This window comes from Actinomadura sp. NPDC048955 (assembly GCF_040649435.1).
GTDB classification, from domain to species: domain Bacteria; phylum Actinomycetota; class Actinomycetes; order Streptosporangiales; family Streptosporangiaceae; genus Spirillospora; species Spirillospora luteofluorescens.
The window spans coordinates 1-47056 of the sequence record NZ_JBEZJI010000067.1 but is presented as its reverse complement, the minus strand read 5'-3'; the positions used below and the strand labels follow the sequence as shown (position 1 = coordinate 47056).

45 protein-coding genes and 1 tRNA gene are annotated in these 47056 nt (G+C 72.6%); 13 read left to right on the top strand and 33 right to left on the bottom strand.

Annotation, left to right across the window (positions count from 1 at the left end):
• Nucleotides 1-127: 127 nt before the first annotated feature.
• Both AB0C84_RS38815 and AB0C84_RS38810 read right to left on the bottom strand, forming a co-directional pair.
• The gene (locus AB0C84_RS38815; protein ID WP_361075997.1) at nucleotides 128-1291 is read right to left on the bottom strand and encodes a DUF4185 domain-containing protein; all 1164 of its coding nucleotides are present in this window, start codon (nucleotides 1289-1291) and stop codon (nucleotides 128-130) included.
• A gap of 192 nt (nucleotides 1292-1483) precedes the next feature.
• Complete coding sequence (locus AB0C84_RS38810; RefSeq protein ID WP_361075994.1) at nucleotides 1484-2485, bottom strand: ATP-dependent DNA ligase; 1002 nt, start codon at nucleotides 2483-2485, stop codon at nucleotides 1484-1486.
• Nucleotides 2486-2684: 199 nt separating this feature from the next.
• On the opposite strand from AB0C84_RS38810, the gene AB0C84_RS38805 reads away from it, so the two are divergent.
• From AB0C84_RS38805 to AB0C84_RS38780, 6 genes are all read left to right on the top strand, one after another.
• The gene (locus AB0C84_RS38805) at nucleotides 2685-4781 is read left to right on the top strand and encodes a peptidoglycan recognition protein (RefSeq protein ID WP_361075991.1); all 2097 of its coding nucleotides are present in this window, start codon (nucleotides 2685-2687) and stop codon (nucleotides 4779-4781) included.
• A gap of 49 nt (nucleotides 4782-4830) precedes the next feature.
• Nucleotides 4831-5190, top strand: a complete 360-nt coding sequence (locus tag AB0C84_RS38800; protein ID WP_361075988.1) for an MmcQ/YjbR family DNA-binding protein — start codon at nucleotides 4831-4833, stop codon at nucleotides 5188-5190.
• Nucleotides 5191-5414: 224 nt separating this feature from the next.
• A complete protein-coding gene (locus AB0C84_RS38795) occupies nucleotides 5415-6656 on the top strand; it encodes an amidohydrolase (RefSeq protein WP_361075986.1) in 1242 nt (413 codons plus the stop codon).
• A 165-nt stretch (nucleotides 6657-6821) separates the two neighbouring features.
• Nucleotides 6822-7205, top strand: a complete 384-nt coding sequence (locus tag AB0C84_RS38790; RefSeq protein ID WP_361075983.1) for an SgcJ/EcaC family oxidoreductase — start codon at nucleotides 6822-6824, stop codon at nucleotides 7203-7205.
• A gap of 13 nt (nucleotides 7206-7218) precedes the next feature.
• Nucleotides 7219-8154 carry a sigma-70 family RNA polymerase sigma factor gene (locus tag AB0C84_RS38785; protein WP_258940158.1) on the top strand — a complete coding sequence of 312 codons (936 nt, stop codon included), beginning with the start codon at nucleotides 7219-7221 and terminating at the stop codon, nucleotides 8152-8154.
• Nucleotides 8155-8212: 58 nt separating this feature from the next.
• On the top strand, nucleotides 8213-8644 hold the full coding sequence (locus tag AB0C84_RS38780) for a DUF6069 family protein (RefSeq protein WP_361075980.1): 432 nt from the start codon (nucleotides 8213-8215) through the stop codon (nucleotides 8642-8644).
• Nucleotide 8645: 1 nt separating this feature from the next.
• Here the strand turns inward: AB0C84_RS38780 and AB0C84_RS38775 are convergent, their stop codons facing one another.
• From AB0C84_RS38775 to AB0C84_RS38705, 15 genes are all read right to left on the bottom strand, one after another.
• A complete protein-coding gene (locus tag AB0C84_RS38775) occupies nucleotides 8646-8855 on the bottom strand; it encodes a hypothetical protein (protein ID WP_361075978.1) in 210 nt (69 codons plus the stop codon).
• Nucleotides 8856-8964: 109 nt separating this feature from the next.
• Complete coding sequence (locus AB0C84_RS38770) at nucleotides 8965-10116, bottom strand: hypothetical protein (protein ID WP_361075975.1); 1152 nt, start codon at nucleotides 10114-10116, stop codon at nucleotides 8965-8967.
• The gene (locus tag AB0C84_RS38765; protein ID WP_258940161.1) at nucleotides 10116-10499 is read right to left on the bottom strand and encodes a Rid family detoxifying hydrolase; all 384 of its coding nucleotides are present in this window, start codon (nucleotides 10497-10499) and stop codon (nucleotides 10116-10118) included. Before AB0C84_RS38765 ends, AB0C84_RS38770 begins: the two co-directional genes overlap by 1 nt.
• A gap of 26 nt (nucleotides 10500-10525) precedes the next feature.
• Entirely contained in the window at nucleotides 10526-11476 is a 951-nt protein-coding gene (locus tag AB0C84_RS38760) for a sugar kinase (protein ID WP_339156016.1), read from the bottom strand.
• The gene (locus AB0C84_RS38755) at nucleotides 11473-12138 is read right to left on the bottom strand and encodes a bifunctional 4-hydroxy-2-oxoglutarate aldolase/2-dehydro-3-deoxy-phosphogluconate aldolase (protein WP_361075972.1); all 666 of its coding nucleotides are present in this window, start codon (nucleotides 12136-12138) and stop codon (nucleotides 11473-11475) included. Before AB0C84_RS38755 ends, AB0C84_RS38760 begins: the two co-directional genes overlap by 4 nt.
• 25 nt (nucleotides 12139-12163) lie before the next feature.
• On the bottom strand, nucleotides 12164-13378 hold the full coding sequence (locus AB0C84_RS38750) for an alanine racemase (protein ID WP_361075969.1): 1215 nt from the start codon (nucleotides 13376-13378) through the stop codon (nucleotides 12164-12166).
• Complete coding sequence (locus AB0C84_RS38745; protein WP_361075966.1) at nucleotides 13375-14232, bottom strand: IclR family transcriptional regulator; 858 nt, start codon at nucleotides 14230-14232, stop codon at nucleotides 13375-13377. The genes AB0C84_RS38750 and AB0C84_RS38745 overlap by 4 nt, the downstream gene beginning before the upstream one ends.
• Nucleotides 14229-14972 (bottom strand): MBL fold metallo-hydrolase, encoded by a 744-nt coding sequence (locus tag AB0C84_RS38740; RefSeq protein WP_361075963.1) that lies wholly within the window; start codon nucleotides 14970-14972, stop codon nucleotides 14229-14231. Before AB0C84_RS38740 ends, AB0C84_RS38745 begins: the two co-directional genes overlap by 4 nt.
• The gene (locus tag AB0C84_RS38735) at nucleotides 14969-16105 is read right to left on the bottom strand and encodes a M20 family metallopeptidase (protein WP_361075960.1); all 1137 of its coding nucleotides are present in this window, start codon (nucleotides 16103-16105) and stop codon (nucleotides 14969-14971) included. Before AB0C84_RS38735 ends, AB0C84_RS38740 begins: the two co-directional genes overlap by 4 nt.
• The gene (locus AB0C84_RS38730; RefSeq protein ID WP_361075957.1) at nucleotides 16105-17070 is read right to left on the bottom strand and encodes an ABC transporter permease; all 966 of its coding nucleotides are present in this window, start codon (nucleotides 17068-17070) and stop codon (nucleotides 16105-16107) included. The genes AB0C84_RS38735 and AB0C84_RS38730 overlap by 1 nt, the downstream gene beginning before the upstream one ends.
• Nucleotides 17070-18014: an ABC transporter permease gene (locus tag AB0C84_RS38725; RefSeq protein WP_361075954.1), complete on the bottom strand. Its 945-nt coding sequence runs from the start codon at nucleotides 18012-18014 to the stop codon at nucleotides 17070-17072. The genes AB0C84_RS38730 and AB0C84_RS38725 overlap by 1 nt, the downstream gene beginning before the upstream one ends.
• Nucleotides 18007-19617 (bottom strand): sugar ABC transporter ATP-binding protein, encoded by a 1611-nt coding sequence (locus AB0C84_RS38720; RefSeq protein ID WP_361075951.1) that lies wholly within the window; start codon nucleotides 19615-19617, stop codon nucleotides 18007-18009. Before AB0C84_RS38720 ends, AB0C84_RS38725 begins: the two co-directional genes overlap by 8 nt.
• Nucleotides 19618-19619: 2 nt before the next feature.
• Nucleotides 19620-20672, bottom strand: coding sequence for an ABC transporter substrate-binding protein (locus AB0C84_RS38715; protein ID WP_361075948.1), 1053 nt, complete (start codon nucleotides 20670-20672; stop codon nucleotides 19620-19622).
• Between the two features lie 68 nt (nucleotides 20673-20740).
• On the bottom strand, nucleotides 20741-22303 hold the full coding sequence (locus AB0C84_RS38710) for an amidohydrolase family protein (protein ID WP_361075945.1): 1563 nt from the start codon (nucleotides 22301-22303) through the stop codon (nucleotides 20741-20743).
• Between the two features lie 177 nt (nucleotides 22304-22480).
• Nucleotides 22481-23461 carry an adenylate/guanylate cyclase domain-containing protein gene (locus tag AB0C84_RS38705; protein ID WP_361075942.1) on the bottom strand — a complete coding sequence of 327 codons (981 nt, stop codon included), beginning with the start codon at nucleotides 23459-23461 and terminating at the stop codon, nucleotides 22481-22483.
• An 89-nt stretch (nucleotides 23462-23550) separates the two neighbouring features.
• Here AB0C84_RS38705 and AB0C84_RS38700 point away from each other — a divergent pair, with 89 nt between their 5' ends.
• On the top strand, nucleotides 23551-24315 hold the full coding sequence (locus AB0C84_RS38700; protein ID WP_361075939.1) for a MerR family transcriptional regulator: 765 nt from the start codon (nucleotides 23551-23553) through the stop codon (nucleotides 24313-24315).
• A gap of 4 nt (nucleotides 24316-24319) precedes the next feature.
• On the opposite strand, the gene AB0C84_RS38695 is transcribed toward AB0C84_RS38700, so the two are convergent.
• The 4 genes from AB0C84_RS38695 to AB0C84_RS38680 all read right to left on the bottom strand — a co-directional run bounded on the left by AB0C84_RS38695 (nucleotide 24320) and on the right by AB0C84_RS38680 (nucleotide 29917).
• The gene (locus tag AB0C84_RS38695) at nucleotides 24320-25924 is read right to left on the bottom strand and encodes a sigma-70 family RNA polymerase sigma factor (RefSeq protein ID WP_361075936.1); all 1605 of its coding nucleotides are present in this window, start codon (nucleotides 25922-25924) and stop codon (nucleotides 24320-24322) included.
• 351 nt (nucleotides 25925-26275) lie between these two features.
• The gene (locus tag AB0C84_RS38690; protein ID WP_361075933.1) at nucleotides 26276-27217 is read right to left on the bottom strand and encodes a DUF418 domain-containing protein; all 942 of its coding nucleotides are present in this window, start codon (nucleotides 27215-27217) and stop codon (nucleotides 26276-26278) included.
• Between the two features lie 106 nt (nucleotides 27218-27323).
• The gene (locus AB0C84_RS38685) at nucleotides 27324-28934 is read right to left on the bottom strand and encodes a long-chain fatty acid--CoA ligase (protein WP_361076000.1); all 1611 of its coding nucleotides are present in this window, start codon (nucleotides 28932-28934) and stop codon (nucleotides 27324-27326) included.
• 503 nt (nucleotides 28935-29437) lie between these two features.
• Complete coding sequence (locus tag AB0C84_RS38680) at nucleotides 29438-29917, bottom strand: SigE family RNA polymerase sigma factor (RefSeq protein ID WP_179845073.1); 480 nt, start codon at nucleotides 29915-29917, stop codon at nucleotides 29438-29440.
• Nucleotides 29918-30177: 260 nt separating this feature from the next.
• Here AB0C84_RS38680 and AB0C84_RS38675 point away from each other — a divergent pair, with 260 nt between their 5' ends.
• A complete protein-coding gene (locus AB0C84_RS38675; protein WP_361075930.1) occupies nucleotides 30178-31134 on the top strand; it encodes a hypothetical protein in 957 nt (318 codons plus the stop codon).
• A complete protein-coding gene (locus AB0C84_RS38670; RefSeq protein WP_179845074.1) occupies nucleotides 31128-31973 on the top strand; it encodes a MauE/DoxX family redox-associated membrane protein in 846 nt (281 codons plus the stop codon). The genes AB0C84_RS38675 and AB0C84_RS38670 overlap by 7 nt, the downstream gene beginning before the upstream one ends.
• A 9-nt stretch (nucleotides 31974-31982) precedes the next feature.
• Here AB0C84_RS38670 and AB0C84_RS38665 read toward each other — a convergent pair whose 3' ends face one another.
• The 4 genes from AB0C84_RS38665 to AB0C84_RS38650 all read right to left on the bottom strand — a co-directional run bounded on the left by AB0C84_RS38665 (nucleotide 31983) and on the right by AB0C84_RS38650 (nucleotide 35348).
• A complete protein-coding gene (locus AB0C84_RS38665; RefSeq protein ID WP_361075927.1) occupies nucleotides 31983-32222 on the bottom strand; it encodes a hypothetical protein in 240 nt (79 codons plus the stop codon).
• 111 nt (nucleotides 32223-32333) lie between these two features.
• On the bottom strand, nucleotides 32334-32573 hold the full coding sequence (locus AB0C84_RS38660) for a hypothetical protein (RefSeq protein ID WP_361075924.1): 240 nt from the start codon (nucleotides 32571-32573) through the stop codon (nucleotides 32334-32336).
• 276 nt (nucleotides 32574-32849) lie between these two features.
• Nucleotides 32850-34043, bottom strand: a complete 1194-nt coding sequence (locus AB0C84_RS38655) for an ATP-binding protein (RefSeq protein ID WP_179845077.1) — start codon at nucleotides 34041-34043, stop codon at nucleotides 32850-32852.
• 294 nt (nucleotides 34044-34337) lie between these two features.
• A complete protein-coding gene (locus tag AB0C84_RS38650; RefSeq protein ID WP_179845078.1) occupies nucleotides 34338-35348 on the bottom strand; it encodes a pirin family protein in 1011 nt (336 codons plus the stop codon).
• A 164-nt stretch (nucleotides 35349-35512) separates the two neighbouring features.
• Between AB0C84_RS38650 and AB0C84_RS38645 the strand changes: the two genes are divergently transcribed.
• Complete coding sequence (locus tag AB0C84_RS38645; protein WP_179845079.1) at nucleotides 35513-35974, top strand: MarR family transcriptional regulator; 462 nt, start codon at nucleotides 35513-35515, stop codon at nucleotides 35972-35974.
• Between the two features lie 35 nt (nucleotides 35975-36009).
• On the opposite strand, the gene AB0C84_RS38640 is transcribed toward AB0C84_RS38645, so the two are convergent.
• Complete coding sequence (locus AB0C84_RS38640; RefSeq protein ID WP_258940180.1) at nucleotides 36010-36432, bottom strand: hypothetical protein; 423 nt, start codon at nucleotides 36430-36432, stop codon at nucleotides 36010-36012.
• Between the two features lie 181 nt (nucleotides 36433-36613).
• Between AB0C84_RS38640 and AB0C84_RS38635 the strand changes: the two genes are divergently transcribed.
• Complete coding sequence (locus AB0C84_RS38635) at nucleotides 36614-37336, top strand: M15 family metallopeptidase (protein WP_361075919.1); 723 nt, start codon at nucleotides 36614-36616, stop codon at nucleotides 37334-37336.
• 3 nt (nucleotides 37337-37339) lie between these two features.
• Here AB0C84_RS38635 and AB0C84_RS38630 read toward each other — a convergent pair whose 3' ends face one another.
• From AB0C84_RS38630 to AB0C84_RS38610, 5 genes are all read right to left on the bottom strand, one after another.
• Complete coding sequence (locus AB0C84_RS38630) at nucleotides 37340-37504, bottom strand: hypothetical protein (RefSeq protein WP_179845082.1); 165 nt, start codon at nucleotides 37502-37504, stop codon at nucleotides 37340-37342.
• Nucleotides 37505-37613: 109 nt separating this feature from the next.
• A complete protein-coding gene (locus AB0C84_RS38625; protein WP_361075916.1) occupies nucleotides 37614-39770 on the bottom strand; it encodes a hypothetical protein in 2157 nt (718 codons plus the stop codon).
• A 209-nt stretch (nucleotides 39771-39979) separates the two neighbouring features.
• Nucleotides 39980-40068, bottom strand: a tRNA-Ser gene (locus tag AB0C84_RS38620).
• Between the two features lie 76 nt (nucleotides 40069-40144).
• Nucleotides 40145-40513, bottom strand: coding sequence for a signal peptidase I (locus AB0C84_RS38615; RefSeq protein WP_258940183.1), 369 nt, complete (start codon nucleotides 40511-40513; stop codon nucleotides 40145-40147).
• A gap of 21 nt (nucleotides 40514-40534) precedes the next feature.
• Entirely contained in the window at nucleotides 40535-42979 is a 2445-nt protein-coding gene (locus tag AB0C84_RS38610; protein ID WP_361075913.1) for an AAA family ATPase, read from the bottom strand.
• A gap of 172 nt (nucleotides 42980-43151) precedes the next feature.
• Between AB0C84_RS38610 and AB0C84_RS38605 the strand changes: the two genes are divergently transcribed.
• Both AB0C84_RS38605 and AB0C84_RS38600 read left to right on the top strand, forming a co-directional pair.
• A complete protein-coding gene (locus AB0C84_RS38605; RefSeq protein WP_361075910.1) occupies nucleotides 43152-44108 on the top strand; it encodes an NAD(P)H-quinone oxidoreductase in 957 nt (318 codons plus the stop codon).
• Between the two features lie 13 nt (nucleotides 44109-44121).
• Entirely contained in the window at nucleotides 44122-44661 is a 540-nt protein-coding gene (locus AB0C84_RS38600) for a bacterial proteasome activator family protein (RefSeq protein WP_361075907.1), read from the top strand.
• Between the two features lie 42 nt (nucleotides 44662-44703).
• Here the strand turns inward: AB0C84_RS38600 and AB0C84_RS38595 are convergent, their stop codons facing one another.
• Together AB0C84_RS38595 and serS are read right to left on the bottom strand one after the other, a co-directional pair.
• Complete coding sequence (locus tag AB0C84_RS38595) at nucleotides 44704-45507, bottom strand: Cof-type HAD-IIB family hydrolase (protein ID WP_258940185.1); 804 nt, start codon at nucleotides 45505-45507, stop codon at nucleotides 44704-44706.
• Nucleotides 45508-45640: 133 nt separating this feature from the next.
• A complete protein-coding gene (gene serS, locus AB0C84_RS38590) occupies nucleotides 45641-46900 on the bottom strand; it encodes a serine--tRNA ligase (protein WP_179845088.1) in 1260 nt (419 codons plus the stop codon).
• Nucleotides 46901-47056 lie beyond the last annotated feature (156 nt).

Sequence of the window (47056 nt, the reverse complement as noted above, 5' to 3'; positions counted from 1 at the left end):
GCCGGGGAATCCCCGGCCCGCCGGCGGCGGCGCGTCAAGAAGAAACCGCCCACCGCCGGGTCGCTGCCTCGGCTGTGGGCGGTTCGGCGAAGCCGGGCGCCGTCCGGGGACGGCGCCCGGTCCCGGCTCAGGAGAGCATGTTCACCTTGTACTGCATGATCCGGTAGTTCTTCGGGTCGTACCACTGGCTGACGATGATGTGGAAGTTGCCGAATGTCGAGCCGGGGACGACGAAGCCGCCGTAGGGGCTGCGGACGAAGTTGGCCGCCTCCGGGTCGGAGTGCACGATCATCGTCTGCTCCAGCGTCCTGGTGAGGTCCGCGGTCGGGAGCGGGAAGACCATCGCCCGGATCGACACCGGGTTCATGTTCAGCCAGGTGAGGACGTACTTGCCGTCCATGGCGCGGAAGCAGATCTCGCCCCACTTGCGGACGCCGAAGACCGTGGTCGGGGGCGCCCCCCAGCGCCAGCCGCCGTCGGCGTAGCCCCAGGGCTCGTAGGCGTTCGGGTCGCCGAGCCTCTCCTTGCGCACCCGGTGGAGCAGCATCCCCGAGTCCCGCTCCCGGTTGAAGACCGTGGACAGGACGTAGCACCACCCGTCGTCGGCCACCGCGTAGGTCTTCTGCTGGAACTGGCCGCCGTGCAGGTCGCCCGGCCACTGGCACAGGTACTCCCAGGTCTCGCCGTTGTCGGTCGAGCGCCAGAAGTCGGTGTGGTGGGTGTCATAGATGACGCCGCGCATGAGGTGCATGTACATGACGCCGTCCACGACGAACGCGTCGGACGGGATCGCCGTCGTGGCCCTGTTGGGGCCGGCCGGGTTGTGCGGCTCGTCGACCAGGGCCCTGGCGTGGCCTCCGCCGACGCTTCCGTCGATGCGCAGGTTGTTCACGTCGCCGTTGCTGGAGCGCAGGCCCACCGGGGCGCGCCAGTCGTCGGCGGGCTCGCCCGGGTTCGGCACGTGGTCGCCGTTGAAGGTGTCACCGCAGACGAACAGCATGGTGCCGTCGGGGCACCGCACGGGAATGCCGAGGTCGGTCCACGGCGAGGCGAACGGGCCGGTCTCGACCGGGCCGCTCAGGTTCTTCACCTTGACCGCGAGGGTCGGGCTGGACGGGTCGCCCGGCCCGCCGGCCGTCATCACCCTGGCCTGCCGCCCGTCCTGGCTGAACCCGACCCAGCCCGCGCCGACGGCCCCCGCGCCGAGGGCGACGCCGGCCCCCACCCGGAGGAGCTTGCGGCGGGAGAGACCGCTGGCGGCCGTGTCCTTGTCGTCCGATGGACGTGTCATCTGGCGATGCCTTTCAGGTCGACTCTCGTGCACTGGAGATGCCCTTGGCGCCGCAGCCCTTGGCGAGGATCGGTGGATCCCGGTCGTCCGGCGACAAGCTCAGAAGAACATCAATGTCTGTTTTACCGTAGATCGGTGCAGAGTCGCCAGGGAATCACGATCAGTGATCCGATTCCTCGCGGCGGACGAGCGTCACTCCAGGTTCAGGTTCCGGGGGACGTCGCCGGGGGTCAGATCGCGGCGGAGGCGGAGGAAGCGGGCGGAGTGGCGCCAGCGGCCGTGTTCCACCGCGGCGTCCACGCTGATCTCCGCGACGGTGTCCGGGGCCACGCGGATGTAGTGGATCGGGTCCCTGGTCGCGGGGAGGCCGCCCGCCCAGCCCGCGGGGAGGGGTTCGGGCCAGGGATGGTCCGCGCCCGCCGGGGACAGGGCTCCGGTCAGGGCCGCGCGTGCCCGGGGATTCAGCAGCGCGGTGCGGGCGACGACCCGCAACGTCCCGTCCGCCGTGTATCTGCCCAGGAGCAGGCTCTGCGGCTGTTCGAGGGTGCCGGTCACCCCGCCGATGAGCGCCTCGGTCGTCGTGCGGTGCTTCACCTTCCACCAGCCGCGCCTCCCCTCCTTGTAGGGGTCGCCCGCGGCCTTCACGACCAGGCCCTCGATGCCCTGCGCGACGAGGATCTCGAACCACAGGCGGGCCTCGCCCACGTCGCGGAGCTGCGGGCAGAGGACGATGCGGGACGTGCCGGGCAGGGCGTGCAGGACGCGCTCCAGCTCGGCGCGGCGGGAGGAGAGGGGGGCGGAGCGGTAGTCCGTTCCGCCGGTCTCCAGGACGTCGAAGACGACGTAGTGGCACGGCTCGGTGATCGGCGAGCCGGTGCGGCGGGTGACGTGGCGGCGTTGCAGGGCGGAGAAGTCCAGGCGGCCGTCGCCTCCCCACCGGACGATCTCACCGTCGACGACCGTGCCGGGCGGGATGGTCGCGGAGACGGCCGAGACGATTTCGGGGAAGGCCGCATCCAGGCGCTTGAGGCGGCGTGACCAGAGTTGGACATCGCCCTCCTCGCTCACGCGGGCGACGCAGCGGAAGCCGTCGAACTTGGGTTCGTAGCGGCACCCGCCTGAACAGGCCTTTTCCCGGGGAATGTGGTCGATCGCGGTCGCGGCCATGGGGGCGACGGGTCCGGTGATGCGCACCGCCTCCACCCCCGATCGCGCTCATGGCCGGGGTACCCGGCGGTGGCGCGGCGAGTGCCCTCGGGGACGGGTTTGGGCAGTTCATTGCCTCGCGCGGGCCCTGCCGAGGGTGCGAGTCAGACAAATGCGGGCGAGCTGTAACGTTCTGCACGACCCTGACGCTGAATGATCACCTGGGTCGGAATCTGAACGGGGAAGAATGCTCAAGCGCACTGTGATCGGGACGTCCCTCGCCGCCGTGGCGGTGGCGGGAACGGTGGTCTGGACGGTCTCGTCGACCTCGACGGCGACGACGGCGTCCGCGACCCGGCCGGGGCCGGGACGGGTCCACGCACGCCCGCTGGCGGACCTCGCCACCGCGGCCGCCGCGGGCCAGAAGGTCAAGGGGCTGCCCGCCGCGGAGACCGAACCGTTCAGCCTCGTCGGCGTCACCTGGAACAAGCCGCGCGAGGAGCTCAAGGGGACCGTCCGGCTCCGGACGCGGGACGCGAAGACCGGCCGCTGGTCGCAGTGGCGCACCCTGGAGCCGGAGCTGGCCGACGCCCCCGACCAGGGCGGCCGCGGCGGGACGAACGGGCTGTGGGTCGGTCCGTCCAACGGCGTCGACGTGCGCGTCACCGGGCAGAAGGGCCGCACGCTGCCGGACGGCCTGCGCGTCGACCTGATCGACCCGGGCGCCTCCGCCGCGACGGCGACACCGCGGGCGGCGGGACCGGCCGGCGGCGGGACCGGGATGAAGCTGGTGGCGGCGACCACGCCCCTCGCCGGCCCCGTCACCGCTCCGAAGCCGGCCATCGTGGCGCGGGCCGGATGGGGCGCGGACGAGTCCCTCGTCAAGGAGGCGCCGGAGTACGACGCCTCGGTCAAGGCCGCGTTCGTCCATCACACCGACACGGGCAACGGGTACTCCTGCACCGAGTCGCCGTCGGTGATCCGGTCGGTGTTCCTGTACCACGTGCAGAGCCAGGGCTGGAACGACATCGGCTACAACTTCCTCGTCGACAAGTGCGGCACGATCTTCGAGGGACGGGCCGGGGGCGCCGACCGTCCCGTCCACGGCGCGCACACCTACGGCTTCAACACCGACACCACCGGGATCGCCGTCCTCGGCACCTACACCGCCGCGAACGACCCGACCACCCCCGGCGTCGCGCCCACCAAGGCCGCCCTGGACGGCACCGCGAAGATCGCCGCGTGGAAGCTCGGGCTGACCGGGGTCGACCCCACGGCGAAGACGACGCTGACGTCGGCCGCCCCCGACGGGACGGGCGGGAAGTACCCCTACGGCCAGAAGGTCGAGTTCAACACGATCTCCGGGCACCGCGACGGGTTCGCGACCGCGTGCCCGGGCGCGCAGCTCTACTCCGCGCTGCCCGCCGTCCGGACGGCCGCCAAGCAGATCACCGTCCCGGCGCTGAGCGCCACCGTGACCGGCGCCACCGCCGCGGGGGGCCGCTACTACACCAAGAGCACGGCCACGCTGAACTGGACGCCGGCCGACGGCGCGACCTACACCGTCAGCGTGGACGGCGCGACGGCCGCGACACCGGCCGCCGGGGCCGCCTCCGCCACGGTGACGCTCGCGCCCGGGACGCACTCGGTCCAGTTGAACGCCGCCTTCTCCGACGGGACGACCTCGGCGTCCCCCGTCTTCACGATCGTCGCGGACACGACGCGCCCCGTCATCTCGTCCCAGGCGCTGTCGCTGCGCAAGGGGACGGTCAACAGCGGCGCGTGGCCCGTCTCGCTCACCTGGAAGGCCAGTGACAACGGCGTTCTCAGCTCGCTGAAGGCCACGTCGCCCGCGGCCAAGACGTTCCCCACCACCACGACGCAGTGGTCCGCGGTGTCCAAGCCGGGCACGACCCAGACCTGGACGCTGGCCGCCACCGACGCCGCGGGCAACGCCGGCACCTCCAGCCTGAGCCGCTACACCGGCGGCCAGACCGAGGGCGCCGCGCGCCGCACCGGCACCTGGGGCGTCAGCACGACCAGCTCCTACCTGGGCGGGCGCGGCATGTACAGCAAGTACCGGGGCGCGAGCGCGAGCTGGACGTTCACCGGCCGCACCGCGGGCCTGATCTTCAAGCGCGCCTCCTACCTCGGCGCCGTGTACGTCTACGTGGACGGCGTCAAGATCGGCACGCTGGACACCAGGGCGTCGACCACGGCGTACCGCCAGCTGCTGTGGACGCGCACCTGGAGCGGCAGCGGCACGCACACCATCAAGATCGTCGTGGCGGGCACCTCGGGCCGTCCCATGGTCGGCATCGACGGACTCGCCTACCTCCGCTGACGCCCGCGGGTCGGCCCCGGCGGGCCGGGGCCGACCTAGGGTGTGTGGAGTGACTGAGGAGTCGTGGCGTGATCGCGTGATCGCGGAGTGCCTGGCCAAGCCGGGCGCGCTGGAGGACTATCCGTTCGGCGACGAGGTGGCCGTCTTCAAGGTCGCCGGACGGATGTTCGCGCTGGTGCCGCTGGGAGCGTCGCCGCCCAGCGTCAGCCTCAAGTGCGATCCGGAGCTGGCCGAGGAGCTCCGCGCCCGGCACGCCGCGATCGCGCCCGGGTACCACCTCAACAAGAGGCACTGGAACACCGTCGTCCTCGACGGCTCCGTGCCCGACGAGGAGGTGTGGGAGCTGGTCGACCACTCCTACGACCTCGTGGTCGCCAAGCTCACCCGCGCCCAGCGTTCCCGGCTCTGAGCGTCTCAGCCGATCACGGACGGAATCGACCTTTACCTGCCTAGGGCCTTTTGCACGAATAAGGCCCGATTCTAGACGGTCTTCCCTTTTCTCCCGTTTAGTCGATCCCTAAAGATCACCCCTTGTCGAGGTCGGCATATGTTGCGCAATCTCGTATTCCGTGTACGGTATTCCCGTGGCGATCATCAGACGCCGCGAACAAACGAAACAGAAAAGGGAAAGCCATGTCCAGGATCTGGACCCCGGGCGCGGACGCGTCCGGTTTCGACCCCCGCAGCATCAGGCGCGGGCTCGACGAGTACCTCCCCCGCTGCGAGCAGGAGCTGATCGGCATCCGCCGTGACCTCCACGCGCACCCGGAGGTCGCGTTCAAGGAATTCCGCACGACCCAGATCATCGTCGACTTCCTGTCGGCGATCGGCCTCCGGCCGTGGGTCCTGCCCAACGGCACCGGCGTCATCTGCGACATCCGCGGTGGCGACGGACCGATGATCGCGCTGCGCGCGGACATCGACGCGCTGCCCCAGAAGGACACCAAGCTCGTCTCCTACCGCTCGACGGTGGAGGACGCGGCGCACAACTGCGGCCACGACGTGCACACCGTCATGTTGCTGGGCGCGGGGCGCTTCCTGGCGATGCTGGCCGAGGCCGGCCTGCTCCGCGGCACGGTCAGGCTCATCTTCCAGCCCGCCGAGGAACTCCCCGGCGGCGCGCGGAACGTGATCGCGGCCGGCGCGCTGGACGGGGTGCGGCGCATCTTCGCGCTGCACTGCGACCCGGCGCAGGAGGTCGGCTTCCTCGGTCTGCGGACCGGAGCGATCACGGCGTCCTACGACAAGATCCTCATCCGGGCCACCGGGGCGGGCGGCCACACCGCACGGCCGCACCTGACCGGCAGCCCCATCCGGGCCCTGGCGGCCATGGTGGAAGAGCTGTCGGCGGTGCTCGACCAGAGGTTCGACGCGCGTTCCGGCCACGAGCTGGAATGGGGTCGCATCCAGTCGGGCCTGGCGGCGAACTCGATCCCCATCGTGGGAGAGCTCGAAGGGACGCTGCGCTGCCTGGACCCGCAGCACCGGCGGTCGGCGCTCGACGCGCTGCCGGCGCTGGTCGGCCTGGTGGCCGAGCTGCACAGGGTCGAGGCGGAGCTGATCACCACGCTCGGCCTGCCGCCCACGGTGAACGAGGCGACGAGCGTGGAGATCTTCCGGCACGCCGGTGGTCTCGCGCTCGGCGAGGACAAGATCGGCCCCACGGGGCAGAGCATGGGTGGGGAGGACTTCTCCCTCTACCTCGAACTGGTCGACGGCGCCCTCGGGCGCTACGGCGTGCGCAAGCCCGGCACGCCGAAGTACGACCTGCACCAGGGAGGTTTCGACGTCGACGAGAGCTGCATCGCGCGCGGCGTCGACCTGGAGGTGCACATGGCGCTGACGGCTCTGGACCACGCGTGGTCTGAGGCCTGACGCACCGGCCGGCCGTGATCGACCACGCGTCGGTCACGGCCAGGGGCCCGGCTCACGCCGGGCCCCTGCTGCTCTTCTCCGAAATTTCTTCCGGAGGAGCGATGAATCGATGAGCTCCCCGCGGTACACACCTCGACCGATCGAAGTCGAGAAGGGGATCATGCGATGAACAGCGACGACAACACCGTCCGCGAAGTGTTCGATCGGCTGTACAAGGCGTGGGGCGACGGCGACGCCGACGCGTTCGCCGACCTCTACGCCGAGGACGCGACCGTGGTGATGCCCGGCGTGTTCAACCGCGGCCGCGAGGCGGTGCGCGACTTCATGGCGGCCGGGTTCGCCGGGCCGCTCAAGGGCTCCCGGGGCGTGGACGAGCCGCAGGACGTCCGCGTGCACGGTGACACCGCCATAGTCGTCAGCAAGGCGGGCATCATCATGGCCGGGGAGCAGGAGGTCCCGCCGGAGCGGGAGCGGGTCGCCACCTGGGTCCTGTCGCGGCGGGACGGGCGGTGGCTCGTCGCCGCCTACGCCAACGCGCCCGCACGCTGACCGGAGGACCACCGTGGACGAGGAACTCGACTCCTACCGGCGCGAACTGCTGGTGCACTGCTACCGGATGGTCGGCTCGGTGCACGAGGCGGAGGACCTCGTCCAGGAGACGATGCTGCGCGCGTGGCGGGCCCGGGACCGCTACGAGCCGCGGCTGGCGTCGGTCCGCACCTGGCTCTACAAGATCGCGACGAACGTGTGCCTGACGGCGCTGCGGGGGCGGGCCCGGCGCCCGCTCCCGTCGGGGCTCGGCGGCCCGAGCGACGACCCGGACGCGCCGCTGACCCCGGCGTTCGAGGTGCCGTGGTTGCAGCCGTTCCCGGACGCGCTGCTGGACGACCCGGCGGCGCGGGTCGTGCGGCGCGGCAGCCTGCGGCTGGCGCTGGTGGCGGCGATGCAGGCGTTGCCGCCGAAGCAGCGGGCCGTGCTCATCCTGCGGGACGTGCTGGAGTTCGGCGCGGCCGAGGCGGCGGAGCTGCTGGAGACGACTCCGGCCGCGGTGAACAGCGCCCTGCAGCGCGCACGGGCGGGGCTGGCCGGCGTCGCGCCGGAGGAGGAGATCGCCGAGCCGGACGACGCGGAGGTCGGCGCCGTCCTCGACCGGTACGTGCGGTCGTTCGAGGCGGCCGACGTCGACGGCCTGGTGGCGCTGCTCACCGACGACGCCGTCATGGAGATGCCGCCCGTGCCGCTCTGGTATCGCGGGCGGCGCGACTACGGGCGGTTCATGGCGCGGGTGTTCGCGACGGCGGGCTCCGACTGGCGGATGGCGCGGACGTCCGCCAACGGGCAGCCGGCCCTTGTCGCCTACCACCTGTCCGAGGGCGCGTACCGGCTGCACACCCTCCAGGTCTTCACCGTGACTCCGCGGGGTGTGGCGCGCAACGTCGTCTTCCAGGACGCCCGGGTGTTCGCCGCGTTCGAACTGCCGGAGATTTTCGGCGGATGATGTCGATTCCGGGCCCGCGGGTTCGACCTCCTTTCAGAAGCCCTGAGAGGAGCACATCATGGACATCGCCCAGACGCTCACCGGCAGCGCCCGCCCGATCTGGCTGACCGGGGCCGCCGCGGCGCTCGCGGGATCCGTCGCCACCGAGCTGTTCGGCCTGGCCGCCCGCGCCGCCGGGGTCCCGATGGAGGCCGGCGGCGTCGGCGCCTCAGGCACCGACCCGATCACGGTCGGCATGTTCGCGATGGGGACGGTGATCTGCACCTTCTGGGGGACGATCCTCGCGATGCTTCTCGCCCGGTTCGCCAGGAAGCCGTCGCGGACGTTCGTGCAGGCGGCGGTGGCGCTGACGATCCTGTCGTTCACGACGCCCGTCGCCGCCGGGGCCACGGCGACCTCGACGAAGGTGATGCTGTGCGCCGCCCACGTCCTGGCCGCGGCGATCATCATCCCGATGCTCGCCCGCCGGCTCTCGGCCGCGGACGACTGAGTCACCGCGAGCGCGCCGCGCGCTCCGCGGCGGCGTGCCACCAGGCGGGCGGGGAGGGGCCGGTTACCCGCGACGTGGGCTGGTCGGGATGCAGACCGAGACGCCTGAGGGCCCCGGCGCGCACCTGGACGCTGTACCAGCCGCGCGCCCGCCCGTCGGAGTCCCGCCCGCAGGCGAGCCCTATCGTGACGTCGTCGAGCTCGAACGGCATCCAGTCGATGCCGCGGTCACGCAGTCAAGCCAGCAGCGCGGCGACCGGCCGCGGGCAGCCCCGGACGTTCTCGTACGTGACGACGGTGACCCACTCGCTCATGCGCCCATCATGCACCGGTGGACCGGATGCGGTCGAGGGCCGGGAGCGGGAACAGGTCGTAGGCGTAGTAGTCGACCGCGTCGGCGCCGGAGGCGCGGGCGGCGGCGGCCTTGGCGGACAGGTGGCCGGCCGAGGTCGTGTCGGGGTGGCCGGGTCGCAGGACGGCGCGGAGCGCGGTGTCCGGCCCCAGGGCGGCGCGGTAGGCGGCCACGTCCTCGCCCACGCGGACGGTGTCGTGGGCGTAGCAGAGGATCGCGTAGGACGGGACGGCCGAGCCGAGCGCCGCGGGATCCACGCCGATCCGCCAGGCGGAGTGGGCGGCCGGGGCACCGGTGGGACGTCCGTCGGCGTATCCCAGGACGGCGCCCGTGAGGTCGAGGAACGTCAGCTGTGAGCCCTCGGCGGCGACGGCCGCGGCGACCTCCGCGGCCAGCGAGGTGACGATCGGTGCGCGGGCGCGGGCGTACTCGGTGAGGACGCCGGGCAGGTCGGAGGCGGGTTGGCCGCCGTCCAGGACGTCCCCGGCCAAGCGGGCGGCGACGTCGCGGGCCTTCTCGGCGTCCGGGAGACGGGCCAGGCAGTGCGCGCAGAAGCACAGGCCCAGTGCGAACTCGGCGGCGGGGCCGAGGTCCACGAAAGAGCGTTCGTGATGGTAGCCGTGGCCGAACGTCCCGAAGTGCAGGGATTCCGCGACGACGGAGTCCACGCCTTGGCGGGCGATGGCGCGGCCCAGTGCGACGGCATAGGCGCGGACGTCCGGGTGGGACGGGCACAGGTCGGCGGGCGCGGCACGGTCGCCGAAGCAGTTCTCTTGCGTGACGTCCGGAAAGGCCAGGCCGAGCGTGGTGTTGTGCAGGAAAACGCCCCAGCCATGCAGGGCGACACCGAGCTCGCGGGTCTCGTCCCTGAGCGCCCGTATGGGCTCGCGGTCGGCGCCCTTCTGCACCGGCGGCACCAGCCGGAGGCCGTCGAAGAGGTCGCCCAAGGGGAAGTGGACGCCGTCATGCCGGAACGTCACGCGCGCTGAGCCGTGCGGTGTCACGTCGCGGGCGCGGTGGTAGGCGGCGCCGATCGTGATGGACGAGACGCCGTGGGAGAGGATCCGCGCGGCGCCGGCACCGCGCGGACCCTCCACCATGGCGAAGAGGGACGAGTCCATCAGCTCTTCTTGTAGGCGACGAAGTCGATCTCGACGAGGATGTTCATCAGCTGCGAGCCCACGGTGGTGCGCACCGGGTAGGGCTTGGTGAAGTGCTCCCGGTAGACCTCGTCGTAGGCGGCGAAGTCGCGGTGGAGGTCCTGGAGGTGGACGGTCGACTTCACCACGTCGTCGAGGCCGAGCCCGTGCTCGGCCAGGATCGCGGCCAGGTTGGCGAGGGTCTGCCGGGTCTGCGTGGCGACGTCCGTGCCCACGATCTCGCCCGTCTTCGGGTCGAGCGGCCCCATCCCGGACGTGTACACGAAGTCGCCGACCACGAGCCCCTGCGAGTAGGTGCCGACGGGCGGGGCGGAGTCCGCGCTGCGAATCTCGCGCTTGCTCATATCTGTCTCCTCATCTGTGAAGCCACTTATCGGGTGACGTCGTTCTCCGCGGTTCTCAACAGTTCCAGATCGGCGCGGCTGGGCAGGCCCTCCCAGTCGCCGCGGACGGTGACGGCGTAGGCGCCCGCGGCCGTCGCGGTGGCCAGGCGGGTGGCGACGGGCAGGCCGCGGACGAACTCGGCGAGGTAGCCGGCGGCGAACGCGTCCCCGGCGCCGACCGGGTCCACGACGGGGACCCGGTGGGCGGGCTGGACGTACAGCCGCCCCTCGCAGAACGCGACCGCCCCGTCGGCGCCCCGCTTGACCAGGACGTCGCCGGGGCCGAGCGCGGACAGGGCGGTGGCGAGCGCGGCCGGGTCGTCGCCGGGCACGACGAGGCGCGCCTCCTGCTCGGTCGCGAACACCAGGTCGGCGCGCTTGACCAGGGTGTGGAGGCATTCCCCGGCCTCGGCGGGCGTCCACAGCGCCGACCGGTAGTTGAGGTCGAGGGAGACGGGGACGCCCGCGTCCCGCGCGGTCTCGACGGCGTCGTCCAGGGCCTGGCGGGCGGTGTCGCTGATGGCGGCGGTGATGCCCGTGACGTGCAGGACGCGCGCGGTCCTGATCAGGTCGTGCGGGACGTCGGACGGGCGCAGCCGCGAGCCCGCGCTGCCCGTCCGGTAGTACTGGACGCGGGTGAGGGTGCCCGAGCGGCGCTCCTTGAACAGCAGCGCCGTGGGCGCGGTCCCGTCCACCACCGTGTGACCGAGCCGGACGCCCTCCCCGGCGAGCGACGTGGTGATCAGCCGGCCGAACTCGTCGTCGCCGACGCGGCCGAACCAGGCCGCGCTGCCGCCGAGCCGCGCCAGCCCGATCGCCGTGTTCGACTCGGCGCCGCCGATGCCGAGGTCGAGCGAGCGGGCGTGCCGCATCGGCCCGACGGCGGGGTTCTCCAGCCGCGCCATGGTCTCGCCGAACGTGACGAGGTCGGGGCTCATCGGGCGGCCTCCTCCGGGGCGCGCTCCCGCGGGGCGGCCGTGGCGAGCAGCGCCCGCGCGCGGTCGGCGAGCGCGGTGAGGGAGCCGCCGTCGAGGGCGTCGCCGATGAGGGAGCCCCCGGCGCCGACCGCGATCGCGCCGGCCGCGAGGTACTCGGCGGCGGTGTCCGGGCCGACGCCGCCCGTCGGCAGCAGCCGGACGTCCCGGAACGGCTCGGCGAGGTCGCGCAGGTAGCGCGGCCCGAACGCGTTCGCCGGGAAGATCTTCACGGCGGTGGCGCCGAGGTCCCAGGCGCGGGCGACCTCGTTCGGGGTGAGGGCGCCCGGGTAGTAGCGCAGGCCCCGGTCGCGGGCCGCCTCGGCGACCTCCGCGCGGGTGTCGGGGGCGACGAGGAAGGACGCGCCGGCGTCCGCCGCGGCCTCCGCCTCCGCGCGGGTCCGGACCGTTCCGGCGCCGACCTCGACGCCGGCGGGCAGCCGGTCGCGGGCCGCGCGCAGGGCGTCCAGGGCACCCGGGGTGTTCAGGGTGACCTCCAGGCAGCGGACGCCGGCGGCGACCAGCGCGTCCAGGACGTCGGCGACGCGGTCGGCGCGGCGGCCGCGCACGACCGCGACCACGCCGGTCGCGGTCAGCGCGGGTCCCGGCGCCAGGCGGGGGATCATGGGGTTCCCTTCTCGGAGGTACCGGTCAGAAGTAGGTGCGGATCAGGTCGACCACCGTGTGGTCGTCGTCCACGACGGGGATGACCTGCCACTTGTCGAAGGCCGTGCAGGGGTGGGAGATCCCGAAGCAGATCAGGTCCCCCGGACGCACGGAGGCGTCGCCCGTCGCGACGTAGGCGTGGTGGTCGTTGGTGTCGGTGACGCGCATGCCGTCCGCGGGGGCGGTCGTCCCGTCCGCCCTGCGGATCCGCAGGGGGACGGGCAGGCCGGCGTCGTAGGGGGCCTCCCGCTTGCCCATCCCGGCGATCGCGAGGCCGGGCTCCGGGACGGACGTGACCTGCGCCCAGATCTCCAGCGCGGCGTCCAGCGAGCCGGGGACGCGGTTGAACGGCGTCCGCTCGGTGTAGATGCCGTCGTCGTGGGAGACGTAGGCGCCGCTGCGCAGGACCACGGTGAGGTCGTGGCCGGGCAGCCAGTCGCCCGCGAGCTTCTCGGCGACCTGGTCGAAGTAGGCGCTGCCGCCCGCGGTGACGACGACGTCGCGGGGGAGCAGCGGGGACAGCCGGGCGGTCGCGTCGCGCAGCGCGCCGAGGTAGGCGCCGGCCGCGACGACGTCCGGCAGCCCGCCCTCGTACCCGGCGACGCCGGCGAGTTCCGTGCCGGGCGCGTCGGCGACGGCGCGGGCGACGGCGGCCAGTTCCTCGACGGTGCGGCAGCCGGTGCGGCCGTTCGCGTGCCCGAGTTCGACGAGCACCCGGAAGGGGCGCTCACCGGCCGCCGCGGAGATCGCCGCGACACCCTCGGCGGAGTCGGCGTACAGCAGGAACTCCATGCCGCGGTCGATCTCGCCGCCGAGCCAGCGCAGCGCGGTCGGGTCGAGCAGCTCGTTGGCCAGCAGGATGCGGGGGACGCCGAACGTCCGGTAGGCGAGCACCTGGTTGGCCGTCGCGGCGGTGATGCCCCAGGCGCCCGCGTCCAGCTGGGCCTGGAACAGCGTCGGGGCCATGGACGTCTTGCCGTGCGGCGCGAACGCGAGCCCGTGCTCCCGGCAGTACGCGGCGAGCGCCGCGATGTTGCGGTCCAGCGCCGTCCGCCGCGCCACCATGACCGGCCAGGTGAACGGGCCGCCGAACAGCGGGTGCCGGGCGGCGGCGAACTCCTCCAGGGGGACGGGCGGCCCGGGCAGCCAGAGGCCCTTGGTCCGCCAGTCGACGTGCTCGCCGGGAATGGTGAGGCTCACGGCTGGTTCCCTTCCTGCGGGTCGTGACGCGACGTGTCGTCGCGGGGCCGGTCGGGGCGGCGGCGGGACGGACGGGACGAGCCGAGCACGCGGGAGATCTCCAGGCCCGTCCGCTCGACCATCGGCCCGACCTCCCGGACCCGCGCCGGCGTCATCCGGGACGTCAGCCCGGACACGCTGAGCGCGCCCACCGCCCGGTCGGTGTGGTCGAAGATCGGCGCGGCGACGCAGCGGACCTCGGGCTCGTTCTCCCGGTCGTCCACGGCGTACCCGGACAGGCGCACCCGCTCCAGCTCGGCGGCCAGCCGCGCCGGGTCGGTGATCGTCCGCTCGGTGCGCGCGGGCATGCCGGCCGCGACGACCGTCTGGAAGTCGTCCTCGCCGAGCCAGGCGAGGACGGCCTTGCCGACGGCCGTCCGGTAGGCGGGCATCCGCAGCCCGACGCGGGACGCCATCCGGACGTTGTGCTCGTTCTCCACCTTGTCGATGTAGACGACGTCGGGGGCCTCGTAGACGACGAGGTGGCACGTCTCCCCCACGAGGTGCTGGAGGCGGCGCAGCGGGTCGGCGGCGACCGACCGCATGTCCAGCGTCGACAGGTACGCCTGGCCGAGCCGCAGCGCGCCGTGCCCGAGCCGGAACCAGCCGGTCTCGCGGTCGCGGGTGAGCAGGTCGCCGTCGATGAGCGGCTGCGCGAGCCGCAGCACGGTGCTCTTGCTGATGCCGAGGTCGTCGGCGATGCGGGTCAGCGACACCCCGCGCGCGTCGGCGTGGTCGCGGACGTGGTCGAGGACGGCGAGCGCGCGGCGCAGCGACGACGACTGGTTCCTCGGTTTCGCCTGGTCGGTCGTCATGTGGTGCTCCCCGGAAGGAGCCCGCGGCGCAGGACGTCCCGCGCGGCGCGCAGGTGCCGCCCGGCGCGGGCGAGCGAGATCTCGTGGTGGCCCGGCAGCAGCATGTCGACCTCCAGCCCGGCGAGCCGCTCCAGGCTCGCGGCGTAGTCGGGGACGCGCGAGTCGTGCAGGTTCTGCAGCGAGATCCGCCCGCCGGTGAAGACGCAGTCCCCCGAGAACAGCGCGCGGCCCTCGGGCGCGTCAAGCAGATAGCAGGTGTGGCCGTCGGCGTGCCCGGGGGTGGCGACGGCCTGGAGGGCGACGCCTCCGCCGAGGTCGACGCGCTCCCCGTCCGCGATGGGGCGGACCGCCGGGCACGCCGGGAACGTGTAGCCCTCCGGGTAGACCCCGGCGGCCTTGCCGCGGTCGACGCTGAGCTTGTCCTCGTCGCCCGAGGCGATCCAGTCGCTCGCCGGTGCCCCCGCGCGAACGGCGAGCCCCTCGACGCCCCGGGCGAGGCTTGCGGCGCCGCCCGCGTGGTCGGCGTGCCCGTGGGTGAGCAGCAGGTGCCGCTCCCCCGCCGGCCCGGCCGCCGCGAGCATCCGCCGGGCGAGCAGCCCGGCGGACACCCCGGCGCCCGCGTCGACCAGTGCCGCGCCCCGCGACCCCCGCACGAGGTAGACGTGGCAGTCGAGCGGGTCGGTGAGGTCGAACCCGGCGGCCCCGCTGCCGACGAGTTCGACGTGCTGCGTCAGCCTCATGCCCGGCTCCCCAGGGAGCGGACGGTGTCGGCGACGATGCGCGCGGCGAGGTCCACGTCCGCCAGCGCGACGGACTCGTCGGCGGAGTGGGCGTCGGCGATGGAGCCGGGGCCGAAGACGACCGAGGGGATGCCGGCGCGGGCGAGCTTGCTGGCGTCGGTCCCGAACGGCATGCCCTGGACGGTCGCGGGACGTCCCGCCGCTTCCAGGGCGCGGCGGAGAGCGGCCGGGACCGGGCTGTCGGCGGGCGTGTCGAGGGCGTAGTCGACGGTGAACGGCTCGTCGACCTCGATGCGGCCCGGGATGAGCGCGGCCAGCTCGGCGCGGTCGCGGCGCCACACTTCGACGGGGTCCTCGCCGGGGAGGGTGCGGCGGTCGACGTCGATCTCGCAGCGGCCCGGCACCGTGTTCGGGCCCTCGCCGCCCCGGATCCGGGTGACGCAGCGGGTCGCCGTCCCGAGCAGCGGGTGCGGCGGGACGTCCGGCGCCGCCGCGCCGATGTGGTCGATCACGCGCGTCATGAGGGCGACCGCGTTGACGGCCTCGTCCGGCCGGGAGCTGTGCCCGGCCGTCCCGAGCGCGCGGACGGTGTAGCGGACGCAGCCCTTGTGCGCGGTGGCGGGGACGAGCCCGGTCGGCTCCCCGACGACGGCCCCGGCGAGTGGCGCGTCCCCGAGGTCGGAGATCAGGCCGAGGACGCCCTGGTAGGCGTGCTCCTCGTCCACGACACCGGCGAGGACGACACCGACCGGCGGCGGGTCCCCGGCCGCCAGTTCCGCCGCCGCCAGCATGAACGCCGCGAGTGGCCCCTTGGCGTCGCAGGCGCCGCGCCCGTACAGGCGGCCGTCCCGGATCGTCCCGGCGAACGGGTCGACGGTCATGCCGGTGGTCTCGACCGTGTCGAGGTGCGACTCCAGCAGCACCATGCGGGGGTCGCGTCCCGGCACGGTCGCGACGACGTTGGGACGTCCCGGCAGCACCTCCCGCAGCTCCGCCTTCACGCCGCGGGCGGTGAGCCAGGCCCGCACGTACTCGGCGACCGCGGCCTCCCCGAACCCGGGGCCGGACCCGGCGCGCGGGTTGACGCTGGCGATGCCGACCATCGCCTTGAGCAGTTCCCCCGATCGCGTCATCAGGACCGCCGTTCCCGCGCGTAGGCGAGCAGCAGCGCGATGATGAGCAGGCCGAGAACGATCTGCCGGACGCCCTCCGAGACGTTCCACGCGGCCAGCAGGGCGGTCAGCAGCGTCAGCAGCAGCGCGCCCGCGACGGTGCCGAGCACGTGCCCCCGCCCACCGAGGATGGACGTCCCGCCGAGCACGACCGACGCGATCGACAGCAGCTGGTACGGGTTGCCCATGGTGAGCGAGCTGGTGGAGGTGAACCCGAGCAGCACCAGCCCCGACACCCCGGCGAGCAGCGCGCACGCTCCGTAGGCGATGAACGCGGTGCGGGCGAGCGGGACGCCGGACGCGCGCGACGCCCGCTCCCCGTTGCCCAGCGCGAACACCCACCGTCCGGCACGGGAGGCGTGCAGCAGCCACGCGGCGACGGCGGTGAGGCCGAGCCACAGGACGAACGCGAGCGGGACGCCCGCGACGCGGTCGTTGGCCAGGGACGCCAGCATCGGCACCTTCGCCGACTTCGGCGACCCGTTGGTGTAGACGAGCAGCGCGCCGGCGACGATCGTGCCGGTGGCCAGCGTCATCACCATCGGCGGCACCCGGAGCCACGTCACCCCGGCGGCGTTGGCGAGCCCGACCAGCAGGCTCGCGGCGAGCGCGACGGCGACGCCCGCGGGCCCGCCCGAGCCGGCGGCGACCTGCGCGCACACCACCGCCGACAGCGCGACGACCCCGGACACCGACAGGTCGATGCCGCTCATCATGATCACGAGGGTCTGGCCGACGGCGACGATGCCGAGGAACGCGGCGGTCTGCGTCAGGTAGCGGACGCTGGAGACGCTGTCGAACCCCTTGGCGAACGCGATCGCGGCGATCCAGGTCACGATCAGCACGCCGAACGCCCAGGCGGCGCGGTTGTCCCGCAGCGCCGCCACGGGCCCGCGGGCGCCCGCGGTACGCGATAGCGCGGTCATCAGTCCGTCCTCTCCCTGGTCGCCAGCGTCTTGACGGCCATCGCCACGATCAGCACCGCGCCCTGCATGATCAGTTGGTAGAACGGCGACAGGCCGGTGAACAGCAGCAGGTTGGTCAGCAGGCCGATGAGCAGCGCGGCCAGCACGGTCGCGCGCATCTGGCCGACGCCGCCGAAGAAGCTGACCCCGGCGAGCACCGACGCGGCGATCGAGTTGAGCGTGTACGGGGTGCCGATCGTGGCGTCCCCGGAGCCGGTCTGGATCGCGAGGCCGATGCCCGCGAGGCCGATGAAGACGCCCGCGAGCGCGTAGGCGGAGATCTTCACCTTGCGGGTGCCGATGCCGCTGGCGTAGGCGCCGTGCTCGTTGCCGCCGACCGCGTACAGCGACAGCCCGAACCGGGTCGTCCGGACGAGCTTCCAGAGCAGCAGCACCAGGGCGATCGCCACGAACGGCAGCGCGAGGCCGTTCCAGCCGTTGTTGTACGCCTTGACCAGGCCGGACGGGACGCTCCCGCCGGGCTGGGGGAGGACCACGAGCGTGACGCCGCCCCACAGGAACGACGCCGCCAGCGTCACGATGATCGGCGGCAGCCCGGCGTAGGCGACGAGCACGCCGTTCGCGGCGCCGGTCGCGGCGGCGGCGGCCAGGGCCAGGCCCGCGGCGGCCAGCACGCCGTCCTCGGCGCGCACGGCGAACACCGCCATCGCCAGCGACAGCACCGCGCCGAGCGACAGGTCGATGCCGCCGGCCAGCATGACGGTGCTCTGCCCCATCGCCGCCAGGATCAGCGGCAGGAACTGCGCCGACAGGATCGTGATCGACGCGGGGGTGAACACCTGCGAGTCGTAGTGGCTGTAGACGGCGAGCAGGACGACCAGCAGCGCGCCGAGGCCCGCCATGTCGAGGTTGCCGCGCAGTGCGGCGGTGAGGCGGTCAGGCATGCGCCACCGCCCCGGTGACGGAGGCGCGGACGAGCCGCTCCTCGGTGAGGTCGCCGCCGGAGAGCCGGTCCACGACCGCGCCCTCGTACATGACGGCGACCTCGTCGCACAGGCCGACGAGTTCCATGGTGTCTCCCGAGGTGACGAGGACCGCCACGCCGCTGTCGGCCAGCCGGCGGAGCAGGTGGTAGATCTCGCGCTTGGTGCCGACGTCGATGCCGCGGGTCGGCTCGGCGAGCAGCAGGACCCGCGGTTCCGAGGGCAGCCAGCGGGCCAGCGCGACCTTCTGCTGGTTGCCGCCCGACAGCCGGCGCGCCTCCTGCTCCGGGCCGGTCACCTTGATCCGCATGCGTTCGACGAGGTCGGCGACGAGCCGGGCCTCGGCGCCGCGGTCGACGGTGCCGAGCCGGCGGCCGGGCGTCACGACGCCGAGGTTGGTGAGCGACAGGTTGGCCCGGACGGTCTGCGCCACGTGCAGGCCCTCGACCTTGCGGTCCTCCGGGACGTAGGCGACGCGGCGGCGGATCGCCTCGCGCGGGGACGCCAGGCGCGCGGGACGCCCGTCCACCTCGACCCGGCCGGTGTGCCGGACGAGCCCGAACAGGGCGCGCAGCACCGCCCGCTGCCCCTGCCCCTGGAGGCCGCCGAGGCCGATGATCCGGCCGGGTTCGAGGTCGAGGTCGACGCCGGCGCAGGCGCCGGGGACGGTCAGCCCCCGCGCGCTCAGCACCGGCCCGCCCGCGGGGACCGGGGTCGCGGCCTCCGCGGAGTCCTCGGCGGCCCGCCTTCCATCGGCGATCTCCCGCTCGGACGGGATGGCCGCGGCGTCGCCGCCCGCCGGGGCGGCGCCCGCCTCCCCGGCCTTCGGCGGGAACAGGTCGGACAGCTCCCGGCCGATCATCAGGTGCACGATGTCGTCGTGGCCCGTCTCCGCGCGCTCGCGGGTGGCCATGACCTCGCCGTCCTTGAGCACGGTCAGCCGGTCGGCGACGGCGAACAGCTCGCCCATCCGGTGACTGACCATGATCACCGACGAGCCGGCCGCGCGCAGCTCGTCGACGACCTTGAACACGCACGCGACCTGGTCGTCGTCCAGGGCGGACGTCGCCTCGTCCAGGATCAGCAGGCGCGGGGACGAGGCGAGCGCCTTGGCCAGCTCGACGAGCTGCTGCTGGCCGAGGGGGAGGCGTCCCGCCCGGGCCAGCGGGTCGGCGTCCAGGCCGACCCGCGCCAGCAGCGGCCGGGCGCGCCGGACCAGGTCGCGGCGCAGGACGAGCCCGCGCCGCGCCGGCCACTGGCCGAGGAACACGTTCTCCGCGACGGTCTGGTGCGGGTTGAGGCTGAGCTCCTGGTGCACCGAGCCGATCCCGAGGGCCCGAGCACGGTGCGGGGACCAGGCGCTGACCGGCGCGCCGTCGTAGACCACGCGTCCGGAGTCGGGCGACAGGAGCCCCGTGATGAGCGAGAGGACGGTGCTCTTGCCCGCGCCGTTCTCACCCACCAGGGCGAGGACCTCACCGGCGCGGACGTCGAAGCTCACCTCGTTCAGCACGCGGTTGCCCGCGAAGGACTTGGAGACCCGCTCGACGGCCAGGAGTGTCATCGCTACTTGCCGATCAGCTTGTCGATCTCGGACTGCGGCAGCGCCTGGATCGGGTAGGAGTCGTCCGGCTGGTCGGCCTTGACGTACTGGTCCAGGTTCTCGTTCGTGATCTTGGGCAGCGGCACCATGATCTGGTTCGGCACCGTCGCGCCGCCGGCCTTGGCGACCGCCGCGCGCAGCGCGATCACGCCGAGGTAGTTCGGCTGGGCGGTGGACAGCGAGGAGAACCCCGCGGCCTGGTTGTCCTTCCAGAGCTTGAGGAACCCGTTGTAGTTCTCGCCGGTGATCGGGACGAGCTTCTTCTTCTGCTTGACGAGGGTCTGGAGCGCGGCGGCCGAGAGCGCGCCGCCCTGCGAGAACACGCCGTCGATGTCGGGGTTGGCGGAGTAGGCGGAGGCGAACGCCTGCGCGGCCGGGGCGAGGTTGTACTCGCTGTGCACGTTGGAGACGACCTTGACGCCCGGGTACTGCTTGAGGCCCTCCTGGGCGCCCTGCCAGCGCTCCTCGCTGACCGCGACCCCGGCCGGGCCGTTGAACGCGATGATCTTGCCCTTGCCGCCCAGCTTCTCGCCGAGCCACTGCCCCATCATCCGGCCCCACTCCTTCTGGTCGGTGCCGACGCGCACGACCTTGTCGGAGGTGACCAGGCTGTCGAAGTTGGCGACCGTGATGCCGGCGTTCGCGGCCTGCTCCAGCGCCGGGTTCAGCGCGGTGGACGACCCGGCGTCCACGAGGATCACGTCGTACTTCTGCTGGATCATCGCCCGGATCTGGGCGATCTGCTGGGAGGTGTCGCCGTTGGCGTTGAACACCTGGTAGTCGGCGACCTTGCCGTCCTGCTTCAGCTGGGCGACGTCGTCCTTCAGCATCTTGTCGGTCTGCTGCATCCACGACGGGGTCAGGTAGATCGTGGACCAGCCCACCTTGAGGGCCTTGGACTTTCCGGCGGAGGCGGACGAACCGCCGTCGCCGGAATCGACGCCGCACGCGGCGGTGGCGGCCAGCGTGCCCAGCGCCGTGACGGCCACGGCGGCGCGCGTGAACCTACCGATCATGAGGGACTCCTTGTGCTGGTCCGGGCCCGGACGGGCCTCGGCGAACTGGGCGGGGGGTGGCTTGGGGATCAGGCGGGTGTGAGGGCCCGTCCCGGCGGTGTCGCGTACTCGGCGAGAACTCCGCCGGACAGGACGGGGACGCCGTTGACCACGACGTGCTCCACGCCTTCGGCGGGCACCCTGGGTCTTTCGTAGGTGGCGCGGTCGGTGACGGCGGCCGGATCGACCACAGCGAGGTCGGCGGCGCGGCCGGTCTCGACGCGGCCCCGGTCGGCGAGCCGGAACCGGTCGGCGGCGCGGCCGGCCAGGTGCACGGCGGCCTGCTCCCACGTCCAGTCGCCGAGCTCCCGGACGTGCCGCCCGAGCATCCTTGCGAACGCGCCCCACCCGCGCGGATGCGGATGCCCGCCCTGGTAGATGGCGTCCGATCCGGTCGTCTGGGCGTGGTGCCGCAGCAGCGCCCGCACCGACTCCTCGCTGTTGGTCGGGGGCTGCCCGAACACGCACCCGGCCTCCAGCCGGGTCGCGACGAGCAGATCGCAGCAGAACGCGCCGGGGCCCGAACCGGCCCGCTCGGCCGCGTCCGGCAGGCTCATGCCCTCGGCCCACCGGAACTCGTCGGCGGGGACGTGCGAGAGCGTGATCCGGGGCCACACCTCGGGGCGGTGCGCGAACCAGTCGCGCTCCAGCCTGTCCCGGACGGACGGGTCGGCGAGCGCGTCCAGCGTGGCGTCCAGGTCGGCGATGGGAAGCCAGTCCGGCAGCGTGACGAGCGTCAGCGTGCTCGATCCCCGCAGGTAGGGGTAGTTGTCGAAGGTCAGGTCGATGCCCTCGGCGCGCGCGCCGTCCACGAGGGCGACCAGCTCGTCGCCGGGGCCGTGGTAGTGCGAGACGTGCGGGGCGACCCGTCCGGCCCGCGCGATCTCCAGCACCTCCGCCATCGCCGCGCCGGCGGCGGACTCGTACCCGCGCATGTGCGTGACGTAGGGCAGCCCGGCCGCGCCGACCGGCGCGCACAGCGCCGCGATCTCGGCGGCGCCGGCGTAGGCGCCGGGCACGTACTCCAGCCCGGTGGACAGCCCGGCCGCCCCTTCGGACAGGCCGCGCTCGACGTGCGCCCGCATGGCCGCCAGCTCGCCGGGCTCCGGCGCGCGCCGCGCGGTCCCCATGACGCCGTGCCGGATCGTCCCGTGCGGCAGGAGGTAGACGGTGTTGAGCGGGGTGCGCCGGTCGTACCCGGCGAGCAGTTCCGCGACGGTCACCGGCCCGCCGTCCAGCCCGGGGTGCGGGCCGTTGACCGGCGCGAAGTACCGGCTCACGTAGCGGAGCGTCTCGGCGCCGGCGGGGGCGTAGGAGACCCCGTCCTGGCCGAGGACGAACGTGGTGACGCCCTGCCGCAGCGCGGCGAGCTGCACGTCGGGGTCGAACACGGCCGCGTCGCCGTGGACGTGGGTGTCGATGAAGCCCGGCATGACGTACCGGCCGGTCGCGTCGATCACGGAGGACGCCCGCGCGCCGTCCAGGGCGCCGACCGCGGCGATCCGTCCGGCGGTGACGGCCACGTCCGCGCGGCGCCCGGGAGCCCCGGTGCCGTCCAGCACCGTCCCCCCGCGAACCAGCAGATCGTACATTGGACCTCATTCACCCCAACGAGCACGTAACCGGACTTCAGTGCCGGTAGTCGTGGAGGTTATGGGGCGCGCCGAGCACGGCACCAGATTTGCAACACATGATTTTGCACTGCACAACTACCACTTGACCTGCGACGTTACCCGAAGCCAGCGGTGAGGAGCGCAGACGCGCGACGCCTACGCCTTGGGACGGCGCAGCAGGTACGGCCGCACGCGCCCCAGCCCCTGCAACGGGCGGGGACGCAGACCGGAGGCGTCGTAGGGCCCGGACGGCAGCGCCGAGACCAGGCCGGCGTCGGCCAGGACCGTCCCCGGATAGGCGGTGGACGTCAGGCGCGCGGCCATGTTGACGGGCGTACCGAACACGTCGCCCAGCCGCTGGATGACCTCGCCGTAGGCGAGACCGACGCGGACCTTGGGGAAGTCGGGGTCCTCGTTGAACCGCTCCGCGACGCGCAGCCCGATCTCCGCGGCGGCGCCGGCCGCGGGCGCGACGAACAGGACCTCGTCGCCGAGCGTCTTGACGACGCGGCCCCCGCACTCGGCGACGATGTGCGTGACGGCCCACTCGAAGCGCTCGACGAAACCGGCCAGCGCGTCGCCGTCGAGGCTGCGGCTCAGCCGGGTGAACGACACGACGTCGGCGAACCCGACCGCGAGGAGCGCGACGCCCGCCGCGGGGTCGGCCCGCGCGGCGGCGGTGGACGCGGCGGCGCGCATCCCGGCGGCGGTGAGCTGGCGGCGCCAGCCGTGCAGCAGCAGCCGCTCGAACGAGGGCCGCAGCTCCTCGGTGGCGACCAGAGCCGCGGTGACCAGGTCGGACGTCACCGGCTCCTCGGACGGCAGGGCGCCCAGCCGCTGGAGCCACACGTCGCCGAGCCAGCTGGCGAGCCGCCCCATGGTCTGGCCGACGGCGCGGACCAGCTGGAGCACCGTCTCCTCGTCCACCAGGTCGTGGGACAGCACCCCGCGGATCTCGACGAGCGCGGCCACGTCGCCGTCGGTGAAGGCGACCTCGTCGTCCGGCGGGACGGGGAAGCCGAGCGCCTGCCAGATGCGCCGCGCGAAGTCGTCCGAGACCCCCGCCCGGGCCTCGACCTCCCGGCGCGTGTAGCGCAGGGGGCCGCCGAGGAGGGTCTCCTCGATGTCGTCCGCCATGCGGGCAACCCTATGTGCCATTGATCGATGTAACAATGAGGTGGGGGTAAGATCACGGCGGTCACGACGACACGAGCCGGCGGACGGGGATGGCCGAGTACCGAATCGACGAGCTGGCGCGCCTGGCGGGCAGCACGGTGCGCAACATCCGCGCCTACCAGGACCGCGGCCTGCTGCCGCCGCCCCGCCTCGAAGGCCGGGTCGGCATGTACGACGACACGCACCTGGCGCGGCTCCGGCTGATCGGCAAGCTGCTCGCCCGCGGCTACACCTTCGCGATCATCAAGGACCTGCTGGGCGCCTGGGAGACCGGCAAGGACGTCGCCGAGGTGCTCGGGCTGGAGAAGGTCCTCACCGACCCGTGGTCGGACGAGATCCCCGGCACCGTCGCCTACGAGGACCTGGTCGCGAAGTTCGGCTCCGGCCTGGACGAGGACCAGGTCGCCCGCACCCTGGAACGGACGGTCGAGCTCGGCCTGATCGAGCCGGACGGGGACAAGTACCGCGTCCCGAGCCCGCGGCTGCTGCACGTCGGCGCCGAACTCGTCGCCGCCGGCATTCCGCTGGACTCCGTCCTCGACATCGCCGGGCAGATCCGCGCCGACTGCGACGTGATCGCCGGGCGGTTCGTGAACCTCGTCCAGGAGCACGTGTTCACGCGGCTTGAGGGGCCCGTCCCGGACGGCGAGGAGGTGGGCGAGGTCGCGGAGGTGGTCCGCCGGATGCGTCCGCTGGTGAAGATGGTCGTCGACCCGTTCATCGCGCGGGCCATGGAGGCCCGCGTCCAGGCGGCGCTCGGCGACCACCTCGAAATGATCAGGGACGCCCTCGGGCGGCGGCCCGCCGGCGACTGAGCCGCTACAGCAGCGTCGCGCCCCAGACCACCTTCACCTCGTGCGGCGAGCCCTCGGAGTCGGTGAAGGTCAGCGTGCCCTGCCCCGGCAGGCCGATGAGCGCCGTGCGCAGCGTCAGCGTCAGGCTCGTCGTGCCGTCCTCGGGCATGCCGCCCTGCATCTGCGACAGGATCAGCTGGTTCGACGACGTCATCGCCGTCCACGACACCGGGCCGCTCTTCGCCTCGAGGTCGACCCGGGCGGTCTTGGTCCCGTACATCTCGACCTTCGCGGGATTGACCACCAGGACGCCGGGCGGTTTGGGCGAGCTGGACGGCGGCACCGGCTGCTGCGGCGTCGGCGACGGACCCTCCGGGCTCTCCTGGTTCTTCTCATGGGTCTGCGGGTCGGGCGGCGGCTGGCCGGGACGGGCCTGCGCGCCCCCGCCGGGCCCCTGCGGCGCCTGCCTGCCGTGCCCCTGGCCCTCCGGCCTCTCCTGCGTGATCGAGGGCGCCGGATGCGTCCGGAACGGCGGCCACGACAGCGTCCCCCCGCCGATCCCGGGCCCCATCACGACCGCGATGGCGAGGGCCGCGGCCAGCGCGCCCACCATGCCGCCGCCGGTGAACAGCCACCGGCGCGTGAACGCCGACGGCACGTCCGGCTGGCTCGGCAGGCCGGACGGGGTCAGCGTCCCGCCGCGCGCCGCGATGTCGGCGCGGTAGCCCGCCAGCTCGGGATCCGTCGCGGTGTGCATGACGCGGTGCCGCAGCGCCGCGGGCAGCACCGGCGCGGGCGCCCGGCGCAGCAGCGCGGCCGCGGTCACCCCCGCCCGCGCACGGCAGTCGTCGCAGCCGGCGGCGTGCAGCTCGGTTTCGGGATCGATCGGGGAGACCTCGCCGCGGCGGCGCGCACGCCACCACGGCCCCTTGACCGGCTCCGCCGGAGGGGGCTCCTCCGGGCGGTCCGGAGCCCGCGCCGCCAGGACGGGGATCGCCGCGGACCGGGACTCCCCGGCCGTCCGCGCGGCGGCGGCGCACGCGCGTCCCGCGCGGCCGATCTCCCGCTGCAGGGCGGCGTCGAGCTGGGCCCGCGCCCTGCGCACCCGCGCGGCGGCCCGCCGCGCCGACAGGCCGAGCGTCGCCCCGAGGCGTGCCGGGCGCAGGCCGTGCCGGTGCGTCAGGAGCATCACCTCCTGGTCGACGGGCTCCAGCCGGGACAGGCTCGCGCGCAGAAGGTCGTGGAGCTCGTCCGACCGCGGCCGGTCCGGCGCCGGGTCGCCGTCCTCGGCACGGTCGAGAAACGGCGTGTCGGAGAACTCGCCGTCCCGGTCCCAGAACAGCACCTTCGGGCGGCCGCGGCGGATGCAGCGGCGCCGCGCCGCGCCGTACAACCAGGAACTCAGATACAGGTGGTCGCGCATTCGGGGAGCGCGGCGGCAGGCGTCGATGAACGCGTCATGGACGATGTCGGCGGACGCTTTCCCGTCCCCCGACATCGACAGCGCGTAATCGTAAAGGCGCTCGCCGTATTCGTCGTAGAGCGCGGCCAGTGCCGCCTCGTCACCCTCGTTCAACCCCTTGACAAGCGTGCGGTCGGCTGTGGGGGCGGAGGTGGACAACCTGGGCATTCACGCTCCCGGCAGCGGAGTGTGGAAGTTGCCCCCATAGGGGCCATCCGGACAATCGGCCCACCTTGCATACACCCCCGAACCCCGCCCGCACCACTTGATCGACTGAAATCGCCATGAAAGTAACAGGCAGTGAGTAATCACGCCTCTGCGTGACCACCCGATCAATGACTCGGCGTCAGAATCCCCTAACCGAAGCGGTGTCAATCGGCACGCCGCACCTCCAGATCACCACCTGCGCACGCCCGCCGAAGCACTTTTTTGTCGAATCCGGCTCCCGCAAACCGAACCGACCACTCTGGACGGCGGCGACGAGCCCGGAACGCCCCCGGACGCGCGCTGTGGGGCACGCTAGCCCCGGCTGTTCGGGACGACCCGCCACCACGTCAGGCAACGCCATACCCATTCGAAGGGGCCGTAGCGGGCACGGCGCAGCCATAGCAGGCTGAAAGCCAGCTCGACCAGGAACACTCCCGCGCCGGCGGAGAACGCCATTCCGTAATCGGGCTCGTCGCCGATCCGAAGCAGGCGATCGGCCGCCAGGATCAGCAGCGTGGCGGCGAGGTAACCCGTCAGGGCCGTCCGACCGAGGGGCGCCAGTGCGCACAGTGCCCGCCGGATCCGTGTTCGCATCAGCAGCACGACCGCCGCGACGTAGGCGGCGGCCGTCGCCAGCCCCGCCACCGTCGCCGGTACGGCGCCGGAATCGACTCCCTTGCTGATCTGCAGGGAATTCAGCGCGATGGCGAGCACGCCGGTCGCACCCAGGACGACGCGGATCCGGCCCGTCGACAACCCGAGCAGCTTTTCCACGCCATATCTCGCCGCTCCGAAGCCGACCAGGAAGAGCCCCGGAATGAGCGTGACACCGCCGACCGCGGCGGCGGCCGCGGTGGCGACACCACCCAAGGTCAGGATGAGGCGCCAGCCGGGGATCAGCGACGCGGGCAGCAGGACGACGAGGCCGGCGACGGCATACGTCAGCAGCACCTCGCGAGGCTGAAACAGCCGGTGCAACGCACCGAGGGGGATCAGGAACCCCAGCCTGGCCAGCATGACCAGCCTCGGGCTGTGCGTGCGGCTCTGAACCCCGTCCAGGAACAGGCCGAAACTCAGTCCGAACAGGAACGAGAAGATCGGGAAGAACCTCTGGTGCAGCAGGGTCTCGTACGCCCAGTGCCCGGGACCAGCGTCCGGGCCCGAAGTCGGCATCCCCGTGATGCCCACAGTGTTCACCAAGGTGATGCCGAAGAGCGCGAATCCGCGCAGCACGTCAACCTCGGTGAGGCGCACGGGCTTTCCCGATCGGTCCGCGAGTTCCGCCGTGACCGCCGTCGACGAAGTCGGCACCGCCCAACCACATCACATCCGGGCCGCGCGCTCCGGCGCCGCCGCCGGATCAGGTGATCGTGTGCACCGTGAGGTCGCCGTCCCGGTACATCTGCCGGAGGGTCTTCTTGGAGAACTTGCCGACGCTGGTCTTCGGGACCTCGGCGATGAAGGCCCAGCGCTCCGGAAGCTGCCACCTGGCGACCCGGCCGGCGAGGAACTCGCGCAGTTCCGCCGCCGTGACCTCCGCCCCGTCCCGCACGACGACGGACGCGAGCGGGCGCTCCTGCCAGCGGTCGTCGGGCACGCCCACCACCGCCGCCTCCACGACGTCCGGATGGGCCATCAGCTGGTTCTCCAGCTCCACCGACGAGATCCACTCCCCGCCCGACTTGATGACGTCCTTCGCCCGGTCGGTGAGGACGAGGTACCCGTCCGGCGACAGCGTCCCGACGTCCCCGGTGCGCAGCCAGCCGTCGTGGAACCTTTCGGGGTCCTCGTCCAGGTGGTAGGCGCCGGTGATCCACGGCCCGCGGATCTCGACCTCGCCGACGGCCTCCCCGTCGCTCGGCAGCACCACCTCGCCGTCCCCCACGATCCGCATCTCCAGCCCGGAGAGGACGCGGCCCTGGCTCACCCGCGCCCGCCACGCGTCCTCGTCCTCCGCCCCGGGCGGCGGGTGCGCGACCGACGCGACCGGCGAGGTCTCCGTCATCCCCCACGCCTGCACGATCCGGACGCCGATCTCCTCGAACCCGCGCATCAGCGACTCCGGCACCGCCGACCCGCCGCACGGGACGAGCCGCAGCGAGGTCAGGTCCGACCCGTGTTCCTTCGCGTACCGCAGGACGTCCGACCAGATCGTCGGCACCGCTCCCGCGACCGTCGGGCGCTCGGCCTCGATGAGCCGGACGAGCGGCTCCGCCTGCAGGAACCGGTCCGGCATCACCAGCGACGCGCCCGCCATCACCGCCGCGTAGGGCAGCCCCCAGGCGTTCGCGTGGAACATCGGCACCACCGGCAGGACCAGGTCGGGCGCGCTCAGCCCCATCGCGTTCCCCGTGCACGTCGACATCGAGTGCAGGTACGCCGACCGGTGCGAGTAGACGACGCCCTTCGGGTTGCCCGTCGTCCCGCTCGTGTAGCACATCGCCGCGGCCGACCGCTCGTCGATCTCCGGCCACGCGAACGTCGCCGGCGCCGCCGCGAGCAGCTCCTCGTAGCCGTGCACCTCCTTGCCGGCGACCTCCAGCGGCGCGGTGTCGCCCTCCCCGACGACCACCACGTGCCGGACGGTCTCGAACCGCGCCAGCACCGGAGCCAGCAGCGGGATCAGCGACGCGTCCGCGATGACGACCCGGTCCTCGGCGTGGTTCGCGATGTAGACGAGCTGGTCGGGGAACAGCCGCAGGTTCAGCGTGTGCAGCACGGCCCCCATCGACGGCACCGCCAGGTAGGCCTCCAGGTGCTCGGTGTTGTTCCACATGAACGTGGCGACCCGCTGGTCCCCGTCCACCCCGAGCCCCCGCAGCGCTCCCGCCAGCCGCGCGGCGCGCTCGCCCACCTCCGCGTACGTGCGGCGCCGCGTCCCGTCCCCCGTCCACGTGGAGACCGCCGCCTCCCCGAAGACCCCGGACCCGCAGCGCATGATCGTCGTAATGGTCAACGGAAAGTCCTGCATCGTGCTCAACACGGGGCGCTCTCTTTCTCCCAGGGGGCGACCCCCTGGAACCCCCGTCACGAGCCGGGCGATCCTCACGCCACGGTGCGGGTTTCCGTGCCCGTGCGGGTTTTCGTCGTGTCGCTGCGGTCGCCCGGCTCGACGGGCCGTGCGACCTCCGGGCGCCCAGAGCGCCTTCCGGCCACCCGACCCGCACCGGGGGCTGGGCCCCTCTCCACGAGTGGATTCAGGTGTCCTCATCCAAGAGCGCCAGAAAGGACAAATCAACCCTCCCAACCCCAAAACCAGGCGAGAACCCGCAGGCGATGTGCGCGAAGAGCACGCACGCGCGTGGCCTCTGAACGGGCGACGGCGCCCCCGCGCAGGGCGCAGAATGCGTGACCCGCGCTTTTGGACGTGCCACGCCCGGACGCTCTTGGAGTCGACCTGTACCGGGGCCGCGGGCAGGAGCGCAACGCGCATGCCCGGCTCGTGACGGGGGTTCCAGGGGGTCGCCCCCTGGGCTAGTACAGCTCTCGGAGGCGGGTCATGGCTCTTGAGACGGTGGATTTGACCGTGCCCACGCTGACGCCCAGGACTTCGGCGATCTCGCGTTCGGACATGTCCTCGTAGTAGCGGAGCATGACGGCCAGGCGCTGGCGTTCGGGGAGGCGCCTGAGGGCGCGGCCCAGGGCGTCGCGCATCTCGCTGCGGTCGGTGTGGTCCTCGACGGGGCGGTCGGGGAGCTGGTCGGTGGGGTAGATCTCCAGCTTGCGGCGGCGCCACCAGGAGATCTGGGTGTTGACCATGGCGCGGCGGACGTAGCCGTCCAGGGCGGAGCGGTCCTCGATGCGGTCCCAGGCGAGGTAGGTCTTGGCCAGGGCGGCCTGGAGGAGGTCCTCGGCCTCGGCGCGGTCGCTGGTGAGCTGGGTGGCGGCCCTGAGCAGGACGGGGCCGCGTTCCACCACGTATGCGCGGAACTCGTCGTGCCGCGTCGCGTTCACACCCACCACCGGACCAGGGGTTGGGGAGCCGAGCCGACTCCCGGTATGACGACGATCGCATGCCCGGCGTAATTACGGGCCTACTAGAACAACATATCCGGGTCAACCAGTTCATATTCTTCTACCGAGGTAGATCAAACTTCCTCCACCCATTGACTTATCGCGACAAATCCGTCGACAGCCGGGTCACGGGGCGTGACTCTTGACTCACTGTCCTAACAGCTGTTGCCGAACGTCACGATCGATGCCGGAGTGCCGCGATGCCGACGACCCATCTCCGCCGGGCGGCGCACCGCCGGGCACTGTTCGCGGCCCCCGAAGGTCGGGAGGCCGATCGCTCCGCCCCCGGGGTGAGCGGCATGGTGCTGGACGCGAGCCCGCATCTGCTGGTGGTGGCCGAAGCGGGGGCGCGGGGGGCCGAGACCCGCATCGCGATGAGCGAGGACACGGCGATCTGGCACGGCGGGCGCGGGGGCCCCGCCGCGCTGCGGCCGGGCCGGTCCGTAGTGGTCCGGCGGACCCGCGGCGGCCGCGCCGACCGGATCTGGGTGGGCATCGGCCGGGTCAGCGGGACGATCCTCGCGTGCGGGCGAGGCACCGTGGAGGTGGACATGGGGCCGCACCGCGGGCGCGCCCACGTGGTGATCCCGCCGTCCGTCCTCGGCCCGGTGCTGGTCCGGCATCCGCGCCTGGAGCCCGGCTACCTGATCGACGTGATCTGCGTGGGGACCCCCGGGGGGCCGCAGGCGGTGCGTCCGGGCACGTCGCAGCCCGGTTACCGGGTGGCCGACCTCGCCGCGCCGGAGGCGGCCGCGCCGGTGCCGCGGGAACTGCGCGGGACGGCGACCTGGTTCGGCGGCGTGGAGGGGGAGTGGCGGGACGGGGCGTCCTACCCGGCGGTCGACCCCGAGGGGGACGCCGGGGGCTGCGCCGACGCACCGTCCGGATGCGCGCCGATGCCGTACCTGTCGATCGGCAGCCAGATCACCGTCCGCAACGACTGCGCGGGGCGGTCGGCGCCGGTGCCGGTGATCGAGTGCGGCTGCACGGCGGCGCGGTTCTGCGACCGGTGCGTGGAGTGCGACGCGTCGCCGCGGGGGCGGATCGTCGAGCTGACCCCGGCCGCCTTCGCCGGGCTCGGCGGCGACCTGGCGGCCGGCTGCTTCAACGCGACCGTGCGGCCGGGCGGGCCGCGGGGGATGGAGGGGCCGTGGTGACGGCGATCCAGAACACGCAGGTCCTCCTGCTGGCGGCGGTGCTGCTGGTGGCGTGCCTGGCGAAGCTGACGGTGCGGGAGCGGGCGGCGGACGCGCCGGACCACGTGCACGGCGTCCCGGTGCCGGCCAGGCTCGCGCGGCTGTCGGCGCTGCGCCGCAACCGGGGCATGACGGTCGGGCTCGGCATCGGCGAGGGCATGCTCGGCCTCGCGCTGCTGGTGACCTCGCACCTGTCGGTGCGGCTGGCGACGACGGTGGCGTTCGCCGCCGCGACCTGGGTCGTCGGCGAGCTCCGGGTGCACAGGCCGGACGCGGGTTGCGGCTGTTTCGGCGCGCTGAGCGCCAAGAAGGTGGACCGGCGCAGCGTGCTGCGGGCGATGCTGTTCACCTGCGCGGCGATCGTCTCGCTCGGCGCGCCGCACGCGGGCGTGGACGTGCTGCGCGACGTCCCCGCGCAGGTGGGGTTGATGTTCGCGGTCGAGGTCGCGCTGTTCGTGGCGCTGTCCCCCGAGCTGGCGGAGCTGGCCGGCCGGCACCGGCGCCCGCGCGCCGCCGTCCCGTGCGAGCGGCGGCAGAGCCCGATGCCGGAGACCTACGCGAGGCTGTACGACAGCTCGGCGTGGGCCGAGCACGAGAACACGATCAAGACCGCGGTGCCGCTGGACGTGTGGCGGGAGGGCTGCTGGCGGTTCGTGGCCTTCCCCGGGCGGGTGAGCGAGCGGGACGTGGAGATCGTGTTCGCGGTGCCGACCTCCGAGCGGGACGGGAACGTCCGGTCGGCGGTGGTGGCTTCCGAGACCTCCGCGCCCGTCCGGCCGAGTCTTGGACGCGTCCAGTAGCCGGTCGCGTCAGAACTGCCTGGCGGCGCCCCCGCGCGAGTGGCGGAACAGGAGGCGCCGGGTGCGGGCGTGCAGCACGTCGCGCAGCCGCGTCATGTACTGGTTCTCCGACCCGGTCTCCGGCGGGCGGCCGCCCTGGTCCTGCCGCATCGCGGACTCGTCGTAGCCGAGGATCGAGGCGGATATCTCCTCCTCGCCCGCGAACTCGTCGTCGGTCTCCCGGCCGCCGGGCCGGCGTCGCACCATCATGTCTTCCCCTGGCATCGCCCAGATGCCCGCCGCGGGTCGCCACCGGTCTCCTACCCCACTGACCTGGGAAGACAACACGCGGGACGCCGCCGGTTGATCGGCTGCGCCGGTTCACCAACTGCCCTCCGGCTCCTCCTCGTCCGTGTCGAAGGAGGAGACGTCGACCGTGGCCTGGTCGTCCGCACGCGGGGGCAGGCCGCCCTGCTCCTGCTGCATCGCCTCCTCGTCGTGCAGGGAGATCTCGTCCTGGTCGCCGTACTCCTCCTCGGCGGCGAACTCGTCTTCGACGGCGAACTCGTCCAGGCCGCCGTGCTGGTGGTCCGGGTCCTGTCCTCGGAATCGGTCTGCCATGTCTCCCCCGACGTCGGCGTCCGCGCCCGTCCCGGGCGCGCGACGGGGCTCCTACCCACCTCGCCCGGACGACACCTGATCGCCTCTCTGCAACTCTCTAGCGCTCTCTAAGAAAAGATCTAGAGATGCTTAGAGAAAGGCAGAGGAGGGACGAGCGAAATCTACGGCTCTCTATCCCTGTCGCTAGAGAGTCGGATATTCGCCCGACGAGGCGCCTCGATGCGACCTTCTACCGCTCTCTAGCTCTGCCGCTAGAGAGCCCGATGGACGGATAGGTCAGGCAGGCTGGGAGCGGAGGAACTTGCCGAAGTGCGGGACGGTGAACGCGACCATGCCGCGTTCGGCGCTGTAGATGAGGCCCTTCTTGATGAGCCCGTCGCGGGCGGGCGACAGGCTGGACGGTTTGCGGCCCAGCTCGTCGGCGACGGACGCGGTGGGCACCGGGTCGTCGCCGAGCATGGCCATGGCGCGCATGTAGTCGCGCTCGGCCGGGGTGGCGCGCTCGTAGCGGCTGCCGAAGAAGCCGACGGCGAGCTCGCTCTCCGCCTCCGGCGCGGCGACCTTGATGTCGTCGACGGTGATGGGGCTGTCGGGTGCGACGTCCCAGACGACCTTGGCGTACGCCTGGACGAAGTAGGGGTAGCCGTCGGCCGCGCCGTACAGCGCGTCGAGGGCGTCCTGGGTGAAGGTGACGTCCTCGCGCTCGGCGGGGGCCAGCAGCGCGACGTCGGCCGACTCGCGGTCGAGCCGGTCGATGCGGGCGTACCGGAAGAGCCGCTCGGAGTAGGACTTGCTCGCCGACAGGACGGCCGGCAGGTGCGGCAGGCCCGCGCCCACCACGATCAGCGGGCCGCCGACCTGCGACAGCTCGTGGCACGCGGCGCACAGCGCGGACACGTCGTCGGCGGGGATGTCCTGCATCTCGTCGACGAACAGGGCGATGCCGACGCCGACGTCGGTCGCGACGGAGGCGGCGTCCACGAACAGCTCGGTGAGGTCGATCTCCAGGTCGCCGGAGTCGGCGCGGCCGCGCGCGGCGGGCACGTCGATGCCGGGCTGCCAGCGGTGCGCCCGCGCACTGGCCTTGCCGGACGGCTCGGGGCCGGCCTGGGCGAACGCCTTGAGCACGCCGAGGAACTCCTCGATGCGGTCGGGCGCGCGATGCCGGGGCGCCAGCTCCCGGACGGCCCGGTGCAGCGCGGACGCCACCGGGCGGCGGATCGACTGGTCGGGACGGGCCTCGATCTTCCCCGTCCCCCACAGCCGCTGGATCGCCTGCGACCGGAAGGCGTTGAGCAGCACGGTCTTGCCCACCCCGCGCAGCCCGGTGACGATCATGCTGCGCTCGGGGCGGCCCCGGGCCACGCGTTCGAGCACCACCTCGAACTGCCGCAGCTCGCGGTCGCGGCCGGCCAGCTCGGGCGGGCGCTGCCCGGCGCCCGGGGCATAGGGGTTGCGCACGGGGTCCACGCTCTCGGACTCTATGAGGCGATATAGCTGCGGACGTAGATTTGCGTAGAGAACGCCGCGGCGTGTCGCGTGGTCACGCCGTCGCCCGCGGTGCGCGGAGCCCTCGGCCCCCCGTGTGGCCATGGTCGCCACCATGTCGCCTCCCGGGCGAGCGCGTTCGAACAAGGTGGTCGAACTTCTGTTCGACTATTCGAACACAGTAGCGCATGCCCCCTCCCCCGTCACGCGAACGCGGAAGACGACCCCGGCCGCGGGCACCACCCCCGCGACCGGGGAGTTCGACGTCCGGACGGGTCAGGCCAGGGGCTCGTCCGCCGCGGACCGGTGGGGGACCTTCTCGGCGGGGACGGTGCCCATGCGCCCGGCCTGGAAGTCCTCGAACGCCTGGATGATCTCGTCACGGGTGTTCATCACGAACGGCCCGTACCGGGCGATCGGCTCCCGGATCGGCAGGCCGCCGAGGATCAGGATCTCCCAGCCCGCGGCGCTCGCGGCCGGCTGGCCGTCGGCGGCGCGGACGACGAGGCCGTCCGTCTCGCCCTTGTGGTGCGAGCCGGCGAACACCGCGAGCTGCCCCTCGTCCAGCGCGACCTCCTCGACGCCGGCCGTCCCGCGGCCCGACAGGACGTACACCATCGCGTTGAAGTCGCGGGGCCAGGGCAGCGCCAGGCGCGCACCGGGCGCGACGGTCGCGTGCAGGTAGTTGATCGGCGTGTAGGTGACGCCCGGACCGTCGTGTCCGGCGAGCGACCCCGCGATGACGCGCACGAGGGACGAGCCGTCGTCGGCGGCGAGCAGCCTGACGTCGCGGGCCTCGATGTCCTGATAGCGCGGCGGGACCCACTTCTGGGCGCGCGGCAGGTTGACCCATAGCTGGACGCCGTGGAACAGGCCGCCCTTGGCGACCAGCTCGGGCGGCGGCTGCTCGATGTGCTGGATGCCGGACGCGGCCGTCATCCACTGCGTGCCGCCGTCGGCGATGAGGCCGCCGCCACCGGTGGTGTCCTGGTGCTGGAACGCTCCGTCGATGATGTAGGTGACGGTCTCGAACCCCCGGTGCGGATGCCAGGGCGTGCCCTTGGCCTCGCCGGGCGCGTACTCGACGGCGCCCATGTGGTCCAGGAGCAGGAACGGGTCGGCCAGGGACAGGTCGATACCCGGGAACGGGCGCCTGACCTGGAATCCCTCGCCTTCGAGGTGGCGCTGGGCGGTCACGACCTTGGCGACGCGGCGCCAGTCGGTGCCCTCCTGCGGCAGCAGCGGCAGGCGGGGCAGGGTCAGCGGGTCGGCCATCACGGCGGGCATCGGGTTCTCCCTCGTCCGGGGTGCCCCGTCCGCGATCGGGCGGTGCATGGTCCCTGCAACTTAGTTGATGATTCAACTATTCCCTCGGACGGAGACACCCGTCCTGCTAGGCTGAAGATAGCGAAAGTTAGTTGAATCTTCAATATATGGTCTATACTCGGTCCATGACCGAACCTCGCTGGCTCGATGCCGCCCAGCAGCGCGATTGGCGGGCATACGTGGACGGCAGCGTCCGGCTCACCGAGGTCATGGACCGCGATCTCAAGACCAAGCACGGGCTGTCGAACTCCGAGTACGAGATCCTCGTCCGGCTGTCGGAGGCGCCCGACCGGCGGCTGCGGATGGCGGAACTGGCCGACAACGCCAGCCAGTCGCGCAGCCGGCTCTCCCACACCTGCTCCCGCCTGGAGTCCAAGGGCCTGGTCAAGCGGGACAGCTGCCCGAACGACAAGCGCGGCGTCTACGCGCACCTGACCGACGAGGGCTTCGCCGCGCTCGACCGCGCCGCCCGCGACCACGTCGAGGTCGTCCGGACGTTCTTCATCGACGTGGTCGAGCCCCAGGACCTGGAGGCCATCGGGCGCGCGTTCGGCCTCGTCCTCAAGCGCCTCGGCGGCCCGTCCTAAGCTCGACGGCCCGTCCTAGAGCGGGGCGGCCCGTCCTAAAGCGGGGCGGTCACGCCGGTCAGGAACCCGACCGACAGCAGGGTCAGCAAGCCCCAGGCGAGCATCATCCCGATGCCGAACGTCCGCCACCGCCCGCCGACCTTCCAGGCGAGCAGGCCCCCGAGCCCGAACGCCAGCACGAGCAGCGTCACGAACTGCGGCAGCAGGCTGGGCCGGCGGCTCATCATCAGCGGCGGGTACATCATCACGGCGTCGACGAAGACGAACGCCGCCATGCCGGCCGCCAGCGCCTTGACGTCCCGGCCGAGGAACGCACGCGCGCGCTCCGCGGCGACCTGCGCCCTCTCCGTCTGCAGCAGGGGCTGCGCATGCGCCCCCTGCTCGACCTCCACGCTGTGCGCGACCGCGAAGATCTCGTCTTCGAGGCTTGGAAGGTCCCTCTCCTGAGGTTCCGCCATCCCGGCTCCCTGGGGCCGGACGCCCGCCGGGCGGCATGCCCGGCGGATGGTTGAGGATCACGGCCCGTCCGTCCCGGCCCTTTCCGTCGGGCGCGCCTTCAAACGCACCGTAGCGAATACCCGGCCCGGCGCGCTCACCCCCTGACCTGCGTATGCTGCAAAGATGCCAGGTAGAGGGGCCATGGGAACCGCGACTTTCCTCGCCACGCTGCTGGCCGTGCTGCTCGCCGCGGCCGGATGTGGCCGCGGCGGCGACGACACGGGCGAGTCGGCGCCTCCGGCGACCCCGCCGGCCGCGTCCGCTCCGAGCAGCCCGTCGCCGTCCCCGAGCAGGCAGGGCTTCCAGTCCACGATCAAGAAGGTGACGGCCGGGGACCTCGAGCACTCGTGGCGCCGCGGCTGCCCCGTGTCGCCGTCCGGGCTCCGGATGATCGAGATGACCTACTGGGGGATGGACGACAAGCCGCACACCGGCGGGCGGCTCGTCGTCAACGCCAAGGCGGCCGGCGACCTGGTCAAGGTGTTCCGGAAGCTGTACGCCATGCGCTACCCCATCGAGCGCATGGAGCCGGTCGACAAGTACAAGGGCAGCGACTTCGACTCGATCGAGGCGAACAACACCTCGGCGTTCAACTGCCGCCAGGCGACCGGGTCGAGCTCGTTCTCCAACCACGCCTACGGCCTCGCGGTCGACATCAACCCGTGCCAGAACCCGTACGTCTACGCGGACGGGCGCGTCGCGCACAAGGACTGCGTCAAGTACAAGAACCGCAAGAACGACGACCCGGGCGTCATCCACGCCGGCGACAAGGTCGTCAAGGCGTTCGCCTCGATCGGCTGGAGCTGGGGCGGCACCTGGAGCGGCGCCCGCGACTACCAGCACTTCTCCAGTTCGGGCCGCTGAGCGTCACATCATCATCAGCGCGATCACGAGGATCGCGACGACGGCCACCACGGCGACGATGCCGACGATCAGGCCGATGTTCGGGCCGGTCTTCTCCGGCTGCGACTGGCTGGCGAAGTTCTGGAACTGGTGCGTCGTGCCTGCAGGATCCTGCGGTGTCTGCGACATGCCGAAGAGGGTAACGAACCCTTCCGCCCGAGTCGGGCGATTTCACCACGAGAGCAACCCGAGCCGGCCGCGACGACCATCAGGTGGTGGGGGCCGAGGAGCCCGAGCCCTACTCTTCGTCCGAGTCTTCGAGCAGCTCGCGCACTTCGATGACTTCGGTCGGGACGTCCTCCTCGGGCCAGCTCACGGCGAGGGCCTGGATCATCGGACGGTGCTCCGCGAACGTCTCGTCCCGTGCGAGGACCAGGGCCGCGGCCGCCTGGATCTCCAGCTCGGGGCGGCGGGCCGCACTCAGGAGCACATCGACGGAGTTGCCGCTCCGAAACTCCCCCAGCAGATACACGGCCTGACCGCGCTCGCTCATCGGGACGGCTTCGTCGCACACGACGTCCCCAAGGGCTTGGACGAGCCGGGGGTGGGAGCGGCCGACGGACCGGAGCACGTCGCTCACGGTGTCGAGGACCTGGCCGCGGAGCGAGTCGGCGCACTTGAGCGAGTCGGCGAGCACGGACAGGTCGTCCTTCGCGGCGACCCCCAGCGCGGACAGGGCGGTGAGGTGGGCCGCGAGGGGACCGTACTCGCGGCTGAGTTCGGGTGGGGACGGCGGCCGCCGCAAGATCTCCTGAATCAAGGTGAGGACGAGCGCCCTCGCCGGTTGCCGTGCCTCTTCACCACCTCGCGCGAGGGCGCCTTCCGAGTCCCACCAATGGTCCAGGGCGATGCCGACGGCGGCCACGTCACCGCTTCCGAGCATCGTGCGCATGGCGTCGTGGTACGACTCGTCCGCCGTGGGGAGGCGCAGCCTTCTGTGCGCGCGACGCAGGGCCGGGTCCCGCAACCGGTGCCCCTCCCAGTGAACGCTGTGCGGCTTCCCGAAGACCAGGTCGACGGGGTTCTGACCCCAGAAGTGCGCCGGTGGACGCTCCTCCCAGCTTTCCGCCAGGTCTTCCATGACCGCACGGTGGCGGTCCAGGCCGCCGGTCTTCACCAGGTGGGAGACCGCGTGCACCTGCACGTCCGGCTCCCCCTCGCGGATCGCACGCAGAAGGACGTCGTCGGCGCCCGCACCGAGCCGGTCGGCAAGGATCCGGATCGCCGCCTCCCTGGTCCCCTGGGAGGACGGGTCGAAGATCACACCGCTCACGGCCTCGACGAGCCGCGCGTCAGCGGACTCGGCCCCGTCGAGGAGCCCGGACGCCGCCCAGACGGCCCTGTACCGCACGGTGTCGGAATCCGTCCGGCCGAGGATGTCCACCAGCAGGTCGGTGTCGCCCGGTTCCGCGTGCCGCGTTCCGATCATGTTCAGCGCGCTCACCTCGGCGGGCGAGATCGGGCGACGGAGCACCTCGCGGGCGCGCTCCAGCACCTCGGGCAGGTAGGCGTCCGCCAGGTCGGAGTCGTCCAGGACGTGCCGCAGCCCCTCCCAGTGCTCGTAGTGGTCGAGCGCGATGCCCACGGCGACCGGGTCGTCGCTGCGCAGCAGCGTGGTGAACGCCTCCAGGCACGTCTCGTCGGTCAACGGGAACCGCAGCTCGTCGTGAGCGTTCCGAAGGGCCGGATCGTCCAGGTGGGCGTCCTTCCAGTACGTGCTGTGGAAGCCCACGAGCGCATCACGAACGTCCCTGGAGAAGGGGCCCGCGTCCTCCGGCCAGGAGTCGACGAGTCGCTGGAGCAACTCCCGGTGCACACGGACCTTCTTGGGCGATATCAGTTGCCCCGCCGCGCTGACCTGGACCTTGAGGTCACCGGATTCGGTAAGGCGGAGGAAGAGGGCGTCCACCTCGGGCATGTCGAGTTCGCCCAGGGCATGGATCGCGGAGCCGCGATCCCGTGCGTCCAGGCTCTCGTCGAGGGCGATCGCGCGGACGGCCGCCAGGAGGCGAGGGTTCGGCTCCTCCGCGTCCCCGAGAGCGGTGGACGCGGCCATCAGCCCCTCCTCCCGCAGCCCGGGGTCAGAGGTGGTTTCCAGAATCTCGGCGATCCGGTCGGCGTCCTCGTCTTCACCGAGGTGCCACACCGCGGTGAGCGACCAGGAGAGCGCCCGATGCCGGTTCTCGTCGTCGAGCGTGGACGACCGGTCCAGAAGGTCGCGGGCGACGAAGAGCACCTCGTTGTTCAGTGGCCAGTAAGGGTTGTCCACTCCCCACCGGGTGTCCGCCTGCGCCTGCTGGTAGTCGCTCAACGCATCGCACACGACACCGAGGTCGCCACTGCGCAGCCGTTGACTGAACTCTCCGAGAAACGACGCCTCATCGCCATCCGGCACAGGGTCTCCTCCATGATCGGCTCATCAGGCTGGCAGACCGATCTGCCCCATGTCCTCCAGTTTCAAGGCTCTCTTCGCCCTGCCGACCCGTCGCGCCCCGGAGTGAGCTTCGTCCCGCCGAACCCGGTGCCGCCGAAGGCCCTCGGCGAGCGGGAGCGAGCCGTCGACCCGGCTCGACCATGTGACCGCTGACACCGCCGCTGCCTGGGCGGAGAGTGTGGGATTCGAACCCACGAGGACTGTCCCCAGCCCTGGGCGCTTTCAAGGCGCCTGCACTAGTCCACTATGCGAACTCTCCAGGTGACCGCCTCGCGGTGGTCATCGCCCACGATAGCGGGCCGGGGCGGCTGCGTTCGACCGCATAACGCGACCCCCTAGGGGACGCGGTAGCCGGGGATGGACGGCCAGCGGACCGTGAGCACCACCGACTCCTCCTCGGCCTCCCACGAGTGGTCGACGCCGCGGCCCCACACCACGTAGTCGCCCTGCTCGGCGAGGACGACGACGCGGCCGGGGAACTCCAGCCGGAAACGGCCGCTGATCAGCACGAGCAGGGCGGTGCGCTTCTCGCCGTCCGTCCACGCGGCGCGCCGCTCGCCCTTCGTGTGCACGCCCCACTTGATCTCGACCTCGGCGCTGTGCCGCAGGTCGCCGGGCGTCTTGAAGTGCCCGAGCAGCCAGCCGCGGTCGGCGGCCGCGTCAGGCGCCGCCCTCCCCACGTACACACCGTCGTCGTCCGTCACAGATGGCAACGGTAGCCCAGCTCAGGACTGCGGGCGCTGGAAGGCGAAACCGTCGCCCACCACGGCGGCGAGCGTCAGGTACGCCTCGCGGGTCGCGGGGGCGAGCTGCTCCAGTTCGACCTCGGCGCCCTCCTCCAGGTGGTCGTCGTAGGGGATGCGGACCACGGCGCGGCAGCGGCTCTCGAAGTGGGCCTGGAGCTTGTCCAGGTCGACCTGGCTGCGGGTGCGGTTGCGGACCATCGACAGGACGACGACGCCGTTGCGGACCAGGTGGCCGTGGTCGTGCGCCTCCAGCCAGTCGAGGGTCGCGCTCGCGGACCGGGCGCCGTCCACCGACGGGGAGCTGACCAGGACGAGCTGGTCGGCCAGGCTCAGCACGCCCGCCATCGCCGAGTGCAGCAGCCCGGTGCCGCAGTCGGTGATGCAGACCGAGTAGTACTGCTCCAGGACGACGGCGACGGCCGCGTAGTCCTCGGCGCTGAACGCCTCGCTGACCGCCGGGTCGCGGTCGGACGCGAGGATCTCCAGGCGCGCCTCGTTCTGCGAGGTGAACGCGCGGACGTCGGCGTACCGGTGGATCTGGTCGCGGTTGTTGAGCAGGTCGCGGACGGTCGCGGCGGTCTCCAGCCTGACCTTGTCCGACAGCGTCCCGCGGTCGGGGTTCGCGTCCACCGCGATGACGCGGTCGCCGCGCAGCGACCCCAGCATCGAGCCGAGCCCGGTGGTCGTGGTCGTCTTGCCGACGCCGCCCTTCAGCGACATGACGGCCACCCGGTGGTGCCCGCCCGCGACGGCGGTGCGCGCCCGCGCGATCAGGTCCTTGCGGCGCAGGTCGGTCTGCGACTCGCCCGGGTGGATGCCGCCCGCGGTGGCCTTGTAGACGGCGCGCCGCCAGCCGGACGAGGGCGCGATGCGACGCTCGCCGAGCAGGTTCTCGGAGCTGAGGCTGTCGGCGCTCTGCTGCCCCTGCTGCTGGGGCGGAGCGGGGTGGCCCGGCTGCATCATCTGGCCGGGCGCCTGCGGGTACTGCCCCTCCACCTGCGGCGGCCCGGCCGGGTACCCGTAGCCCTGCAACTGGTAGGGCTGCCCGGTGTTGGGGTCGACGGGGGGAGCGTAAGGCTGTCCGGTGTTCGGGTCGACCGGCGGGTACGGCTGGGCGGCCGCGTTCGGGTCCGGCGCGTAGGGCTGGCCCATGCCGGGGTCCATCGGGGGATACGGCTGGCCGGGCGCGGGCGGGCCCGGCTGGAACGGCAGACCGGCGTTCGGGTCATGCGCGTAAGGCCGGCCGGCGTTCGGGTCGGGCGCGTAAGGCTGACCGGTGTTCGGGTCCATCGGCGGGAACTGCTGCCCCTCGGGGGCCGGGCCGAAGGAGACGGGCTGACCCGCGGCGTTGGGGTCGGGCGCGTAGGGCTGACCGGTGTTCGGGTCGACCTGCGGGAAGAGCGGGCCGCCCGCGTTCGGGTCAGTCGCGTACGGCTGAGCGGCGTTCGGGTCTGCCTGCGGGAAGAGCGGACCGCCCATGTTGGGGTCAGTCGCGTACGGCTGACCGGTGTTCGGGTCTGCCTGCGGGAAGAGCGGACCGCCCGCGTTCGGGTCGGGCGCGTAGGGCTGGCCGGTGTTCGGGTCGTTCGGCGGGAGCTGCTGGCCCTCGGGGGCCGGGCCGAACGGGACGGGCTGGCCCATGTTCGGGTCCGGCGCGTAGGGCTGGCCCATGCCGGGGTCCATCGGGGGATACGGCTGGCCGGGCGCGGGCGGGCCCGGCTGGAAGGGCTGACCGGTGCTCGGGTCGACCGGCGGGAACTGCTGACCCGCGGCATTCGGGTCCGGGGCGAACGGCTGGCCCATGCCGGGGTCGGCCGGCGGGTACGGCTGGCCGGTGGTCGGGTCCACGGGCGGGAACTGCTGACCAGGCGCGTTCGGGTCGGAGGCGAGAGGGCGGCCCGTGGCCGGGTCGACGGGGACGTACGGGCGGCCAGAGTCGTCGGTGTCCTGCGGGTAGGGCTGGCCCGTCGCGGGGTCGACGGGCTGGTAGGCCTGGCCCGGCTGGTCCTGAGGGCCGAACGGGTCGGCCGGGTAGGGCGGCAGCTGGTCGAGGGGCGGGGCCGCGCTGCCGTTGGCGTCGTACGGGGACGGCTGCGGCTGGTAGCCGCCCGCGGCGTACGGGGGCGGGAGCATTCCACCGTCGAACGGCTGGGGCATGGGGCCGCCCTCGTAGGGCGGCGGGCCGAAGTCGTCCTGGGAGCCCTGGTAGGCGGGGGGCGCGGCGAGCCAGGGTTCGGCGTCCTGGCCGGGCTGCTCGGCCTTCGGTTCGGCGGGGGCGGGCGGCGCGTTCTCCTGCTCCTCGGGCCCCTGCGGCGGCTGCGCGCCCTCGGGGGCGGGGGACGGTCCCTTCGCGTCGTCGCTCATCGCGTCCAGAGAGGCCAGCCGCTCCTCCAGTGAGCGCCCGTCGTGCTCGTTCCTCGCCACCGTTTTCCCCCTCGGGCACGCCTCTGATGATCCACACGGTGCAGGCGGGCAAAAAGACCCCCACGCAGGATACCGGTGCGTCAATACCGGGCATCCCGCGCGTAGATCGGCCTTGCGGGACGGCTGGGCGGGGGCCGGGGACGTCTTGGAGGCGCCCGGTAGCGTGACCGGTATGCATGCGATCGTGATCCGCGAGCCGGGCGACGCCGGCGTCCTGGACTGGAGGCCGGTGCCGGATCCGGCGCCGAAGCCGGGCGAGGTGCTGATCGACGTGGCGGCGAGCGCCGTCAACCGCGCCGACGTCATGCAGCGGATGGGCTTCTATCCCCCGCCGCAGGACGCTCCCCCGTACCCGGGCCTCGAGGTCTCCGGCCGGATCGCCGAGCTGGGCGAGGGCGTGACCGGGCCGGACGTCGGCGACGAGGTGTGCGCGCTGCTCAGCGGCGGAGGCTACGCCGAACGGGTCGCGGTCCCCGCCTCGCAGGTGCTGCCGGTGCCGCGCGGCGTGGACGTCGTGGAGGCCGCCGGGCTCCCGGAGGTCGCCTGCACCGTGTGGTCGAACGTGGTCATGCTGGCCGGCCTGCGCGAGGGCGAGACGCTGCTCGTCCACGGCGGGGGCAGCGGCATCGGGACGTTCGCCATCCAGCTCGCCAAGGCGCGCGGGGCGCGTGTGGTGACGACGGTGGGCAGCCCGGAGAAGGCCGCACGGTGCCGGGAGCTGGGCGCGGACGTCGCGGTGAACTACCGCGAGGACGACTTCGTCGAGAGCGGCCCCTACGACGTGATCCTCGACCTCATCGGCGCCAAGTACCTGGCGCGCAACGTGGACGCCCTCGCCACCGGCGGGCGGCTGATGGTGATCGGGCTCCAGGGCGGCGCGAAGGCGGAGCTCGACATCGGCATGCTGCTGCGCAAGCGGGCGCTGGTGCACGCCACGACTTTGCGGGCCCGTCCGTTGGAGGAGAAGGCGCGGATCGTGGCCGGCGTCCGGGAGCATGTGTGGCCGCTCCTGGAGTCGGGACGGATCCGGACGGTCGTCGACCGGCGGATCCCGATGGCGGAGGCGTCGCGCGCGCACGAGTTGATGGAAGAAGGCGGTCACGTCGGCAAGATCCTGCTGACCGTGTGAGGATGTGGAGTTTATGAGCGAGGCTTCGAAGAAGCAGTCGGAAGAGCCCCAGGTGCTCGTCCTGGGCCCGAACGGCATCGCCGTCGAGGGCGGCGGCGACGGCGAGTCCGAGGGCAAGTCGGTGACCGAGATGGTCGAGCAGCCGGCGAAGGTCATGCGGATCGGCGGGATGATCCGGCAGCTGCTGGAGGAGGTCAAGGCCGCGCCCCTGGACGAGGCGAGCCGGGCCCGGCTGCGGGAGATCCACCAGTCGTCCATCAAGGAGCTGGAGGACGGCCTCGCGCCCGAGCTGGTCGCGGAGCTGGAGCGGCTGTCGCTGCCGTTCACCGAGGGCACGGTGCCGAGCGAGTCGGAGCTGCGGATCGCGCAGGCGCAGCTCGTCGGCTGGCTGGAGGGCCTGTTCCACGGCATCCAGACGACCCTGTTCGCCCAGCAGATGGCGGCGCGGGCGCAGCTGGAGCAGATGCGGCGCGCCCTGCCCGCGGGAATGATGCCCCCCGGCGTCGAGGACGACCCGAAGCCCGGGCCGCGCTCGTCCGGCCCCTATCTGTAGGACGCGCGACTCCGGCCGCACCCCGCAGCGGGTGCGGCCGCGCTACGGGAAGAGTCGTTCCAGGACCTCGGCCACGCCGTCGTCGTCGTTGCGGGACGTCTTGTGCGACACGGCGGCCAGCACGAGCGGGTGCGCGTTCGCGACCCCGTAGGACGTGCCCGCCCAGGCCAGCATGGGCAGGTCGTTGGGCATGTCGCCGAACGCGGTGACGTCCCGCGCCGTGACGCCCTGCTCGGCGCACAGGGCCGCCAGGGCGCTGGCCTTGGTGACGCCGAGCGCGCTCATCTCCAGCAGCCCGCGCCCGGAGGAGTGCGTCACGGTCACGAGGTCGCCGACGGCCTGGACCGCCTTCGCCGACAGGGCGTCGGGGTCGGCGGCCGGATGGAACGCGAGCAGCTTGGTTCCGCCCCGGCTGACCAGTTCGGCGTCGTCGACGGGGCGGCCGCCGAGCGCCGCCGCGTCCCACCGGCCGAGGTCGTAGCTGGCCTCGAACACGAACCCGGTCGGATACTCCACCGCGAAGCGCAGCTCGGGCACGGTGCCGCGCAGCCGCCCGATCACCTCGGCGAGCACGTCCGGCGCGATCTCGTTGGCCCGCAGGACGGTCTCGGTGTGCAGGTCGTAGAGGACGGCGCCGTTGGCGCAGATCGCGACGCCGCGGTGCTCGACGGCCGCGGCGATCTCCGTCATCCAGCGCGGCGGCCGCCCGGTGACCATGACGAGCATCGCCCCGGACCGCTCGACCCGGGCGAGGGCGGCGACGGTCCGGGCGGAGATCGTGCCGTCGGAGCGCACGATCGTGCCGTCGAGGTCGGTGGCGATCACACGCGGCGAGGACTCAGACATGTCACCTTCCTGGGCAGATGGGACACACCCTAGGCCAGGGGCATGACACGCCCGACTCCCGGCATCGCCCCAGGGCCCCCGAGACGCGGGCGGGGCCCGACCCGGGCCGGGACGGGCCCCGCTCCACGCACGTTCAGCGCTTGACCGGCTCCAGGACCTCCAGGCCGAGGAACTTCTGCAGCGCCTTCGGGACGCGCACCGAACCGTCGGCCTGCTGGTGGTTCTCCAGGATCGCGACCATCCAGCGCGTCGTCGCCAGCGTCCCGTTCAGCGTCGCCACCGGCTGGTTCCTGCCGTCGGCGTCGCGGTGCCGCACCGCCAGGCGCCGCGCCTGGAACTCGGTGCAGTTCGACGTCGAGGTGACCTCGCGGTAGGTGTTCTGCGTCGGCACCCACGCCTCGCAGTCGTACTTGCGGGCCGCGCTGGCGCCGAGGTCGCCCGCCGCCACGTCGATCACCCGGTACGGGATCTCGACCTTGGCGAGCATCTCCTTCTCCCATTCCAGCAGCCGCAGGTGCTCGGCGTGGGAGTCGGCCGGGTCGCAGTAGGAGAACATCTCCACCTTGTCGAACTGGTGGACGCGGATGATGCCGCGCGTGTCCTTGCCGTAGGAGCCGGCCTCGCGGCGGAAGCAGGACGACCACGCCACGTACCGCCGCGGCAGCTCGTCGACGATCTCGTTCATGTGGAACGCGGCGAGCGGCACCTCCGACGTCCCGACCAGGTACAGCTCCTCCTGCGAGAGCTGGTACACCTCGGCGGCGTGGGCGCCGAGGAACCCGGTGCCCTCCATCGCCTCCGGCTTCACCAGGACCGGCGGGTACATCGGCACGAACCCGCTCGCGACGGCCTGCTCCATGGCGAGGTTCAGCAGCGCGTACTGGAGCCGCGCGCCCACGCCCGTCAGGTAGTAGAACCGCGCGCCCGACACCTTCGCGCCGCGCTCCATGTCGATGGCGCCGAGGCTCTCGCCGAGCTCCAGGTGGTCCTTCGGCTCGAAGTCGAACGCGGTGGGCTCGCCGACGTGCTCCAGGACGACGAAGTCCTGCTCGCCGCCGGGCGGGGCGCCCTCCTCGATGATGTTCGGGACGCCCTTGAGCAGCGCGTCGAGCTCCCCGCCGAGGCGGTCGGCCTCCGCCTCGCGCTCCTTCACCTGCTGCGCCAGCTCCTTGGCGCGGGCCAGCAGCGCCTGCCGCTCGTCGCCCTGCGCCTTGGACACCGACTTGCCGAAACTCTTCTGCTCCGCCCTGAGCTGCTCGAACGAGGTCAGCGCGGAGCGGCGCCTCCCGTCCAGGTCGAGCAGCCGGTCGACGACGCCGTCATCCTCACCGCGGGCGCGCTGCGAGGCGCGCAGCCGCTCGGGATCCTCTCGAAGAGCTCGCAGGTCAATCACAGACCCGAGGCTACCGGCCCGGCACCCCCGTCCGCGCGCGAGTATCGGCGGTTCGCGGACGCCGCTAGCTGTACTGCCCTGACAGGTTGGTGACTCGGCTGGAGGGTGGTTGTCCTGCCAGTGCGGTGTGTCCGCGGTGATGGTTGTAGAGGTGCA

Coding starts and splice junctions, on each gene's coding strand:
- AB0C84_RS38725 (WP_361075954.1), bottom strand. CDS start 18,014: ATGCCTGACCGCCTCACCGCCGCACTGCGCGGCAACCTCGACATGGCG.
- AB0C84_RS38735 (WP_361075960.1), bottom strand. CDS start 16,105: ATGACGCGATCGGGGGAACTGCTCAAGGCGATGGTCGGCATCGCCAGC.
- AB0C84_RS38605 (WP_361075910.1), top strand. CDS start 43,152: ATGCATGCGATCGTGATCCGCGAGCCGGGCGACGCCGGCGTCCTGGAC.
- AB0C84_RS38705 (WP_361075942.1), bottom strand. CDS start 23,461: ATGGCGGACGACATCGAGGAGACCCTCCTCGGCGGCCCCCTGCGCTAC.
- AB0C84_RS38745 (WP_361075966.1), bottom strand. CDS start 14,232: ATGACGACCGACCAGGCGAAACCGAGGAACCAGTCGTCGTCGCTGCGC.
- AB0C84_RS38805 (WP_361075991.1), top strand. CDS start 2,685: ATGCTCAAGCGCACTGTGATCGGGACGTCCCTCGCCGCCGTGGCGGTG.
- AB0C84_RS38645 (WP_179845079.1), top strand. CDS start 35,513: ATGACCGAACCTCGCTGGCTCGATGCCGCCCAGCAGCGCGATTGGCGG.
- AB0C84_RS38630 (WP_179845082.1), bottom strand. CDS start 37,504: ATGTCGCAGACACCGCAGGATCCTGCAGGCACGACGCACCAGTTCCAG.
- AB0C84_RS38795 (WP_361075986.1), top strand. CDS start 5,415: ATGTCCAGGATCTGGACCCCGGGCGCGGACGCGTCCGGTTTCGACCCC.
- AB0C84_RS38595 (WP_258940185.1), bottom strand. CDS start 45,507: ATGTCTGAGTCCTCGCCGCGTGTGATCGCCACCGACCTCGACGGCACG.
- AB0C84_RS38755 (WP_361075972.1), bottom strand. CDS start 12,138: ATGATCCCCCGCCTGGCGCCGGGACCCGCGCTGACCGCGACCGGCGTG.
- AB0C84_RS38695 (WP_361075936.1), bottom strand. CDS start 25,924: ATGCCCAGGTTGTCCACCTCCGCCCCCACAGCCGACCGCACGCTTGTC.
- AB0C84_RS38635 (WP_361075919.1), top strand. CDS start 36,614: ATGGGAACCGCGACTTTCCTCGCCACGCTGCTGGCCGTGCTGCTCGCC.
- AB0C84_RS38710 (WP_361075945.1), bottom strand. CDS start 22,303: ATGTACGATCTGCTGGTTCGCGGGGGGACGGTGCTGGACGGCACCGGG.
- AB0C84_RS38665 (WP_361075927.1), bottom strand. CDS start 32,222: ATGATGGTGCGACGCCGGCCCGGCGGCCGGGAGACCGACGACGAGTTC.
- AB0C84_RS38650 (WP_179845078.1), bottom strand. CDS start 35,348: ATGCCCGCCGTGATGGCCGACCCGCTGACCCTGCCCCGCCTGCCGCTG.
- AB0C84_RS38765 (WP_258940161.1), bottom strand. CDS start 10,499: ATGAGCAAGCGCGAGATTCGCAGCGCGGACTCCGCCCCGCCCGTCGGC.
- AB0C84_RS38675 (WP_361075930.1), top strand. CDS start 30,178: ATGCCGACGACCCATCTCCGCCGGGCGGCGCACCGCCGGGCACTGTTC.
- AB0C84_RS38715 (WP_361075948.1), bottom strand. CDS start 20,672: ATGATCGGTAGGTTCACGCGCGCCGCCGTGGCCGTCACGGCGCTGGGC.
- AB0C84_RS38770 (WP_361075975.1), bottom strand. CDS start 10,116: ATGGACTCGTCCCTCTTCGCCATGGTGGAGGGTCCGCGCGGTGCCGGC.
- AB0C84_RS38640 (WP_258940180.1), bottom strand. CDS start 36,432: ATGGCGGAACCTCAGGAGAGGGACCTTCCAAGCCTCGAAGACGAGATC.
- AB0C84_RS38600 (WP_361075907.1), top strand. CDS start 44,122: ATGAGCGAGGCTTCGAAGAAGCAGTCGGAAGAGCCCCAGGTGCTCGTC.
- AB0C84_RS38790 (WP_361075983.1), top strand. CDS start 6,822: ATGAACAGCGACGACAACACCGTCCGCGAAGTGTTCGATCGGCTGTAC.
- AB0C84_RS38780 (WP_361075980.1), top strand. CDS start 8,213: ATGGACATCGCCCAGACGCTCACCGGCAGCGCCCGCCCGATCTGGCTG.
- AB0C84_RS38730 (WP_361075957.1), bottom strand. CDS start 17,070: ATGACCGCGCTATCGCGTACCGCGGGCGCCCGCGGGCCCGTGGCGGCG.
- AB0C84_RS38685 (WP_361076000.1), bottom strand. CDS start 28,934: ATGCAGGACTTTCCGTTGACCATTACGACGATCATGCGCTGCGGGTCC.
- AB0C84_RS38740 (WP_361075963.1), bottom strand. CDS start 14,972: ATGAGGCTGACGCAGCACGTCGAACTCGTCGGCAGCGGGGCCGCCGGG.
- AB0C84_RS38775 (WP_361075978.1), bottom strand. CDS start 8,855: ATGCCGTTCGAGCTCGACGACGTCACGATAGGGCTCGCCTGCGGGCGG.
- AB0C84_RS38700 (WP_361075939.1), top strand. CDS start 23,551: ATGGCCGAGTACCGAATCGACGAGCTGGCGCGCCTGGCGGGCAGCACG.
- AB0C84_RS38815 (WP_361075997.1), bottom strand. CDS start 1,291: ATGACACGTCCATCGGACGACAAGGACACGGCCGCCAGCGGTCTCTCC.
- AB0C84_RS38660 (WP_361075924.1), bottom strand. CDS start 32,573: ATGGCAGACCGATTCCGAGGACAGGACCCGGACCACCAGCACGGCGGC.
- AB0C84_RS38760 (WP_339156016.1), bottom strand. CDS start 11,476: ATGAGCCCCGACCTCGTCACGTTCGGCGAGACCATGGCGCGGCTGGAG.
- AB0C84_RS38720 (WP_361075951.1), bottom strand. CDS start 19,617: ATGACACTCCTGGCCGTCGAGCGGGTCTCCAAGTCCTTCGCGGGCAAC.